This window comes from Microbacterium sp. KNMS (assembly GCF_053851835.1).
This window is the reverse complement of record NZ_JBSQBP010000007.1, coordinates 1-57,671: the sequence shown is the minus strand read 5'-3', so window position 1 is coordinate 57,671 and position 57,671 is coordinate 1. Positions and strand designations below refer to the sequence as shown.

General features: G+C 70.5%; 38 protein-coding genes (1 of these 38 running past the window's edge). 35 read left to right on the top strand and 3 right to left on the bottom strand.

All coding sequences use genetic code 11. The features are described from left to right. On the bottom strand, positions 1-87 hold the 5' end (the start) of the coding sequence (locus tag ACWXWW_RS06175) for a heparinase II/III domain-containing protein (RefSeq protein WP_455969327.1). Its footprint begins 1,812 nt before the window's first position; the window shows 87 of its 1,899 coding nt (coding positions 1-87); the start codon lies at positions 85-87; its stop codon lies off the left edge, out of view. A 143-nt stretch (positions 88-230) separates the two neighbouring features. Here ACWXWW_RS06175 and ACWXWW_RS06170 point away from each other — a divergent pair, with 143 nt between their 5' ends. The 14 genes from ACWXWW_RS06170 to ACWXWW_RS06105 all read left to right on the top strand — a co-directional run bounded on the left by ACWXWW_RS06170 (position 231) and on the right by ACWXWW_RS06105 (position 22,612). Then, a complete protein-coding gene (locus ACWXWW_RS06170) occupies positions 231-2,186 on the top strand; it encodes a DUF2264 domain-containing protein (protein WP_455969326.1) in 1,956 nt (651 codons plus the stop codon). A gap of 44 nt (positions 2,187-2,230) precedes the next feature. Next, positions 2,231-3,529, top strand: coding sequence for an extracellular solute-binding protein (locus ACWXWW_RS06165; RefSeq protein WP_455969325.1), 1,299 nt, complete (start codon positions 2,231-2,233; stop codon positions 3,527-3,529). 284 nt (positions 3,530-3,813) lie between these two features. Beyond that, the gene (locus tag ACWXWW_RS06160) at positions 3,814-4,728 is read left to right on the top strand and encodes a carbohydrate ABC transporter permease (RefSeq protein ID WP_455969324.1); all 915 of its coding nucleotides are present in this window, start codon (positions 3,814-3,816) and stop codon (positions 4,726-4,728) included. After that, positions 4,728-5,642 (top strand): carbohydrate ABC transporter permease, encoded by a 915-nt coding sequence (locus ACWXWW_RS06155; RefSeq protein WP_271172910.1) that lies wholly within the window; start codon positions 4,728-4,730, stop codon positions 5,640-5,642. Before ACWXWW_RS06160 ends, ACWXWW_RS06155 begins: the two co-directional genes overlap by 1 nt. A 2-nt stretch (positions 5,643-5,644) precedes the next feature. Continuing rightward, positions 5,645-6,307 (top strand): ferredoxin-NADPH reductase, encoded by a 663-nt coding sequence (locus ACWXWW_RS06150; protein ID WP_455969323.1) that lies wholly within the window; start codon positions 5,645-5,647, stop codon positions 6,305-6,307. A gap of 27 nt (positions 6,308-6,334) precedes the next feature. After that, a complete protein-coding gene (locus ACWXWW_RS06145; RefSeq protein WP_455969322.1) occupies positions 6,335-7,351 on the top strand; it encodes a hydroxyacid dehydrogenase in 1,017 nt (338 codons plus the stop codon). Positions 7,352-7,433: 82 nt separating this feature from the next. Further along, the gene (locus tag ACWXWW_RS06140) at positions 7,434-11,405 is read left to right on the top strand and encodes a hypothetical protein (protein ID WP_455969321.1); all 3,972 of its coding nucleotides are present in this window, start codon (positions 7,434-7,436) and stop codon (positions 11,403-11,405) included. Positions 11,406-11,688: 283 nt separating this feature from the next. Beyond that, positions 11,689-14,481, top strand: coding sequence for a discoidin domain-containing protein (locus ACWXWW_RS06135; RefSeq protein ID WP_455969320.1), 2,793 nt, complete (start codon positions 11,689-11,691; stop codon positions 14,479-14,481). A gap of 193 nt (positions 14,482-14,674) precedes the next feature. After that, positions 14,675-15,610, top strand: a complete 936-nt coding sequence (locus ACWXWW_RS06130) for an ABC transporter permease (protein ID WP_455969319.1) — start codon at positions 14,675-14,677, stop codon at positions 15,608-15,610. Beyond that, complete coding sequence (locus tag ACWXWW_RS06125; protein WP_271172903.1) at positions 15,597-16,586, top strand: carbohydrate ABC transporter permease; 990 nt, start codon at positions 15,597-15,599, stop codon at positions 16,584-16,586. The genes ACWXWW_RS06130 and ACWXWW_RS06125 overlap by 14 nt, the downstream gene beginning before the upstream one ends. A gap of 45 nt (positions 16,587-16,631) precedes the next feature. Continuing rightward, positions 16,632-18,182 (top strand): ABC transporter substrate-binding protein, encoded by a 1,551-nt coding sequence (locus ACWXWW_RS06120; protein ID WP_421075201.1) that lies wholly within the window; start codon positions 16,632-16,634, stop codon positions 18,180-18,182. Between the two features lie 78 nt (positions 18,183-18,260). Next, on the top strand, positions 18,261-18,902 hold the full coding sequence (locus tag ACWXWW_RS06115; protein ID WP_455969318.1) for a YesL family protein: 642 nt from the start codon (positions 18,261-18,263) through the stop codon (positions 18,900-18,902). 4 nt (positions 18,903-18,906) lie between these two features. After that, complete coding sequence (locus tag ACWXWW_RS06110; protein ID WP_455969317.1) at positions 18,907-21,288, top strand: glycoside hydrolase family 2 TIM barrel-domain containing protein; 2,382 nt, start codon at positions 18,907-18,909, stop codon at positions 21,286-21,288. A 91-nt stretch (positions 21,289-21,379) separates the two neighbouring features. Further along, positions 21,380-22,612 (top strand): ROK family transcriptional regulator, encoded by a 1,233-nt coding sequence (locus ACWXWW_RS06105; RefSeq protein WP_455969316.1) that lies wholly within the window; start codon positions 21,380-21,382, stop codon positions 22,610-22,612. A 188-nt stretch (positions 22,613-22,800) separates the two neighbouring features. Here ACWXWW_RS06105 and ACWXWW_RS06100 read toward each other — a convergent pair whose 3' ends face one another. Further along, positions 22,801-23,823 (bottom strand): LacI family DNA-binding transcriptional regulator, encoded by a 1,023-nt coding sequence (locus ACWXWW_RS06100; RefSeq protein WP_455969315.1) that lies wholly within the window; start codon positions 23,821-23,823, stop codon positions 22,801-22,803. Positions 23,824-24,002: 179 nt separating this feature from the next. Here ACWXWW_RS06100 and ACWXWW_RS06095 point away from each other — a divergent pair, with 179 nt between their 5' ends. The 19 genes from ACWXWW_RS06095 to ACWXWW_RS06005 all read left to right on the top strand — a co-directional run bounded on the left by ACWXWW_RS06095 (position 24,003) and on the right by ACWXWW_RS06005 (position 55,610). Next, a complete protein-coding gene (locus ACWXWW_RS06095) occupies positions 24,003-25,301 on the top strand; it encodes an ABC transporter substrate-binding protein (RefSeq protein WP_455969314.1) in 1,299 nt (432 codons plus the stop codon). A gap of 64 nt (positions 25,302-25,365) precedes the next feature. Beyond that, on the top strand, positions 25,366-26,274 hold the full coding sequence (locus tag ACWXWW_RS06090; protein ID WP_421075207.1) for a carbohydrate ABC transporter permease: 909 nt from the start codon (positions 25,366-25,368) through the stop codon (positions 26,272-26,274). A 1-nt stretch (position 26,275) separates the two neighbouring features. After that, complete coding sequence (locus ACWXWW_RS06085) at positions 26,276-27,175, top strand: carbohydrate ABC transporter permease (RefSeq protein ID WP_271172895.1); 900 nt, start codon at positions 26,276-26,278, stop codon at positions 27,173-27,175. Between the two features lie 2 nt (positions 27,176-27,177). Beyond that, positions 27,178-29,124 (top strand): glycoside hydrolase family 127 protein, encoded by a 1,947-nt coding sequence (locus tag ACWXWW_RS06080; RefSeq protein WP_455969313.1) that lies wholly within the window; start codon positions 27,178-27,180, stop codon positions 29,122-29,124. A gap of 240 nt (positions 29,125-29,364) precedes the next feature. Beyond that, complete coding sequence (locus ACWXWW_RS06075) at positions 29,365-30,384, top strand: LacI family DNA-binding transcriptional regulator (protein WP_282978721.1); 1,020 nt, start codon at positions 29,365-29,367, stop codon at positions 30,382-30,384. Then, positions 30,381-31,919, top strand: a complete 1,539-nt coding sequence (locus ACWXWW_RS06070) for a sugar ABC transporter ATP-binding protein (protein ID WP_455969312.1) — start codon at positions 30,381-30,383, stop codon at positions 31,917-31,919. The genes ACWXWW_RS06075 and ACWXWW_RS06070 overlap by 4 nt, the downstream gene beginning before the upstream one ends. 155 nt (positions 31,920-32,074) lie before the next feature. Further along, positions 32,075-33,058 carry an ABC transporter substrate-binding protein gene (locus ACWXWW_RS06065; RefSeq protein ID WP_455969311.1) on the top strand — a complete coding sequence of 328 codons (984 nt, stop codon included), beginning with the start codon at positions 32,075-32,077 and terminating at the stop codon, positions 33,056-33,058. 91 nt (positions 33,059-33,149) lie between these two features. Further along, positions 33,150-34,709 carry a sugar ABC transporter ATP-binding protein gene (locus ACWXWW_RS06060; RefSeq protein WP_271172881.1) on the top strand — a complete coding sequence of 520 codons (1,560 nt, stop codon included), beginning with the start codon at positions 33,150-33,152 and terminating at the stop codon, positions 34,707-34,709. Beyond that, positions 34,706-35,770, top strand: a complete 1,065-nt coding sequence (locus tag ACWXWW_RS06055) for an ABC transporter permease (protein ID WP_455969310.1) — start codon at positions 34,706-34,708, stop codon at positions 35,768-35,770. The genes ACWXWW_RS06060 and ACWXWW_RS06055 overlap by 4 nt, the downstream gene beginning before the upstream one ends. After that, a complete protein-coding gene (locus ACWXWW_RS06050) occupies positions 35,767-36,813 on the top strand; it encodes an ABC transporter permease subunit (RefSeq protein WP_455969309.1) in 1,047 nt (348 codons plus the stop codon). Before ACWXWW_RS06055 ends, ACWXWW_RS06050 begins: the two co-directional genes overlap by 4 nt. Before the next feature lie 144 nt (positions 36,814-36,957). Continuing rightward, positions 36,958-39,849 carry an immunoglobulin-like domain-containing protein gene (locus tag ACWXWW_RS06045; RefSeq protein ID WP_455969308.1) on the top strand — a complete coding sequence of 964 codons (2,892 nt, stop codon included), beginning with the start codon at positions 36,958-36,960 and terminating at the stop codon, positions 39,847-39,849. 273 nt (positions 39,850-40,122) lie between these two features. Next, a complete protein-coding gene (locus ACWXWW_RS06040) occupies positions 40,123-43,608 on the top strand; it encodes a family 43 glycosylhydrolase (RefSeq protein ID WP_455969307.1) in 3,486 nt (1,161 codons plus the stop codon). 250 nt (positions 43,609-43,858) lie between these two features. After that, positions 43,859-48,208 (top strand): family 43 glycosylhydrolase, encoded by a 4,350-nt coding sequence (locus ACWXWW_RS06035; RefSeq protein ID WP_455969306.1) that lies wholly within the window; start codon positions 43,859-43,861, stop codon positions 48,206-48,208. Between the two features lie 100 nt (positions 48,209-48,308). Beyond that, positions 48,309-48,920 carry a hypothetical protein gene (locus ACWXWW_RS06030; protein ID WP_271172875.1) on the top strand — a complete coding sequence of 204 codons (612 nt, stop codon included), beginning with the start codon at positions 48,309-48,311 and terminating at the stop codon, positions 48,918-48,920. A 112-nt stretch (positions 48,921-49,032) separates the two neighbouring features. Then, on the top strand, positions 49,033-50,091 hold the full coding sequence (locus ACWXWW_RS06025; protein WP_455969305.1) for a WxL protein peptidoglycan domain-containing protein: 1,059 nt from the start codon (positions 49,033-49,035) through the stop codon (positions 50,089-50,091). A 117-nt stretch (positions 50,092-50,208) separates the two neighbouring features. Then, positions 50,209-51,936 carry an ABC transporter ATP-binding protein gene (locus ACWXWW_RS06020; protein WP_455969304.1) on the top strand — a complete coding sequence of 576 codons (1,728 nt, stop codon included), beginning with the start codon at positions 50,209-50,211 and terminating at the stop codon, positions 51,934-51,936. Beyond that, positions 51,933-54,104 carry an ABC transporter ATP-binding protein gene (locus ACWXWW_RS06015; protein ID WP_282978710.1) on the top strand — a complete coding sequence of 724 codons (2,172 nt, stop codon included), beginning with the start codon at positions 51,933-51,935 and terminating at the stop codon, positions 54,102-54,104. Before ACWXWW_RS06020 ends, ACWXWW_RS06015 begins: the two co-directional genes overlap by 4 nt. Further along, positions 54,104-54,745 (top strand): DNA-3-methyladenine glycosylase I, encoded by a 642-nt coding sequence (locus ACWXWW_RS06010; protein WP_271172871.1) that lies wholly within the window; start codon positions 54,104-54,106, stop codon positions 54,743-54,745. The genes ACWXWW_RS06015 and ACWXWW_RS06010 overlap by 1 nt, the downstream gene beginning before the upstream one ends. Positions 54,746-54,749: 4 nt before the next feature. Further along, positions 54,750-55,610, top strand: a complete 861-nt coding sequence (locus ACWXWW_RS06005; RefSeq protein WP_455969303.1) for a phosphotransferase — start codon at positions 54,750-54,752, stop codon at positions 55,608-55,610. A 46-nt stretch (positions 55,611-55,656) separates the two neighbouring features. Here the strand turns inward: ACWXWW_RS06005 and ACWXWW_RS06000 are convergent, their stop codons facing one another. Beyond that, positions 55,657-56,064: a RidA family protein gene (locus tag ACWXWW_RS06000; RefSeq protein ID WP_455969302.1), complete on the bottom strand. Its 408-nt coding sequence runs from the start codon at positions 56,062-56,064 to the stop codon at positions 55,657-55,659. A gap of 61 nt (positions 56,065-56,125) precedes the next feature. Between ACWXWW_RS06000 and ACWXWW_RS05995 the strand changes: the two genes are divergently transcribed. Further along, entirely contained in the window at positions 56,126-56,734 is a 609-nt protein-coding gene (locus ACWXWW_RS05995) for a GrpB family protein (RefSeq protein WP_455969301.1), read from the top strand. Between the two features lie 430 nt (positions 56,735-57,164). Then, positions 57,165-57,671 (top strand): hypothetical protein (locus tag ACWXWW_RS05990; RefSeq protein WP_455969300.1); only part of this gene is annotated, 507 nt, incomplete at its 3' end.

The following is a 57,671-nucleotide window of genomic DNA, read 5'->3' as shown; positions in this document are numbered from 1 at the left end:
CTCGGCGAGGGCCCGGTCGAGGGCGTCCAGCTCGACGCCGGCTGCGCGCGCGAGCGCGTCCGCGAGCGGTCCACGGAAAGGGGTCATCGTCGATCTCCTCCTGCCCTCGGCGACATCCGCCGAAGTGATCAGAAACGATCATGCCCGTTCAAGAGTGTGTTTGCAAGAGCGAATCTGATTGATACGCTCCTCAACGTCAGCCCGCCCGCACGCCGTTCGAAGGGGAACCCGTGGCATTCGCACCCGCCCGCGCAGCGCACTCGTCCGAGTGGACGCGCGCCGACTGGACGGCCTACGCCGACCGCCTCCTGGAGGGCGCGATGGCGCACGGCTCCGCCGGCCGCGGGCGCATCCTCATCCCCGGCGCCGAGGGCGGCTACGGACGCGACGTCGACGGCCTCGAGGGCTTCGCGCGCACCTTCCTCATCGCGGGCTTCCGCATCGCGGGAGAGCGCGGCCGCGGCGTCGACCACCTCATCGACTTCTTCTCGCAGGGCATCCGCGCGGGCGTCGATCCCGACGCGCCCGACCGCTGGGTGCGCATGGAGGAGCATGCGCAGGCGAAGGTCGAGGCCGCGTCGATCGCGCTCATCCTCGACCTGACCCGCCCCTGGATCTGGGACCGCCTCGACGCGCTCACGCAGCAGCGCGTGATCGACTACCTGGCTCCCGCGGTCGGCGACGACACCTATCCGCCGATCAACTGGCTGTGGTTCCGCGTCGTCGTGCAGACCTTCCTGCGCTCGGTGGGCGGCCCCTGGTCTGCCGACGACATCGCCGCGGATCTCGCGCTGCACGACACGTTCGCGCGCGGCGAGGGATGGATGGCCGACGGCGCGGCGCGCTCGTACGACCACTACGTCGGCTGGGCTCTGCACCTCTACCCCGTGCTCTGGGCGCGCATGACGGGCGCCGCCGATCTCGCCGGCGACCGCATCGCGGCGGACCGGGCGTCGCTCGACCGCTTCCTGCAGGACGCCCTGCACCTCGTCGGCGCCGACGGCTCGCCCCTCATCCAGGGCCGCAGCCTCATCTACCGCTTCGCGGCGGCCGCGCCGTTCTGGGCGGGCGTCGTCGCCGACGTGCCGTCGGTCTCCGCGGGCGCGCTGCGTCATGCGGCCGCACGGATCGTGTCGCACTTCGCCGACCGGGGCATCCCCGACGACCACGGCGTGCTGACGATGGGCTGGCACGGCGAATGGCGTCAGCTCGCGCAGTCGTACTCGGGGCCGGGCTCTCCCTACTGGGCCGCCAAGGGCCTGCTCGGGATCATGCTCCCGGCCGACCATCCGGTCTGGGACGCTCCCGCGGAGCCGCTCCCCGTCGAGCGCGGCGACTTCGTGCGCGCGATCGCGGCGCCGGGGTGGATCGTCTCGGGCACGGCCCGGGACGGCATCGTGCGCGTCGCGAACCACGGCACGGACCACGAGGTCGAGGGGGCGCTCGTCGCCGACTCGCCGCTGTACGCGCGGCTCGGATACTCGACCGCCACGAGTCCGCTGCTCGACGCGCGCGGATGGCGCGAGCCGCTCGAGCAGTCCGTCTCGCTCGTCGACCCGACCGGCGCCGCGACCCACCGCGCCGGCATGTCCTTCCACGGGGTGCGCGCGGGCGACGGCGTCGGCGTCGGCGCATCGACCGCGGTCGCGCACACCTTCTCGGCCGATGCCGACCAGGTCGCGCACGGCTCGGGCCTGCGCGGCACGGCAGAGGCGGTCGCGCGGCTGTCGGTCGTGTCGATCGTCCGCGGCGCGCACGAGGTGCGCCTCGCGCGAGTCGACGACCCCGAGAGCAGCCTCGCCGGATGGCGGCTGCGCTGGGGCGGATGGCCCGCCGCGGGCGCCCGGGTCGACGCGCGCGTCGAGACCGCACCCGACGCGATCGCGATCGCGTCGGTCGAGGGCGCGACCAGCGCCATCCGGGCGCTCGGGCACGTCGCGAGCGCCCGGGTCGAGCAGCGACGCGACGCGAGCCCGCTCGGCGAGACCGCCGCCGTCCCCGTTCTCGAGAGCGCGGTCGTCGTCGGCGAGTGGCGTGCGGTCGAGCTCGCCCTCTCCGGCGCCGAGGAGCTGCCGCGCGTGCAGCTCCGTCTCGACGGCGACAGCGCGCACATCACCTGGCCCGACGGCGTCGAGACGACGACGGCCCTCTCAGACCTCCGCCTCGCGCAGCCCGCGCAGCGGTGATCCCCGAACACCCGAAAATCCTGCAGCAAAGGAGCAGCACTCCCATGAAGAAGCGCATCATCGCCGCATCGGCCGGCCTCGCGGCCTCGGCCATCGCCCTCGCCGGATGCGGCGGCGGCACGCCGGCGGCCGATCCCGACGGGCCGGTCACGCTGACCCTCTCCGGCTGGAGCGTCGAGACGACGCCCGAGTTCCAGCTCCTCGCCGACCTGTTCGAGGACGCCCACCCCGACGTGACGGTCGAGATCGTGGACTACGACCCGGCCGAGTACAACACCCTCGTGACGGCCGACCTCGCGGCGGGCAAGGGCCCCGACATCATCACCCAGAAGGAGGTCAAGCACGTCACGACCTTCCAGGAGGGCGGGCAGCTGCTCGATGTGTCCGACGTCGAGCTGCCCGAGGGGATCGGCGGCGCCGCGTCGTACGAGGTCGACGGCACGGCGTACGCGGTGCCGTACCGCCAGGACTCGTGGGTCCTCTTCTACAACAAGGCGCTCTTCGACGAGGCCGGCGTCGCCCAGCCCGACGGATCGTGGACCTGGGACGACTACGAGGCGGCCGCCGAGGAGCTCACGACCAAGCTCGGCGAGGCGGGATCGACCGCGAAGGGCGCGTACCAGCACGGCTGGCAGTCGACCGTGCAGGGCTTCGCGACCGCGCAGACCGAGGGAGCGGACCTGCTGAGCGGCGACTACGACTACTTCGCCCCGTACTACGAGCGCGTCCTCGCGCTGCAGGAGGCCGGCGCCCAGGAGGCGTACAACACCGTCACGGCGAACCAGCTCACCTACCAGGGCGAGTTCGGCAAGCAGAAGGCCGCCATGCTGCCCATGGGCACGTGGTTCGTCGCGACCCTCATCGCGCAGCAGGCCTCGGGTGAGGCCGACGACTTCGAGTGGGGCATCGCGCCGATCCCGCAGCAGGACGCTGCCACGACCGGTCCCGACGCGACACCGGTCACGTTCGGCGACCCGACGGGGCTCGCGATCAACGCCAACATCGACCAGAGCAAGGTCGACATCGCGAAGGACTTCCTCGCCTTCGCCGCGAGCGAGGAGGCCGCGACGGCCCTCGCCGGCATCGGCATCTCGCCCGCGCTTCTGACCGACCCGGTCGTCGAGGCGTACTTCGGCGTCGAGGGCGCTCCGCAGGACGAGCTGTCGGCGTTCGCCGTGCAGACCCACGAGACGAAGGCCGAGAGCCCGACGTCGAGCAAGACCGCCGCGGTGCAGAACATCCTCGCCGACATGCACTCGGCCATCCTGTCCGGCTCGGCTGACGTCGACGCCGCGATCGCAGAGGCCGAGGAGCGCGTCGCCAACGAGGTCGGCACCGAGTAGCACTCAGCGAGCCGCATTCCGGTCGTTGAGCGAGCGCAGCGAGTCGAAGCACTCAGCGAGCGCAGCGACCCGCTTTCCGGTCGTTGAGCGAGCGCAGCGAGTCGAAGCACTCAGCGAGCGCAGCGACCCGCTTCCCGGTCGTTGAGCGAGCGCAGCGAGTCGAAACGTCGCAAGCCGACCTCGAGAAGAGGCACCGCGTTTCGACTCGCTCGTTCCTCGCTCGCTCAACGACCGGAGTGAACGACACTGCGCGTGAGACATCAGGACCAGGACCTAGGAGCATCATGACCACCACCGCGACGGCGCCGCCTGCACGGCGTCGCCCATCCCGCCTGCGGATGCGCAACACCCTCATCGGGTGGAGCTTCATCCTGCCGAACTTCCTCGGGTTCGCCGTCCTCACGCTCGTGCCCGTGGTCGTCCTGTTCTACATGTCCCTCACGAACTGGAACATCTTCGGATCTTCGCAGTTCGTCGGGCTGCAGAACTTCCAGCGCCTGCTCGGCGACGGGAGCTTCCGGACCGCGTTCGTCAACACGCTGTACTACTCGGTCCTGCACATCCCGCTCACGATCGTCGTGTCGCTGGGCCTCGCGCTCCTGCTCAACAACAAGCTGCGCGGCGTCGCGTTCTTCCGCACCGCCGCGTTCTTCCCCTACATCACGTCGATCGTCGCGATCGCGCTCGTGTGGAACCTCCTGTTCAGCCCGCAGTACGGCCCGATCAACGAGATCCTCCGCTCCATCGGGATCGCCGAGCCGCCCGGATGGCTCACCTCGGCCGAGTGGGCGATGCCCGCGGTCGTGATCATCAGCACGTGGCGCGACATGGGCTACTACATGGTGCTCTTCCTCGCGGCGCTGCAGACGGTGCCGCGCGAGCTGCACGAGGCGGCCCGGATGGATGGCGCGAACGTCTTCGAGCGGTTCTGGAACGTCACGATCCCGATGCTGCGGCCGACGATGTTCTTCGTCACGGTCATGCTCACGATCAACTCGTTCAAGATCTTCGACCTCATCCTCGTGCTCACCAACGGCGGCCCCGGCCAGTCGACGACCGTGATCTCGCAGTTCATCTACCGCAAGGGCTTCGAGGAGAACCAGTTCGGCTACGCGTCCGCCGCGGCCGTCGTGCTCTTCCTCCTGTGCATCGTCGTGACGATCGCGCAGTTCCTGTGGAACAAGCGGAAGGACTCGTGATGAGCGAGACGATGACCCTCGTCGCCCCCGAGCCGACCCGTCGCCGGCTCTCGATCGACCCGAAGCCCCGCCCTCGCGGCGCTGGAGGGAAGGCGCACCCGATCGCCCGCGCGCTCCTCTACGTCGCGCTCATCGCGGCGGCGGCCGCCATGCTCACTCCGTTCTTCTGGATGATCATGAGCTCGCTCAAGGAGGCCAACGCGGTCTTCTCGGTGCCGATCCGCTGGATCCCCGAGGTGTTCGTGTGGGACAACTACGTGGAGATCTGGACGCGCTCCGACATCGTCACGTGGATCCGCAACACGCTCGTCCTCTCGGTCACGGTCACGGCCCTGCAGGTGCTGACCGGCTCGTTCGCGGCGTACGGGTTCTCCCGGATCCGCTTCCCCGGCCGCGACGCGCTGTTCCTCCTCTACGTCGCGACGATCGCCGTCCCGTGGCAGTCGTACATGATCCCGCAGTTCATCCTGCTGTCGGACGCGGGCCTCGCGAACACGCTGTGGTCGATCATCCTGCTCCAGGCGTTCGGCGCGTTCGGCGTGTTCCTCATGAAGCAGTTCTACGAGACCGTCCCCGAGGACCTGTCCGAGGCGGCGCGCCTCGACGGGCTCAGCGAGTACGGCATCTGGCGTCGGATCATGCTCCCGCTGTCGGTGCCGGCGATCGCGAGCCTGTCGCTCCTCACCTTCGTGAACACGTGGAACGACTACCTCGGACCGCTCATCTACCTGCGCGACCCGAGCCTGTGGACGATGCAGCTGGGTCTCAAGAACTTCGTCTCGAGCCTCTACGACGTGGACTACGGCGTGCTCTTCGCGGGCCTCGTGATCTCGATCCTGCCGATCGCGATCGTCTTCCTCCTCGGCCAGCGGTTCTTCGTCGAGGGCATCGCGACGAGCGGCATGAAGGGCTGATCATGAAGCGCGTCCCGCACAGCGTGTACGCGACGCTCTTCGGCGTCGTGCACCTCGCGCTCGGCGTGAACCTCGCGCTCGCCGCGGTCGCTCTGCCGTTCATCGCGCTGCTCCTGACAACCGACCCCTCCCTCTCGTGGCCCGCTCTCGCGCTCGCCGCGGTGCTCGCGGGGCCCGGCGTCGCCGCCGCGTTCGGCACGTTCCGGGCGCACGCCGACGGCGAGACCGGCGTCCTGCGCGCCTTCGCCCGTTCGCTGCGCGCGACCTGGCGACGCGCCCTCGCGCTCTCCGCGCTCGTCGGCGCCGTCGTGACCGTCGCCCTCGTCGACGTGTTCGTGCTCGTGCCGACCGGCGCCGGCGCGGTCGTCGCCCCGCTGCTCATCGTCGTCGCCCTGCTCGCGATCGCGATGGGGATGGTCGGGATGGTCGCGGTCGCGGAGGATCCGGACGCGCGGCTGCGCGACGTGCTGCGCGCGGGCCTCGTGCTCGCCGTGCGGCGCTGGCCGCTCACCGTCGCCTCGTTCGCCGTCGTCGCCGTGCAGGCAGCGGTCGTCGTCGCCGCGCCCGCGCTCGGGATCGGGCTCACGGCAGCCGCGTGCCTCTACGTGGTGTGGGCAGGCGGGCGCTACACCCTGCAGCCCGTGCTCGCGCCCGCGGAGTCCTGACCCTCCCCTCTCTCCCGAAGGACCACCATGAACCCGCCCGCCATCGCCATCCGCCCGCGCATCGTGAGCGCCGTCGGCTCCGGCGCGTTCGCCCCCGAGTCCGAGACGCACCTCGCTCGGGAGCTGGCCGCCCACGGCGAGCTGCTCGCGACCGTCGACGCGTTCGACACCCCCGAGGCGCTCGCCGCACTCGCCGAGGCCGACGTGCTCATCACCGGCTGGCGCACGCCGCGCGTCGACGCGGCCGTGCTCGATCGCGCGCCTCGGCTGCGCTGGATCCTGCACGTCGCCGGATCCGTGAAGGACCAGCTCGACCCGGTCGTGTGGGAGCGCGGCATCCAGGTGAGCTCGGCCGTCGATGCGAACGCCGTGCCCGTCGCCGAGTTCACCCTCGCGGCCATCCTCATGTCGAACAAGCGCATCGTGCAGATCGCGCGCGAGTACCGCGAGCGCCGCGAGCTCATCGACCAGGCCGGGCTCGGCGTCGTCGGCAACTACCGGCGCGTCGTCGGCATCGTCGGCGCGTCGCGCATCGGCCGCCGCGTCGTCGAGCTCCTGCGCCCGTTCGACCTCGACGTGCTCCTGTTCGACCCCACGCTGTCCGACGACGCGGTGACCGCGCTCGGCGCGCGGCCGGTCACGCTCGCCGAGCTGTGCGCCGAGAGCGATGTCGTGTCGGTGCACGCGCCCTCGCTGCCGTCGACGCGCGGTCTCATCTCCGCCCCGCTCATCGCGTCGATGCGCTCCGGCGCGACGTTCATCAACACGGCCCGCGGCGAGATCGTCGACCAGGAGGCGCTCACCGAGCGGATCCTCGTCGGAGACCTCCACGCGGTGCTCGACGTGACCGTCCCGTGGGCGCTCCGGCCGGACCATCCGCTCTACGACCACCCGAACGTGCTGCTCACGCCGCACATCGCCGGGTCCGTCGGTACCGAGGTCGATCGCATGATCGACACCGAGATCGCCGAGCTCCGCCGCGTCGCCGCGGGGGAGCCGCTCGCCCACCCCGTCCTGCTCGAATCGCTCGTCATCGCCGCCTGAGGCACTCCGCCTGAGGCGCTCCGCCCGAGAGACACCTGCCTCGAGGGGCACACCCCCATCCGCAAGACGAAGGAGTCTTCGCATGCCCTCACCCGCCCGCACCGCGGGAGCCGCCGCCGTCGCGCTCGCCGCGCTCACGGCATCCGCCCTCGTCGCACCCGCCGCCCAGGCGGCCGACGAGACCGTTCAGATCGCCGTCGACGGCGGCGACATCCGACCCGACAACACGGCGGGCCTGCCCTTCAAGGGGCTCGGCGTGCTCAGCGCGAACTCCACGAGCAACCTGCTCATGGACTACAAGGCCGAGCACCCCGAGGCGTACTGGCAGCTCATCGATGTGCTGTTCGGCGGCGAGTACCCGCTGATCAGCCACGTGAAGATCGAGATGGGCTCCGACACGAACAACTCGACGGGGGCGGACGCCGCCACGATGCGCACTCCCGACGAGCTCGCGGACGCGTCGCGCTCGCCCGGATGGCAGCTGGCCGCCGACGCGAAGACGGTGAACCCCGACGTGAAGGTGTCGATCCTGCGCTGGACGATGCCGCAGTGGGTGCAGACCGCCTGGAGCGCCGGCACCGGCCAGGACGAGATGTACACCTGGTACAAGGAGACCATCCTCGACGCGTACGAGAAGTACGGCTTCATCGTCGACTACGTGAACCCGGACACCAACGAGACGACGAACCCCGACATCGCGTTCGTGAAGTGGTACGCGGACCGCGTCGCGAACGACACCGACTTCGCCGACCCCCGCTACGGGATCCCCGCCGACGAGCAGGAGGCCGTCGGCGAGGCCTACCGGTCCATTCGGATCGTCGCGTCCGACGAGAACCAGACGAAGAAGATCGGCCCCGCGCTGCTCGACGACCCCGAGCTGTTCGACATCGTCGACGCCGTCGGCTACCACTACAACACGGACGACCGGCTCGACGGCGACCCGACGAGCAGCACCTACCAGCCGTACACGAAGCTCGCGACGGGACAGACGCCCACGGGCGAGGATCGCGAGGTCTGGTACTCGGAGGGCGTGGGCTCGTTCGGCTACACCGACTACCGCGTGAACAACACGGATGGCCCGGGCGGCGCGTCGACGGGGATCGGCGGCGTGCAGAGCGCGCTCGATCTCGCGAACCGCGTCGTCAAGGGGTACGCGAACTCCAAGCGCACGCACTACATCTTCCAGCCCGCGATCGGCTCGTTCTACGAGGGGGCGCAGTACAGCCACAAGGAGCTGCTGAGCGCCCGCGACCCGTGGTCGGGATCCATCCACTACGACGCGGCGACGTACGTGATGCGCCACTTCACGTCGTTCGCGAAGACCGGGTGGGAGAACGCCGACAACACCGCCGGCATCTGGCGGACCATCCCCGAGGCGAGCGCGAGCGGCGTCCTGGGCACGGAGAACCTCGACGGGTCGAACGGGGCGCCGAGCTACATGACGCTCGCGGCGCCCGACGCCTCGGACTTCTCGACCGTGGTCGTGAACGACAGCGACCAGACGAAGACCTACCGCATCGCGCCATCCGCCCTCGCACTCGGCGACGACCTCACGGCGGAGCTGTGGGAGACCCGCGCAGCCGACGCCGGCGAGGCCTACGACGCGAACATGCTGCACCTCGCCCAGGAGCTGCAGCCCGCGTCCGACGGCTCGTACACCTTCACGGTCGCGCCGCGGTCGATCATCACCTTCACGACGCTCGATCGCTCGGGCGACGCCGACCTCGCCGAGCGCCTTCCGGAGCAGGCCGAGCGCGCCGTGCTCGACACCGACGAGACCGGCGGCGCTCTCGACGCATCGGACGAGGTGCTCTACGCCGACGACTTCGAGTACGACGAGGAGGGACCGGTGCGCGTCGGCGTCGACAACGGCGCGCGGACGGAGGAGCAGGACTACCTGACCTCGCGCGGCCACCAGCCCCGCTACATGGTCGACCAGACCGGGGCGTGGGAGGTCGGCGACGACGGCACCGGAGACCGCGTGCTCTTCCAGCGGATGGATCAGTCCATGAAGGACACGCGCGCATGGAACGTGCGCCAGCCGAACACGCTCGTCGGCGACTTCCGCTGGCAGAACTACCGGGCGTCCGTCGACGTGTCGTTCGTCGACGAGGCGGGCGGGCTCGCGCGCCTGGGCGTGCGGCAGCAGAAGGGGATGGGCGCGGGCGACGCCGCGTACAGCATCCGCGTCACGAAGGCGGGCGCGTGGACGCTCGCGCGCCACGACACGACGGTCGCGAGCGGCTCGGTCGCCGCAGCGGATGGCTACGGTCTCGCGATCGAGGCCAAGGGCGCGCAGATCACGGCATGGGTCGACGGCGAGCAGGTGGCGACCTGGACCGACCCCAACCCGGAGTACGCCGGGCGCGTGAACCTCGGCACGGAGTTCCACGAGGTCGCGTTCGACGACCTGCGCGTGGAGAAGGTCGACGGCTACACCGCGTACGCCTCGGAGCTCGTCGACAACATGGACTCCCGCGTGGCGTACACCGGGGCGTGGGCGCACAAGGCCACCGCCGGCAGCGCCGACGACTGGTACCGCTCGACGTCGACCACGTCGGCTGCGGGCGCGACGGCGACGATCGCGTTCTCGGGCACGGGCGTCGACCTCATCGGCGGGAACGCCGCGGGTGCGCGCATCCGCGTCTCGGTCGACGGGCAGCCCGTCGAGGGCGCGACGCTGCGCGCGACCTCGAAGCGCGAGGCGGCGTACTCCCTGCGCGGCCTGCCCGACGGCGAGCACACGGTCGCGATCGAGGTGGTCTCGGGAACGGTCGTCATCGACGGCTACTCCGTCATCTCGGGCGTCGTCGACGGAACCGTCGACGCCGACGAGATCCGCGACGCACTCGACGACACCGCCGGCTACGAGCAGGGGGACTACTCGGAGACCTCGTGGGCCGCTTTCGCCGCCGCGCGTGCGGCAGCCGAGGCGGCGGTCGACGGCCAGGCCGGTCTCGACGCGATCGGCGCCGCCCAGCTCGCCGCGCGGCTGGAGTCCGCGGCCAACGGGCTGCGGCCCGCGGATGTGACGGACGACGTGCGTGATCTCGGCCTGGCCGGCGCTGTCTCGGTCGGCGGCGACCTCCCGGCATCCGTCGTCATCGACGGCGTCGAGCGTGCGGTGCAGTGGGCGCCAGGGAGCGACGAGGCCGAGCGTCAGCCCTACGCGGCGGTGACCGTGCTCGGCTGGACGACCGAGCCGATCGCCGACGGCCGGAAGCAGCAGATCTCCGCCCGCTTCCAGGTCGTGCCCGACGGCATCCGGTACTTCATCGACTCGGGCGTGCCGAGCGGCCAGGCGTCACCCGCGTTCGATGCGGTGTCGCGCACGTTCGATCTCGCGAACGACGCCGTCGACCGGACCTCGGCCGACGCGGCCTCGTGGGGCTTCGTCAACGACGGGCTCAACGTGAAGGGCGGGACGGATGTGAACGACATCTTCTCCACCGGTCTGTGGGCGGGCGCGGGCAAGACGGTGCGCTACCGGCTGCCTCTCGATGCCGGCGAGTACACCCTGACGGCCGGGTTCGCGGAGTGGTGGGGGCAGAACCGCCCCATGGCGACCGAGGTGTCGTTCACGGACTCGACGGGGACGCACACCGTCGCCGGTGCGCCGGTCTCCCTCTCGAGCAGCACGACGCGGGCGACGAGCGACGTGACGTTCACGCTGACCGAGCCGACGACCGTCACCTACACCGTGCGGAAGACCGGTTCGCAGGACCCCGTGATCAGCTGGCTCGCGGTCGCACAGGCGGACGAGCCCTCGTTCGAGGCGTCGGCGACTGCGTCGCTGCGGTGCGTCGGAGGCAAGGCCGTCGCGGTCGTCGAGGTCCGAAACGGCGCCGTCGCGGACGGGTCGTTCGAGATCACCACGCCGTTCGGGGCGAAGACCCTGCAGGTCGACGCGGAGAAGAAGCGGTCGGCGAGCTTCTCGACCCGCGAGGCGTCGGTGCCCGAGGGCGAGGCGTCGGTCGAGATCACCGGCGAGATCGACGGCGAGGCGGTGACGGAGACGCTCACCGCCGCATACGGCCCGCTCTCCTGCGGCTGAGGCGAGGCGGACCCGCGCGACAGCGGGACACAGCGCAGGAGATCCGAGCGGATCGAGGGGCGGGAACCGGGTTCCCGCCCCTTTCCGCGCCGGAACTCCTGCATTGTGTCCCGGCGCGCCCGCGCCATCCGCCCGCGCTGTGCGCGCCATCCCGGCCATCCGCCTGCATGATCGATTGCGATCGCTTCCACGAAGGCATGGTTGCCGCGCGATGCGGACTCCCGCTTGACTGATGTTCACGCAAACATCCGCGAGGCGGCGTCGCCTCGCTCACGAGGGAGTGATGTTGAAGAGAACCATGACGGCCGCGGCGGGGCTGACTCTCGCCGCCGCCCTGACGATGTCCCTGGCGGGGCCGGCGACCGCCGAGGTCTCGGTCGGCGAGCCGACGACGTACACGTCGTATCCGGCCATCCAGGATCCGGGCAGCAGCGCGCCCGACTACTTCCAGCCGCTGTGGCTCGATGACAACGGCGCGCACATCCAGGCGCACGGCGGCCAGATCGTGACCGCCGAGGAGGACGGCCGCACCGTCTACTACTGGTACGGCGAAGACCGCAGCAACGGCTACTACGGCAGCCCCGGCGTGCACGCCTACAAGTCGTACGACACCGTGAACTGGGTCGACCAGGGCGTCGTGCTGCGCTCGGTGTCCGACGCCTCCGAACTCGAGACGGAGTACTTCGACGCCCTCTACGACACGGTCGACGACGCGGGTCAGCCGCGCACGGAGCGCATCGCCGAGCTGAACTACCACCTCAACACGAACGACGCGGCCGAGTACACGACGATCTTCGAGCGGCCCAAGGTGCTCTTCAACGAGAGCACGGGCAAGTGGGTGCTGTGGTGGCATTCGGATGGCCAGACGAGCCCGGGCGGGAGCATGTACGCCCGCTCGATGGCGGGCGTGGCCGTCTCGGACAGCCCGACCGGGCCCTTCAAGATGACCGGCGTCTACCGGATGCCGAACCGCACCGACTACAAGGCGTGCATCTCGGCGGCCGTTCCCGGCCAGGCCCGCGACATGACGGTGTTCCAGGACGACGACGGCACGGCGTACATCGTCTACTCCTCGGAGGAGAACCGCTCGCTCTACATCGCGGAGCTCGACGCGTCGTACACGAACGTCACCCACACGACCGACACCGACATGGCCGACGCGGGGCAGTACTCGGAGGACGGCCGCTTCCCCTATCTCTTCGCGGACGGGACTCCGGAGGCGCCCGTGCGCGGGGAGGACTTCCAGATCGTCAAGGAGTGCGGCATGCTCGAGGCGCCCGCGCTCTTCCAGCACGGCGGCCGGTACTACGTCGTCGCATCGGGCGCGACGGGCTGGGCGCCGAACCCGCAGACGTACCACACGGCCGACACGATCCTCGGGTCGTGGATCCGCGGCGTCCAGGCCGACGACGCCTACGAGAACGTCGCGTACAACGCGATCCCCGAGGGCGGCGACGGCCTCCTCTCGGTCGGCGACGTGCGCCGCACGACGTTCGGCTCGCAGTCCACGAACGTGCTCGACCTGGGCGGCGGCCGCTTCGTCTACATGGGCGATCGCTGGAACTCCGGCGCCGCCGACTCGACCTACGTGTGGCTGCCGATCACCATCGGCGAGAACGGCCGGGCCGAGATGCGCAATCCCGCGACGGAGGACCCGGAGCGCTGGGGGGCCGGCTGGGATGCGTCGTACTTCGACGAGCACGGTCTGGGCGACGGCATCTGGTCGGTCGTCGACGACCGCCTGCCGGAGACCGTCGAGCCGGGGGAGGACTTCTCCGCGAAGCTGCCCGAGACCGTCCCGGTCGCCGTCGACGGTGCGACGGCCGAGGTCGCGGTGACGTGGAGCGCGACGTCGTTCGACGAGCGGGGCACGCAGCTCATCACCGGCACCCTGGCGGCCGATGCGACGTTCACGGCGGGGCGCACGTTCACGCGCACGATCGAGGTCGCGACGCCCGGCATCGTGAACCTCGCGCTCGACGCCGCGGTGGCGGCATCGAGCCGCCAGGATCTCGCCGGCACGACGGCCGACGGCAACGTCAAGGGCAAGGGCTGGGACGACTGGGTCGGGGGCGGCGTGTACCCCAAGAGCAGCTGGCTGTCGTACACCTGGGCCTTCCCGCAGGACGTCGACGAGGTCGTCGTGCACACCTACAAGGACGGCGCGGGCGCGACGTGGCCGTCGACCATCGCCGCAGAGTACCTCGACGCATCGGGAGCCTGGGTGTCGGCGAACGCGAGCGTCGACCTCGCGCAGGACGCCTCGGCCACCGCACCCGTCGCGAAGCTCGACGTGTCGGGCATTCCGGCGACCAGCGGGGTCCGCCTGCAGCTGAAGACCGCGACGAACGTGTGGCAGTCGATCTCCGAGGTGCAGCTGTGGGGCGCCGAGGGAGTGCGGGATGTCTGCGGTGCCGACGGCACGACGCTCACGGCGAGCTTCCACCAGACGCAGTACGAGACGATGCCGCCCGCGAACGCGTGCGACGGCAGCGCCGCGACCTCGTGGTCGACGTGGGACAGCACGAAGCGCGACCAGGCGACGCTCACGATCGAGCCCGCCGAGGCCCACATCGTGGACCGGGTCGGCTTCACCAACCGCGAGGGCACCATCACGGGCGTGAGCGTCGAGTACCGCGACGCGCACGGCACCTGGCACCCGACGACCGCGCAGGACGTCGTCCCGAGCGCGAACGGCACGCCCACGTCGTTCACCTTCGAGCCGGTGCTCGCCTCGGCCGTGCGTCTCGTCTTCGCGACGCCGGGCTCGTACCTCAAGATCCCGGTGCTCGCGGTCGGCGCGGTCGACGCCGCGGTCGAGACCGCCGTGACGAGCCGCTGCGTGGGAGGCAAGGTCCAGCTCGTCGCGACCGCGCGCAACACGGCGGACGGCCCGGCGGATGTCGCGGTGCAGAGCGCGTACGGAGGGCGCGTCCTCGACGAGCTCGCGCCAGGACACGCGGCCTCGGCCGCGATCGCCGTCCGAGCCGCCTCGGCGACGGCCGGCGAGACGACCTTCACGGGAGCGGATGGCGTGCCCGTGACGGTGGGCTACCCCGCCGCCAGCTGCGGTTGAGCGCGCGCGGGTGCTCCGGCCCCGGCCGGGGCACCCGCGACCGATTCCGACCGCTTCCCGTAGGCGGCTCTTGCCAAGCCGGCGGGGGATCGCTACTGTCTTCCTAGTTTCATCGACGGTTAGATTTATCGTCGAAGAGACACCCGTCGGCGATGGAGCCGACGCTCCGACTGCAGAGAGGCAGAGGATGTCCGTGACGGACAGGGTGCAGCCCAGACGACGGCTGCTGAAGGATCTCACGCACAGCAGGGTGCTCATCCTCATGTGCATCCCGGCGATCGTGTTCTTCGCGATCTTCAGCTATGCGCCGCTCCCCGGGATCTGGATCGCGTTCACCAACTTCAACTACCGCGACGGCATCTTCGGCAGCCCGTTCGTGGGGTTCCAGAACTTCGAGTTCCTCATCAAGTCGGGCCAGCTCTGGCTGCTCACGCGGAACACGATCCTCTACAACCTCGCGTTCATCGTGCTGGGGAACATCCTGCAGATCGCGCTCGCGATCATGCTCAGCGAGATCGCCTCGAAGTACTTCAAGAAGGTCACGCAGACGGTGATGTTCCTGCCGTACTTCATCTCGGTCGTGCTCATCGGCGTGATCGCGTTCAACCTGCTCAACTACGACACCGGCGCGCTCAACGCCCTCATCGAGTCGACCGGCGGCGACCCGATCAAGATCTACAGCACGGCGGGCGCGTGGCCGCTCATCATCATCCTCGTCCACCTCTGGCAGAGCACCGGGTACGGGTCGATCGTGTACTTCGCGGCGATCATGGGCATCGACCGGACGCTGTTCGAGGCCGCGGCGATCGACGGGGCCTCGGCGTGGCAGCGGATCCGCTACGTCATCCTGCCGAGCCTCAAGCCGACGTTCATCATCCTGCTGCTGTTCTCGCTGGGCGGGATCATGAACGGCAACTTCGGCCTGTTCTGGAACCTCATCGGCAACAACGCCGCCCTGTTCTCGACCACCGACATCATCGAGACCTCGGTGTACCGGATGGTCATGTCGCAGAACAACTTCACGACGTCGACCGCGGTCGGCCTCTACCAGTCCCTCTTCGGTTTCGCCCTCGTGATGACGGCGAACTGGGTCGTGCGAAGGATGAACAAGGACTATGCAATCTTCTGAGACGCTCGTCCCCCCGCCCACGGTCACCGAGGCGGTCACGACCGCGAACGCGAGGAAGCGCCGCGGCGGCCCGACCGGGCGGCCGACGACCATCAAGCTCGCGAAGAGCGACTACACGCTCAAAGCGATCTCGTATGTGACGATCTCGCTCTTCTCGCTGTTCTGCGCGCTGCCGTTCATCCTCATCATCTCGGCGTCGTTCTCGAGCGAGTCCGAGATCATGAAGAGCGGGTTCGGACTGTGGCCGAAGGGCTTCACGCTCACGGCGTACGAGTACATCTTCAACTCGCCCCGGCAGATCCTCGGCTCCTACGCCGTGACGATCATCATGACGGTCGCGGGCACGGCGATCGGGCTCTTCATCATCTCGATGACGGGGTACGCCCTGTTCCGCCGGGACTTCCGGTACCGCAACGTCATCTCGTTCTTCATCTACTTCACGACGCTGTTCTCCGCGGGCCTCGCGCCGACCTTCCTCTGGGTGGGGCGTGACCTGGGGCTGCGCGGCAGCTACCTCGCGGTCTTCCTGCAGCTGCTCATGACGCCGTGGCTCATCATCCTCATGAAGAACTTCATGCGGACGGTCCCGTACGAGATCGTCGAGTCGGGCAAGGTCGACGGCGCGGGCGACTTCCGGATCTTCGCACAGCTCACGCTCCCGATGATGAAGCCGGCGCTCGCGACGATCGGCCTCTTCCTCGCTCTCGGCTACTGGAACGAGTGGTACCTGTCATCGCTCTACCTCGGCAGCTCCGTGGAGTTCAAGCCGCTGCAGTACTACCTCTACAACGTCATCAACACCGCGAACGCGCTGCGCAACTCGGTCGCCGGCGACAACGTGGTGATCTCCGAGCTGCCGAGCAACACCCTCAAGATGGCGAGCGCCGTGATCGCGACCGGCCCGATCCTCCTCGTCTACCCGTTCGTCCAGAAGTACTTCGTCACCGGCATCACCGTCGGCGCCGTCAAGGGCTGAACCCGATCCCACCCCTCCACCAGGAATGAGCCGAAGGAGTCTCACATGAGAAGGAACATCGTCCGAGCGGGAGCAGCGCTGCTCGCCGTGGGCGTCAGCGCGGGCATGCTGTCGGCGTGCACCGCCGGCAGCGGCGAGCAGTCGAGCGGCACCGCCGAGATCACGATGCTCGTGCTCGGCGACAAGCCGACCAACGGGCGCGTCGAGGCCATGCTCGAGAAGCTCAACGAGCGCCTCGCCGAGGAGGTGGGTGCGACGCTCGACCTCTACTACGTCGAGTGGGCCGACTGGCAGACGCAGTACAACGTGCAGCTGCTCTCCGGCGACTCGAACATCGACCTCATCACCACGGCCACCGACTGGCTGTTCGCGTGGGAGAACGCGGAGAAGGGAGCCTTCCTGCCGCTGTCGGAGGAGATGCTCCAGGAGCACGCGCCGAAGACGTGGGAGCAGGTCGAAGCCGACGGGCACTGGGATCTCACGAAGCTCGACGACGGGCAGATCTACTTCATCCCCGAGGACAACTTCACCCAGTGGACGAACCACGGGTTCTTCTACCGCGGGGACTGGGCGGCCGAGGCCGGCTTCGAGAACGGCGAGATCACGGCCTTCGAGGACTTCACGACCTACTTCCAGTGGGTCAAGGAGAACAAGCCGGAGGCCTACCCGTGGGATGTCGCCGGGACGAACGAGGCCGCCCTCACGGGCTATCTGCAGGGGCACACCGACCTGCAGACGATCCAGCAGATCAGCGCGGGCATCTACTACCCGTTCCAGACGTCCGAGTCCGACCCGTACACGGTCACGTCCTGGTACATGGAGGGCGACGAGCTGCTCGAGGCCGCCGAGCTCGCCAAGGAGTGGAACGACATCGGGGTGTGGCGCGAGGACGCGCTCAACTACGACGGCGACACCCGCGAGCTCTTCTACTCGGGCCTGTCGGGCGCCGACCAGCACCACACCCAGACGTTCGTGGGCGGCATCGTGCACAACATGAACGAGCGCCAGCCCGGATCGGACCCCAAGTTCTTCTACTGGGGCCAGGAGAACGGCAACTACTTCCGCGACATCCTCACGCACGGCGCGATGGCCGTGAGCGCGACCTCGGCGAACCCGGAGAAGGCGCTCGAGGTGTACGACATGCTCCGCAACGACGAGGAGTCGTACCGCCTCATCAACTACGGCATCGAGGGCACCGACTACGTCATCACGGACGACGGCAAGCTCGACAACCCCGAGGGCTACGACCCGTCGACCGACGCGCTCGGGGCCAACTTCTGGGCCGGCCGCATGGACGAGTACGAGTTGCCGCGGGTCACCGACGCGGAGAACAAGCAGGAGCTCTACGACCAGCTCGACGCCGAGGCGAAGGACTACCCGTACTCGACCCTCCTGTTCAACAAGGACGCGATCGATCCGACCCTCGCCGCCATGGGCGCGGTGTTCTCGGAGTACATCCCGCAGCTGCAGTACGGCAAGTTCGACGACCCCGAGGCCGCGATCGAGGAGATGCGCCAGAAGCTCCGCGACGCGGGCTACGAGGACGCCCTCGCCTCGGTCCAGGCCGACATGGACGCCTGGGCGGAGAGCCAGTGACCGCAGGCGACTGAGCGCCTGCATCGGCAAGGGCGGGCCCGCGCACCGCGGGCCCGCCCGATCTCGAAAGGGGAGAGGATGAACGGCATCTTCGCGGCGGACTCCGCGCTCATGCGGTTTCTCACGCGCGTCGCCGACGCGATGATCCTCAACGGCCTGTTCATCGTGGCGTCGCTGCCCGTCGTGACGATCGGCGCATCACTCACCGCGCTGAGCTTCACGGGGCGGAGGCTCGCGACGGGCGCGTGCGAATCGGTCACGGGCGACTTCCTCCGGTCCTTCCGGCGGAACCTCCGCCAGGCGACGGCCCTGTGGCTGCTCATGCTGCTCGTCGGCGCGGCGCTCGCCGCATGGTTCGTCGTCGTGAACGGCGTCGGGGTCCCGCCGATGCTCGAGTTCGCCCTCCTCGCGATCTGGTACGTCGTCGTGTTCTTCTGCGTCGCGTGGGCCGTCTACGTCTTCCCCTATCTCGCGACTTTCGAGGGGGCCATCCCCGAGGTCCTCCGGAACGCGCGGCTCCTCTCCCTGCGGCACCCGCTCTCGACGTTCCTCATCCTGACCGTCCTCGTGCTGTCGGCGGTCGTCACGATCTTCTCCCCGCAGGCCACGGGCTACGGCCTGCTGTGGCTCCTCATCGGATTCGGCGGGCTCGCCATCGTCATCGGCAGCGTGCTCGACCGGGTCTTCAGCCGGTACATCGACTCTTCGAGCGAGAGGTAGGCGCGTGCGCGCGAACCCCATCATCCCCTGGCGCTTCCACCTCGGCGACGAGCCCGACGCGTGGAAGAAGGGCTTCGACGACACCGCATGGCGTGCCGTGAGGGTGCCGCACGACTGGAGCGTCGAGCAGGAGTTCTCGCGCGACTGCTCGAGCGGCACGGGATATCTGCCGGGCGGCGTCGGCTGGTACCGCGCCCACGTGCCGATGGGCGAGCTCGCCGACGCCCCGCATGTGCGCCTCGTGTTCCACGGGGTCTACAAGAACGCGCAGGTCTGGGCGAACGGATACCACCTCGGCGGACGGCCGTCGGGGTACGCCGCGTTCTCGTTCGACCTGACCGAGATCCTCTCCTACGCGCCCGACGACGACCTCGTGCTGAGCGTGCGGGTCGACCACTCCGACCTCTCCGACTCGCGGTGGTACAACGGCGCGGGGATCACCCGCGGCGTCGAGATCGAGGTGCACGAGGCCGTGCGCCTCCGTGAGCACGGCACAGCCTTCACGACCCTGTCGGCCGACGCCGACGAGGCCGTCGTGCGCGTCGTCCAGACCCTCGTCAACGACGGCCCCGAGCCGGTGTCGGTGCAGGTCCGGCACGAGCTGCGCTCCCTGACATCGGGGCGCGTGCACGCCTTCGACGCGGCCGTCGAGGTGCCAGCGGGCGGCGCGGCCGACGTCGAGAGCGAGACGCGCGTGCCCGATCCCGAGCTCTGGTCCGATACCGATCCGCATCTGCACCGTCTGTCGACGACCGTCGTGCCCGATCGGGGGCCATCCGCCCGCTACACGCAGACCGTCGGGATCCGCACGGTCGCCTTCGACGCCGACGCGGGCTTCTCGGTCAACGGCGAGCCGCGCACGCTCACGGGCGTGTGCCTGCACGAGGACGCGGGGCCGTTCGGCACCGCCGTGCCTCCGGCCGTGTGGCTGCGGCGCCTGCTGCGGCTGAAGGAGATGGGCGCGAACGCCGTGCGCATGGCCCACAATCCGCACGCCCCCGAGCTGTACGCCCTCTGCGACGCGCTCGGCCTCTTCGTGATCGACGAGGCCTTCGACGAGTGGGAGAACCCGAAGAACAAGTGGTGGCAGGGGCACAACGTGTACCCGCCGCGGCACGAGGGCTACGCCAAGGACTTCCCGGAGTGGCACGAGCGCGACCTCGCGGCCATGATCGACGCGCATCGCGGCCATCCGTCGATCATCGCGTGGAGCATCGGCAACGAGATCGACTACCCGAACGACCCGTACGCGAGCCCTCTCTTCGACGAGATGACCGGCAACAACGACGCGAGCAAGCCCGCGGCCGAGCGCGTCTACGATCCGTCGCGCCCGGACATCCGGCGCCTGACGACGATCGCTCGGCGGCTCGCGGCGATCGTCCGCGCGAAGGACCCGACGCGGCCCGTGACGATCGCGGCGGCCTTCCCCGAGCTGTCGAGCCTCACGGGCTTCCTCGACGACATCGACGTCGTCGGCTACAACTACAAGGAGCACCTGTACGAGGCCGACCACGCGCGGTTCCCCGACAAGCCTCTGCTGGGCAGCGAGAACGGCCACGGCTACGCCGAGTGGCAGCACGTCGTGCGGGCCGACTACGTGGCGGGACAGTTCCTGTGGACCGGCATCGACTATCTCGGAGAGGCCCACGGATGGCCCGTGCACGGCTCGGGGGCGGGGCTGCTCACGCTCGCGGGCTTCGCGAAGCACACGTGGCATCTGCGGCGCAGCTGGTGGACCGACGAGCCCGTCGCGCATCTCGTGACCCGGCCGGCAGGGGAGGGCCCGCGCAGCTTCTGGAGCCATCCCGTCTCGCGTGCATGGGAGGGCAGGGAGCGGGTCGAGGTGCTCTGCTTCGCGGGCGGCGGCGAGCCGCGGCTCACGTGCGGAGGCGACGCCATCCCGCTCGCATGGGACGACGAGGGCGGCTTCTGGACGGCCGAGACCGACGTGCGCTCCGCGCCGCTCGTGCTCGAGATCGTCCGCGACGGCGACGTCGTCGCACAGGACGAGCTCCGCGCGCGCGGGGCGGCCGCCCGCCTCGACGCGGTCGTCTGGGAGGCCCCGGAGCATGCAGCGCGCCGCTGCGCCGACGCCGGCCTCGCTCTCGACGGCGCCCCGTTCGACGGTCTCGTGCAGATCGAGTGCGCGCTGCGCGACGCCGACGGAGGATCGGCGCGGGACGAGCGGATGGTCTCGGTCGAGGTCTCCGGCGGCGAGCTGCTCGGGATCGAGAACGGCGACCTCGCCGACGTCACGCCCTACGCGAGCTCGCAGCGGCGGACCCTCGAGGGGCGGCTCGCCGTGTTCGTGCGCGCGGACGCCGGCGCCGTCGTGCGCCTCCGGGCCGAGGGGCTCCCCGAGACGATCGTGGAGTGCGGGCCGTGACATACTGGCGACGACCGGCGGGGGACCGGTCGCCGGGATCGCCCGCCGCGGCGGCGGACCCGATGCGGATGGCCGCGGTGCGGGAGTGAACATGGCTGTCTCGAGGCGCACGTCGCGCGACATCCGGAGCGAGTCGCGGCTCGACGTGCTGCATGTTCTGCTGTCGCAGGGCGAGACCACGCGCAACGAGATCGCCCGCACGACGGGACTCAGCCCGGCGACCGTCGCCACGGTGGTGGGCGAGCTCCTCGTCGAGGGCATCGTCGTCGAGACCAAGGTCACGGTCGGCCGGATCGGGCGGCCGACGGCGACGCTCGCGATGAACCCCGATCGCGGCCGGGTGGTCGGCATCGACGTCGCCGAGACCTACGTGCGCGCCGAGCTGTTCGACACGGCGCTCACCCAGATCGCGCTCGTCGACGTCGAGCGCGACGAGCACCTCCTCGACCCCGACTCCGTCGTCGAGGCGATCGGCAGCGCGCTCGACCGCGTGCTCGAGCAGGGCGGCGTCGACCGGGGCGATGTGCTCGGCGTCGGGGTCTCGCTTCCGGGGCTCGTGCAGGCGCCCGCCGGCGTCTCGGTGCTCGTGCCGAACTGGACCTGGCACACCGTCGAGCTCGACCGCCTGCGCGAGCGGGTGGGGCTGCCGCTCGTCATCGACAACCCGCTCAAGGTCATCGCGACGGCGGAGCTCTGGCTCGGGCGCGGCCGGTCGCACTCGAGTCTCGTCACCGTGAACCTCGGCACGGGCGTCGGCGCCGCGATCGTGCTCGAGGGGCGCATCCTGCGCGGAGCGACGAATCTCGCGGGGGAGTGGGGGCACTCGCTGCTCGCGCTCGACGGTCGCGGGTGCCGCTGCGGCCGCCGCGGCTGCGTCGAGGCCTACGTCGGAGCGCCCGGGATCCGGCAGACGCTCCGCGAGATCGCCCCGGACCATCCGCTTCTCGCGCTCGACTCGCAGCGCGACTTCATCGAGGCGATGGCCGGGGCGGCGGATGGGCCCGAGCACGATGCGGCGGTCGACGAGACGATCGCGCGCACCGCCTGGTACCTGGGGTCGGCGCTCGCCGATCTCGTCGCGGTCGTCAACCCCGAGGTGGTGACGCTCACCGGCTGGACGGCCTGGGCGCTCGGCGATCGCCTGCTGCCGGCGACCCGCGAGCACCTGCGCGACCAGGCGCCCGGGACGGCCGGGGCCGACGTCGAGCTCGGCGTGTCGACGATCGGCGGGAGCACCGTGTCCACCGGCATCGCCGTCATCGCGCTCGAGCGCTTCCTCGCCGACGCGGGCCTTCTGACGAGCCGGACGCCGATCGCGCTCTGACGCCCCTGCATGTCTCACTCTTCTCGGTTCTGGCGGGCGCGAAGCCGCCGAGAGTGAGACATGCAGGGCTTGCCGCGGGCGTCGGGTGCGGTGTGCGGGACACAGCGCAGGAGTTCTCCGTGGCCTGAGCTGCGGGAACCGGATTCCGGGGCGTGTCGGCCGCGGATCTCCTGCGTCGTGTCCCGCGCTCAGTCGACCGGGATGGTCGTTCCGCGCACGACGAGCTGGACGGGCGTGTGCAGGACGCCGCTCTCGATCCCGTTGTCGTCGAACGCGTGGAAGAGGTGCTGCGCGGCGGTGCGACCCAGCGCCTCGAAGTCCACGCCGACCGTCGTCAGGCGCGGGCGCGAGTTCTCTGCGAGCACCGTCCAGTTGTCGAAGCCGATCACCGCGAGGTCGCGCGGCACGTCGCGTCCGAGGTCGCGCGCCGCGTCGAGCACGCCGCGCGCGATCTGGTCCGAGCCGCAGAAGACGGCGTCGATCTCCGGATCGCGCTCGAGCAGAAGGGCCGCAGCCGCCCGCCCCCAGTGCTCCGACCACTCGCCGAGCATCGGCTCCGCCGCGAACGCCGTGCCGGCCGCGACCAGCGCCTCCTGTGCTCCGCTCAGGCGATCCTGCGCGGCGGCATAGGAGGGGTCGCCTCCGATGTGCACGATGCGGCTGCGGCCGCACGCGAGCAGATGGCGGATGGCCAGACGGCCGCCCTCGACGTTGTCGGGCGTGAGCGACAGGTCGCGCGGATCGCTGGACGGTGCATAGACGTACACCACGGGGACCGGCAGCGCGCGGCCGAGGCTCCTGCGGGGATCGGTGCGGTCGCCCACGACGATGATCCCGTCGACCCTGCGGCTGAGCAGCGCGCGCAGGTGATGCTGCTCGCGGACGGCGTCGCCGCGCGCGTCGCACAGGAACACGTCGATGCGTCCCGCGCCGAAGGCGTCCTCGGCACCCATGAGGATGGGCAGGACGAAGCGGCCGTCGAGGTCGCTCGTGAGGAGTCCCACCGTGCTCGTGCGCCCGGCGGTGAGGCCGCGCGCGACCGCGTTGGGGGTGAACCCGACCTCCTCGGCTGCCGCCAGCACGCGAGCCCTCGTCGCCGCTGCGACGTCGGTGCGGCCGTTGAGTGCCTTGGAGGCGGTCGCCGCCGAGACGCGCGCGCGCTGCGCGACATCGTTCAGGGTGGCGGCCCGCCCGTTGCGCTCCGTGCTCATCGCTCTAGCGTGCCACAGTCTCGAAACCGTTACATGGATTTCTGCACCGTCGTGCTTGACGGCCCGCAGTGCCGCCGCTAGATTCAACGAAAGCCGTTTCGAAAGCTTTCGCGCGGCGTGTCGAGCATCGGCGGCAACGGCGGCGTGCTCGCTCAACGAAGAGCCAGAGGAGCAGACACATGATCACGACCATCCGGCGCGGCACGGCGATGCGCGCCGCAGGACTCGCCGTCGCGGGCGCGCTCGCGGTGGGCCTCACGGCGTGCTCGGGCGGCAGTGGAGGCCAGGCTGCGGTCGACGAGATCCCCGCCGAGGGCGTAGACGACGGCTCCACCCTCTCGCTGTGGACGCGTGCGCCGATCGAGGCGCAGGCCAAGCTGCTCGTGGAGGAGTACAACGCCACGCACGAGAACCAGGTGGAGCTCACGGTCGTCCCGAACGACGACTACGTCGCGAAGGTCGGCGCGGCCGCGGGGTCCGGCGGGCTGCCGGACCTGTTCGCCGCCGACGTCGTCTACGTGCCGAACTGGGCGGGCCAGGGGCTCTTCCAGGACATCTCGCCGCTCGTCGAGCAGCTCGACTACGCCGACGAGATCAACGCGGGCCACATGTCGGCCGGCACGATCGACGATGCCGAGTACACGCTGCCCTTCGTGCTCGACCTGTCGGTCATGATGTGGAACAAGGAGCTCGTCGAGCAGGCGGGCCACGACCCCGAGAAGGCACCCGAGACGATCGCGGAGTTCGCCGAGATCGCCCGTGACGTCGACGCGCTCGGCCTGGACGGCGTCTCCGGCACCTCGACCGGCCTCAACTGCGGCGGCTGCCTCCTCTTCACGTGGTTCCCGTCGATCTGGGCGTCGGGCGAGGAGGTCCTCAGCGAGGACGGCACCGAGTCGCTCCTCGACGGCGAGGCCGCGCAGGAGATCTACGGCACGTGGAAGGGCCTCGTCGACGACGGAGTCGTCGCGCCCGGCTCCGAGGACGAGACCGGCGCCACGTGGGTCGCCGGCTTCCAGGAGGGCAAGGTCGGCATCATGCCGTACCCGGCGACGCTGCTTCCGGCTCTCGAGTTCGACGCGGGCGTCGCGGGCCTCCCCGGCGTCGACGGCGGCGCCTCGACGTTCGTCGGCGGCGACAGCATCGGCATCTCGAAGGACTCCGAGCTCTCTGCGCAGGCGTGGAACTTCCTCGCGTGGATGATGTCGGAGGAGACGCAGGTCGACGTCCTCGCGGCGAACGGCAACGTGGTCTCCCGCGGAGACCTCGCCGACAACGAGCACGCATCGGCCGACCCGCGCCTCGTGACGATCAACGAGGTCGCCGCTCAGGGCGACACCCCCGTGGCCGTCAACTTCCAGCAGGCCTTCAACGCCGCGGGAAGCCCCTGGCTCACCCTCGTGCGCAACGAGGTGCTCGGCGAGGGCGGAACCCTCGAAGAGGACAACGCCGCGATCACCGAGATCCTCTCGCAGTGACAGTCGCCGTCGGGGTGCTCCCCGCAGCGGAGCGCCCCGACGGCATCGGACAGAAGGATCCACGATGACCACCGCCGCCACGACCGCGCGACGTCCCGGGCGGACCCGCGCGCAGCGCGCGCACGCCATCCAGGGATGGCTGTACGCCTCGCCCACCGCCCTCTTCGTCGGCGTTCTCTTCGTCGTCCCGCTCGTCCTCGTCGTGGCCATGTCGCTCGGCGACTGGCCGCTGCTCGCGGGCTTCCAGGGCTGGAACTTCCCCGACAACTACGTCGCCGCCGTCGACCACCGCCTGTTCTGGGAGGCCATCCGCTTCACGGTGATCTACACGATCGCCGCGACGGTCCTCCTCATCGGCCTCGGCCTCGGGCTGGCCTTGCTCGTCCAGGAGTCGTCGCGATGGCGGTCGTTCCTGCGCACCGCCTTCCTCGTGCCGAGCGCCCTCGGCCTCGCCTCGGCGTCGCTCCTCTTCTATGTCCTGTACTCGCCGATCGCGGGTCCGTTCGCGGAGTGGATGGAGTCATCCGGCTTCACGATCCTCGGGACGCCTGGCGGCGCGCTCTGGGCGACGGTCTTCCTCATCGTGTGGCGCTTCACGGGGTTCTACATGTTGCTCATGCTCGTCGGCCTCCAGGCGATCCCGGGCGAGGTGTACGAGGCGGCGCGCATCGACGGGGCCTCGAAGCTGCAGACCTTCCTGCACGTCACGATGCCCCTCATGCGGCCCACCTTCGCGCTCACGATCGTCATGTGCGTCACGGGCTCGCTGCTCGCGTTCGAGCAGTTCTACATCCTCACCAAGGGCGGTCCTGACAACTCCACGATGACCGTCGTGCAGCTCATGTACTCCATGGCCTTCCAGGGGCAGAACGACCTCGGGATCGCGGGGGCGCTGTCGGTCATCGTGCTCATCGCCCTCGTCGTCATCAACGTCTTCCAGCTGCGGGTGCTCCGCGGCGGAGAGGAGAGCTGACATGACCGCGCTCGCTCCGACCGAGACCGAGGTCATCGTCACGGAGGGCCGCGGCGCGTCGCGCGCGCCGCGGCAGGGCGGATGGCGCCGGCTGCTCGCGAGGGCGCCGTTCGGCATCTTCTCGGCCGCGCTCGCGGCCGTCTTCCTCTACCCGCTCGTCTGGGCCGTCGTGTCGTCGTTCGCGCCGCGCGCCGGCACGAGTCAGACGGAAGGGTGGGGTCTCGGGAACTACGCGACGCTCGCCGAGTTCCAGGCGGGCATCTGGGTCTACCTCGGCAACTCGCTCGTCGTGTCGGGCCTCACCGTGATCCTCACGCTCGTGATCTCGTTCCTCGGCGGATACGCATTCGCCCGGTTCTCGTTTCCGGGGAAGACCGCGCTGTTCCTCACGACCCTGGCCATCCTCATGGTCCCGTACGCGACCCTCCTCATCCCGCTGTACGTGATCCTCAACGGCCTCGGCCTCGGCAACACGACCGTGGGCGTCGCCCTCGTGCTCACGATGTTCCAGCTGCCGTTCTCCACGTTCATGATGCGGATCTCGTTCGAGTCGATCCCGCGCGAGCTCGACGAGGCCGCCCTCGTCGACGGCTGCAACAGCTTCTCGGCGCTGTGGCGCGTGCTGCTGCCCGCGACCAAGCCGGGGCTCATCACGGTGGGGCTGTTCGCCTTCCTCACCGCGTGGAACGACTTCATCGCGCCCCTCATCCTCATCAGCGACACGAATCGGATGACGCTGCCGCTCGCGGTCGCGAACCTGCGCGGCCAGACGATGGGCGTGATCGACTACGGCGCCACGCTCGCCGGGGTCGCGGTCCTCGCGCTGCCCTGCGTGCTCCTGTTCCTCGTTCTCCAGCGTCACTACGTGCAGGGCTTCATGTCCGGCGCCTTCAAGGGATGATCATGACACTCACCACATCGCACCGCGCGACCGCGGCGGCTGCCGCTCCTGTCCTGCCGAGCTCGGGCGCGCTGCGTCCCCTGGGGATCGAGGAGGTCGCGATCACGGGAGGGTTCTGGGGCGCTCGGCAGCGCGTGAACCGGCGCGCGACCCTCGCGCACATCGGCACGTGGCTCGAGCGCGAGGGCTGGATCCGCAACTTCGAGCTCGCCGTCGCCGGTGGGCTGCCCGAGGGCCGCCGTGGTCGCGAGTTCTCCGATTCCGAGGTCTACAAGTACCTCGAGGCGCTCGCGTGGGAGATCGGACGTGCCCCCGATGACGAGCTCGAGCGCGCGTTCCGCGACATCGTCTCGCTCGTGGGCGCGGCGCAGGAGCCCGATGGATACCTGAACACGCGGTTCGGCCGCCCCGGTCAGGGCCCGAGGTGGTCCGACCTCGAATGGGGGCACGAGCTCTACTGCCTCGGGCACCTCTTCCAGGCTGCGGTCGCGCGGGCTCGCACGAAGCCCGGCGCCGACGACGGGCTCCTCGAGATCGCCACACGCGCCGCCGACCTCGTCTGCGAGGTGTTCGGCGAGGACGGCATCCCGTCGATGTGCGGGCACGCGGAGATCGAGATGGGACTGGTCGAGCTCGGTCGCGTCACGGGCGAGCCCCGCTACATCGCGCAGGCGAAGCTCTTCATCGACCGGCACGGCACGGGGGTGCTCGCGGACATCGAGTTCGGCCGCTCGTACTTCCAGGACGACATCCCCATCCGCGAGGCCGACGTCCTCCGCGGCCACGCCGTGCGCGCGAACTACCTCTCGTCGGGGGCTCTCGACGTCGCGGTCGAGACGGTCGACGGCGAGCTGTCCTCGGCGCTCGTGCGGCAGTGGGACAACACGGTCGCCCGCCGCACGTACATCACCGGCGGGCAGGGCGCCCACCACCAGGACGAGGCGTTCGGCGCCGACTTCGAGCTGCCGCCCGACCGCGCCTACTCCGAGACCTGCGCGGGCATCGCATCAATCCAGTTCAGCTGGCGCCTGCTGCTCGAGTGCGGGGAGGCGAAGTACGCCGACCTCATCGAGCGCACGCTGTACAACGTCGTCGCGACGTCGCCCTCGTCCGCTGGCACGGCGTTCTACTACGCGAACACGTTGCACCAGCGCACGCCGGGAGAGGTCGCCGACCCGGATGCGCCGTCCGCGCGTGCGGAGTCGTCGCTGCGCGCGCCGTGGTTCGAGGTGTCGTGCTGCCCGCCCAACGTCGCCCGCACCCTCGCCAGCCTCGCCGCGTACGTCGCGACCGTCGACGAGGAGGGGCTCCAGATCCACCAGTACGCGCCCGCCACGATCTCAACCGCGGTCGCCGGGCACGACGTCGCACTGCACGTGGAGACGGACTACCCCGCGGCCGGCGACATACGCGTCACCGTGGACGCCGCCGCGGACGCGGAGTGGACGCTCTCGCTCCGCGTGCCCAGCTGGGCGGTCGGAGCAGCGCTTGAGGTCCGTTCGGCGGACGGCGGGGTCCAGACGCTCGCGGCGGAACCCGGGTACGCGACCGTGCGTCGCGCGTTCTCCGCGGGCGATGTCGTGACGCTGCGCCTCCCTGTCGCCCCGCGGCTCACGCGGCCGGACGCGCGCATCGACGCGATCCGGGGCGCGGTGGCGGTGGAGCGCGGCCCCGAGGTGCTGGCGCTCGAATCGGTCGACCTCCCCGAGGGGATCGGCGTCGATGTCGTGGCGATCGATCCCGACGCGCCCCTGCGCGAAGAGGACGGACGCGTCGTCGCGCGCCTGGCCATCCGACGCCCCGTCGACCTCCCGTGGCCGTTCGGAGACCCCGAGGTCGCAGACGAAGAGCAGATCGTCAACGTGCCGCTCATCCCGTATCACGAGTGGGCCGAGCGGGGCCCCTCCACGATGCGCATCTGGATCCCCGAGCGCCGCGCGGGGGCCTGACCCCGCCGCCCCTCCACCCACTTCGATCCTGCATGTCTCACTCTCCGCGGTTCTGGCGGGCGCGAACCCGCCGAGAGTGAGACATGCAGAGTCGCGGACGCCGAGTCGCGGGGAGAGCGGAGGGGCGGGGCTTGTTCCCGCTCACAGGCCGCCGCGATCGCTAGGCTGAGGGGGCCGCGCGCCGTCGCGCGCGGCCCCCGTCCCCGCTCCCGGCGACGGCGAGACCGATGGAGGACTCCGGTGGCGAACACGAGCGCGGACAAGCCGAACATCCGGCAGGTCGCCCAGCTCGCCGGCGTCTCGCACATGACGGTCTCGCGCGTCCTCAACGACTACCCGTACATCAAGGAGGCCACGCGCCGCCGCGTGCTCGAGGTCATCGAGGAGCTCGACTACCGCCCCAACATGGCGGCGCGCGCCCTCGCGACGCAGCGCAGCCAGCGGATCGGCGTGCTCGTGGAGAGCGCGGTCGAGTTCGGCCCGACGAGCACACTCCGCGCCGTCGAGTCGGCCGCGCGGCTCGCCGGATACTCCGTGAGCGCGATCGCCCTGCGCGGCGGCGACGAGATCACGCCGCAGGAGGCCGTCGACAACCTCACGACCCAGGGGATCGACGCCCTGTGCGTCGTCGCCCCGCGCTCGTCGTCGATCGCCGCCCTCCGCAAGATCTCGATCGGCGTCCCGGTGCTCGTCGTCAAGCCCGACAAGGACCCGGCGTTCCTCACCGTCTCGGTCGACCAGCAGGAGGGCACGACCCTCGCGGTCGACCACCTCGTCTCGCTCGGGCACCGCGACATCCTGCACCTCGCCGGGCCGCTCGACTGGCTCGACGCCCGCGCACGCGAGCGCGCGTTCCACGCACGCGCGAAGGCGTGGGGCATCCGGGAGCGCCCGATCGTCGTCGGCGACTGGACGGCCGACTTCGCCTACGACTTCGCCAAGGGCATCCGCGAGCTGCCCGACTACACCGCGATCTTCGCGGGCAACGACGACATGGCGGTGGGGCTCATCCACGGGCTCGCCGACCGCGGATTCTCCGTGCCAGACGACCTCAGCGTCGTCGGCTTCGACGACGTGCCGCTCTCGGCGCACGTGCTGCCGCCGCTCACGACCATCCGGCAGAACTTCCACGCGCTCGGCGTCTCCGCGGTCGACATGCTGCGCGCGGCGATCGAGAAGCGCGAGATCCCTCGCGTGACGCGCATCCCCGCCGAGCTCCTCGTGCGCTCCTCCACGGCCGCGCCGCGGGAGGGGCGATGACCGCGCGTCAGCCCGTCGTGGAGATGACGGGGATCTGCGTCGAGTTCGCGGGGGTCCGCGTCCTCGACGACGTGGACCTCACGCTGCGCCCGGGCGAGGTGCACGCGCTCATGGGCGAGAACGGCGCCGGCAAGTCCACGCTCATCGGCGCGCTCACCGGAACCGTGCCCATCCGCTCGGGCGAGGTGCGCATCGACGGAGACGAGAGCGTCCCCGTGGGCGTCGCGCGCAGCCGCGCGCAGGGCATCGCGACCGTGTTCCAGGAGACGCGTCTCAGTCCGCACCTCACGGTCGCCGAGAACGTCATGCTCGGCAACGAGATCCGAGGCCGCCTCGGCATCGACTGGAAGGCCAACCGCGCCCGCACCCAGGAGGTGCTCGCGCGGCTCGGCCTCGACGACGTCGACCCCCGCGCGCCGCTCACGGCACTGTCGCCCGCGGTCAAGCAGCTCGTCGCCGTCGCGCGAGCCCTCGTGCTCGAGCCGCGCGTCCTCATCCTCGACGAGCCGACCGCGAGCCTCGACGCGGCCGAGGTCCGCACGCTCCTCCGGGTCGTGCGGGGTCTGCGCGACCGCGGCGTCGCCATCCTCTTCGTCTCGCACTTCCTCGAGCACGTCTTCGCGATCGCCGACCGGATGACCGTGCTGCGCGGCGGGCGCGTGGTGGGGGAGTACGCCGCCGACGATCTCGACCGGGCCGACCTCATCTCGAAGATGATCGGCGAGGACATCGAGGCGCTCAAGGCGCTGCGCTCGGAGCGCCTGTCGCACCACTACGCAGCCTCGGGGGAGCCGACCCTGTCGGCCTCAGCGCTCGGCCGACGCGGCACGCTCGAGCCGACCGATCTCGAGCTCTCCCGTGGCGAGGTGGTCGGCTTCGCCGGGCTGCGCGGCTCGGGGCGGACCGAGCTCGCGCGCCTCATGGCGGGCGCCGAGCGCGCCGACAGCGGAGAGCTCTGGGTCGACGGACGGCGGGTGCAGCTGAGCAGCCCGGGCGCCGCGCTCCACCACCGCATCGCCCTCTCCACGGAGAACCTCCGCGACGAGGGGATCATCGGCGGGCTCACCGCGCGCGAGAACATCGTGCTCGCTCTGCAGGCGCTGCGCGGATGGTCGCGGCCGCTGTCGCGCGGCGAGCAGGACGCGCTCATCGAGACGTACCTCGAGGCCCTGCGCCTGTTGCCGTCCGACATCGACCGGCCCGTCGAGGAGCTCTCGGGCGGCACGCAGCAGAAGATCATGCTCGCGCGCCTCCTCGCGACGCGCCCGCACGTGCTCATCCTCGACGAGCCCACGCGCGGCATCGACATCGGCGCGAAGCTCGACATCCAGCGCAAGGTCGCTCAGCTCGCGGGGGAGGGCGTCGCGGTCGTCTTCATCTCGTCGCAGCTCGAGGAGGTCGTGCGCCTGAGCGATCGCATCGTCGTGCTCAAGGACCGCGAGAAGATCGGCGAGCTCAGCAACGGCCCCGGCGTGACGGTCGACACGATCGTCGAGATGATCGCCGCCGACCTCGACGGGGACCTCGGGGACTGATCCCATCACGATCCGATCTCGCCCTTGCACGGAACAAATTGTTCCCGGTAACATCTCGAGCACGGCGCACCACGCGTCACTGCAATCGGCAGCGGATCCACGACGGATCCGGATCGCCGGGCGGCCCTGCGCCCGGTGTCTCGAGGAGGAGAACCATGTCTGCACACAAGCGCGTCTTCCAGGTGCTCGGTCTCGCGACCGTCGGCGCCCTGTCGCTCGGTCTCGCTGCCTGCTCGGGCGGGGCGGCCGGCGACGACGACGTCACCACGATCGGCTTCGTCGCGGTCGGGCCCGAGGGTGCCTGGCGCGAGGCGAACGAGCAGAACATCCAGGACACGTTCACGGAGGAGGCGGGCTACGAGCTCAAGTACGCGCCCGCGACGAACCTCGACCAGAAGTCGCAGATCGACGCGTTCACGTCGTTCGTCGACGAGGGCGTCGACGTGATCCTGCTGTCGGCCACCGAGGCCACCGGCTGGGAGGACTCGCTCAAGCGGGCCCAGGAGGCGGAGATCCCCGTCGTGCTGCTCGACCGCGGCATCGAGCCCGACGACACGAGCCTCTACGTCACGCGCATCGCGCCCGACAACATCGAGGTCTCCACGGCGGTCGCCGAGTGGGCGGTGTCGGCCTTCCCCGACGGCGCGAACTACTTCGTGCTCGAGGGCCCGGCAGGCGTCTCCGTCGTGAACGAGCGCAACGAGGGCTTCGACGCCGTCGTCGGCGCCGAGTCGAGCTTCACGAAGATCGGCGCGCAGACGGCGAACTGGTCGACCGAGGAGGCCAAGGGCGTCGTCGAGACCGTCCTGAAGTCCAACGACAACGACGTGCAGTTCATCTTCGCGCAGAACGACGAGATGGGCCTCGGCGCCGTCCAGGCCGTCGAGGAGGCGGGCCTCGCGCCGGGTGAGGACGTCAAGATCGCCACGATCGACGGCACGCAGGGCGCCCTCGAGGCCCTCGCGGCCGGCGACCTCAGCTTCGTCGCCGAGTACAACCCGCTGTTCGGCGAGACCGCCCTCGACGTCGTCGAGAAGGTGCTCGCGGGCGAGGACGTCGAGCCGAGCATCGTCGTCCCGAGCGAGACCTTCGACTCGCCCGAGGCCGCCGAGACCGCGCTGCCCGACCGCAAGTACTGATCGGGCACGCGCCCGACGTGCGGGGCCCTCGCGGGCCCCGCACGCTCAGACCACCCGCGGCACGCTCGCGGCGACAGATGTGGAGCATGCGATGACGCAATCGCGTCCGATCGTCGAGATGGAGGGCATCTCGATATCGTTCCCCGGCGTGAAGGCCCTCGACGAGGTGAGCTTCCGGCTCTTCCCCGGCGAGGTGCACACGCTCATGGGCGAGAACGGGGCCGGGAAGTCGACCCTCATCAAGGCGCTCACGGGCGTCTACCGGATCGACGAGGGCGAGATCCGCATCGCGGGCGAGCCGCGGCGGCTGACCGGCACGGCCGACGCGCAGAGCGCGGGCATCTCGACCGTGTACCAGGAGGTCAACCTCTGCGCGAACCTCACGATCGGCGAGAACGTCATGCTCGGCCACGAGGTGAAGGGCCCGCTCGGGATCAACTGGCGCGCGACGCACCGCCGTGCCGGGGAGACGCTCGAGAAGCTCGGGCTCGGCCACCTCGACCCCAAGCAGTCGCTCGCGACCCTGCCCCTGGCCATCCAGCAGCTCGTCGCGATCAGCCGGTCGATGGTCGCGCAGTGCAAGGTGCTCATCCTCGACGAGCCGACCTCGAGCCTCGACGCGAACGAGGTCGAGCAGCTCTTCGCGGTCATCCGCCGCCTGCGCGACCAGGGCGTCGCCATCCTGTTCGTCTCGCACTTCCTCGACCAGGTCTACGCGATCAGCGACCGCCTCACGGTGCTGCGCAACGGCCGGTTCGAGGGCGAGTTCCGCACGCGCGAGATCGACCGCGCGACCCTCATCTCCACCATGATCGGCAAGGACGCCCAGACGCTGGCGTCGCTCGATGCCAAGCCCGCACGGCGTGTGCGCGGCGACGCGCTGTACTCGGCCAAGGGGATCAGCCGCAAGGGCGCGATCGAGGAGGTGGACCTCGACCTGCACCGCGGAGAGGTCGTCGGGTTCGCCGGCCTCCTCGGATCAGGGCGCACGGAGCTCGCGCGCCTCGTCTTCGGCGCCGACCGCCCCGACACGGGCGAGGTCGCGCTCCGGGGGAAGAAGGCCGACATCTCGACGCCGGCGAAGGCGCTCGCCGAGCGCATCGCGTTCTCGAGCGAGAACCGCCGCGACGAGGGCATCATCCGCGACCTCAGCGTCCGGGAGAACCTCATCCTCGCCGTCCAGGCCAAGCGCGGCTGGGCGCGCCCGCTGCCGCGCCGCGAGCAGGATGAGCTCGTGAGGAAGTACATCTCGGCCCTCGGCGTCCGCCCGACCGATCCCGAGCGGCCGATCCGCCTGCTCTCGGGCGGCAACCAGCAGAAGGTCCTGCTGGGCCGGTGGCTCGCGACCGAGCCCGAGATCCTCATCCTCGACGAGCCGACGCGCGGCATCGACGTCGGCGCCAAGGCCGAGATCCAGGAGTACGTCGCCGCTCTCGCCGACGAGGGGCTGTCGGTCGTCTTCATCTCGTCGGAGCTCGAGGAGGTCGTCCGGCAGAGCGACCGCATCGTCGTCCTCAAGGACCACCGCAAGATCGCCGAGATCGACGGCGGCCCCGGCGTCTCCGCCGATTCCATCGTCACGATCATCGCCGAGGACGGCCTCGACGGTGCAGACGCGGATGGCGCCATCCGCGAGGAGGTCGCATCATGAGCGAGAGCGCAGCCCGCTCCCGAGAGGTCCTGAGGGGACTGCTCAAGAGCCAGTACGTGTGGGGCGTCGTCGCCATCGTGCTCCTGCTCGCCGTCAACCTGGCGAAGGACCCCGGCTATCTCGCCGTCACGGTCGGCTCGTCGGGCCACCTCGTGGGCAACGTCATCGACATCCTGCGGGCCGCCGCGCCGATCATGATGATCGCGATCGGCATGTGCCTCGTCGTCGCGACAGGCGGCATCGACCTCTCGGTGGGATCCGTGATGGTCGTCGCCGGCGCCGTGTCGATGGAGTTCCTCAGCGCGGCACCCGACACGCTCGGCTCGGCGTTCGCCGCGCTCGGTCTCGTGGTCGTCGTGAGCGCGGCGCTCGGCGCCGTGAACGGCGTGCTCGTGTCGGTCGTGGGCCTGCAGCCCTTCATCAGCACGCTCGTCATCATGCTCGCGGGGCGCGGTCTCGCGAAGGTCATCACGGGAGGCCAGAACACGACCGCCTCGAACGAGGCGTTCCGGTGGATCGCGAACGGGTATGTGCTCGGCCTGCCCGTCGTGTTCCTGCTCGCGCTGCTCATCGTGATCGCCGTCGGCCTGCTCGTCCGCCGAAGCGCCTTGGGCCTCATGCTCGAGGCGATCGGCATGGACGCCAAGGCCGCGCGCCTGGCCGGCGTCAACCGCCGCGCGCTGCTGTTCACGGTGTACATCGTCGGCGGGGTGCTCGCGGGCATCGCGGGCGTCTTCGCGACGGCGAGCGTGATGACCGTCGACGTGTCGCGCACGGGCTACCAGCTCGAGCTCGACGCGATCCTCGCGGTGGTCATCGGCGGCACGTCGCTCGCGGGCGGCAAGTTCAACGTCACGGGCGCCGTCGTGGGGGCCATCCTCATCGCGACGCTCGACAAGACGGTCGTCTTCCTCGGCATCTCGTCGTCGGCGACCCCGGCCTTCAAGGCCATCGTCATCGTCGCGCTCTGCCTTCTCCAGTCGGAGCGGGTGCGGCGCGTGTTCCGTCAGCGCCGGGCGCGCACAGCCCGCCCGGCCCAGCGAGAGGTCGTCGCGGCATGAGCGCTCTCACCACGCCCCCGGCTCCCGCACCCGCGCAGGAGCCCGGCCGCCTGAGCCCGATCCTCCAGCGGCTGTCCCTCCACCTCGACACGCTCCCGACCGCCGCGGCCGTCGTGATCTTCGTCGGGATGATCATCTACGGCGAGGCCGCGTACGGCCAGATCGTGCAGTTCAACACGCTGTCGAACCTGCTCATCAACAACGCGCACCTCATCATCCTCGCCGTGGGCCTCACGTTCGTGATCCTCACGGGCGGGATCGACCTCTCGGTCGGCGCCGTGATCGCGTTCAGCAGCGTCGCCGGCGTGCTGCTCATCAACGCGGGCTGGGACCCCTGGGTCGCGACCGTGCTCATGATCCTCATCGGCACCGTGTTCGGCGCGATCTCGGGCGTGCTCATCCAGTACTTCCACGTGCAGCCGTTCATCGCGACCCTCGCGATGATGTTCCTCGGCCGCGGTCTCGCGTCGATGCTCAGCACGGTGCCCGAGCGCCTCGCCGACGACTCCGCGCTGCGCACGCTGGGCACGCAGATCAAGGTCGTCGACGGGCCCAAGGTCAACGACATCGTGATCACCCCCGGCGTGCTCATCGCCGTGGTCGTCGTCGCGATCGCGTTCTTCGTGCTGCACCGCACCCGCACCGGGCGCACGGTGTACGCGATCGGCGGCTCGGAGCAGTCCGCCGCGCTCATGGGCCTGCCCGTGGCCGCGACCAAGATGTGGGTCTACGTCATCAGCGGCACGCTGTCGGGGCTCGCCGCCGTCGTCTACACCGCCCGTCTCGGCAGCGCCCAGAACATCACCGGCATCGGGTGGGAGCTCGACGCGATCGCGGCGGCGGTCATCGGCGGCACGCTGCTCACGGGCGGCGCGGGCTTCGTGCTCGGCTCGGCCGTCGGCGCCCTCGTGCTCGGTCTCATGAACGTGCTCATCACGCGCGACGGCGGCATCCCGCCGGAGGCCACGACCATCATCACAGGAGGCATCCTCCTCGTGTTCGTCCTGCTGCAGCGCGCCGTGCTCGCACGGCGTCGCGAGTAGCGCACCGACGCGCCGGCGCCTCATCGACCGATCGAGCGTGAGGCGCCGGCCGCCAACTCCGCCCTCGACGGGCGTTCCCCTGCGCCCCGCGCGCGACCCCCGGCGCCGATGACGACGCCGTTCTCGACGACGAGAGGCACGACCTTGAGAAGAACGCTCCGACCCGCCGCGATCGGCATCGCGGCGGCCCTGACCGTCGGGCTCGCGGCGGCGACGGCTCCGGCCGCTGCCGAGGACGCCGCGCCCCTTCTGCACTACGCGTTCGACGCGGCGCCCGCGGACGGCGTCACGATCGACGACCTCAGCGGCAACGGCAATCACGGCGTCCTGCGGCAGTCCGGCGCGGCCTTCGCCGACGGTGTGCTGTCGCTCCCGGGCGGGTCGGCCACGAGCTCAGCGGCCTACGTCGAGCTGCCGACAGACGACCTCGTCGGCCGCAAGGACCTCACCGTGTCGATGTGGGCCGCGCACCGCTCGGGGCCGGGGAACCTCGCCGCGGCGTTCATCGGCGCGCCCGTCGCGAGCGGCGCGTCGTACTCGAGCGGATACTGGCTCCTCAACCCGTCGAATCCGAGCGGCTACGTGAAGTCGGTCGTCACGAACACGGTCAGCGCGTCGGCGCCGTGGGGCACCGAGGTCGGCGCCGGCGCCACCGGCACGCCGACCGCGGGGGTGCGCACGCCCGCCGGGATGGCGCTCTACACGACCGTGATCGACGGGACGAACGGGCGGCTCACCCTCTACGTGAACGGCGAGAAGGCCGCCGAGCACGCCATCGCGCGCGACGTCGCGAGCTTCGGCAGCAGCCTCGTCGCCTACCTCGGCCGCTCCACCTACCGCGACCCCTTCTTCGCGGGAGACATCGACGATCTCGCGGTGTACGGCGAGGCGCTCGACCCGGTCGAGGCCGCCGCGCTCTACAGCGACGGCGCCCTCGATCGCGCGGTGGCGTCGGTCGATGTGCCCGCGACCGCGGAGGCCGACTTCGCGCTGCCGACGACCGCGTACGGCACGTCGATCGCGTGGAGCTCGGATGACCCCGCGATCGCGATCTCAGGCGGATCGGCGACCGTGGTGCGCCCCGCCCCGGGCGCGGGCGACGCGGCCGTGACCCTGACCGCCGTGTTCACCGCGGGAGAGCAGACGCGTACGGCGACGTTCGCCGTGACGGTCCCGGAGGACCTCACCGACGCGGAGAAGGCGGATGGCGACCTCGCGGCGATCGAGATCGCGAACGCCGCAGACGTGCGGACGAACGTCTCCGTGCCCACGACCGGCGCGCACGGCTCGGCGATCAGCTGGACGGTGCCCGAGGGCGCTCCGGTCTCGCTGCGCGACGGCGCGGCCGAGGGCACGCAGACCCTCGTCGTGGAGCGGCCCGCGGCCGGCGAGGAGGCGGTCGACGTCATCCTGACGGCGACAGCCCGCGTCGGCGACGCGACGCGAACCCGCGAGATCGCCCTGGCCATCCAGCCCCTGCCATCCGACACGGCAGGTGAGGAGGCGTACGTCTGGGCCTTCTTCACGGGCGAGGGCGACGGCGCCGAGCGCGTGAGCCTCGCCGCCTCGCGCGGCAACGACGCCCTCCGTTGGAACACGCTCAACGACGGGCAGCCTCTCTTCACGTCGACGCAGGGCACGCAGGGCCTGCGCGACCCGTTCATCATCCGCTCGGCAGAGGGCGACCGCTTCTACATGCTCGCCACCGACCTCAAGGTCGCAGGCCTGGCCGGCGGCTTCGACGCGGCCCAGCGCACGGGCTCGCTGCACATGGAGGTCTGGGAGTCGAACGACCTCGTGCACTGGTCGGAGCAGCGCCATATCAAGGTGTCGAGCGACTTCGCGGGGAACACCTGGGCGCCCGAGGCGTACTGGGACGAGGAGCTCGACACGTACGTCGTGTACTGGGCCTCGAACCTCTACGACACGACGGATCCCGCCGACCGGACGGCCGTGACGTACAACCGCATGATGTACGCGACGACCGACGACTTCGTCACGTTCTCCGAGGCGCGGCCGTGGGTCGACGTGAAGCGCGGCACCGGCCGCGGGACGATCGACGCGACGATCGCCCGGGTCGACGGCACGTACTACCGGTTCCTCAAGGACGAGGCGTCCATGACGATCCGCCAGGAGCGCTCGACGGACCTGCTCGCGACCGTCTCGGGCACCCTGCCGGATGGCGAGGGCGCGGCCGACGAGTGGACGCTCGTGAAGGACCAGGTCGCGACCGGGCTGCCGAACGGCGAGCCCGGCGGCACCTTCACCCAGGGCGAGGGGCCGAGCATCTTCCCGGCGAACGACGGCGACGTGAACGGGTACGAGTGGTACCTGTTCATCGACCAGCCGTCGTACCACGCGGGGCCGAACTACTACATCCCGTTCGCGACCGACGACATCGCCGACGGCGATGCGTGGCAGCCCGTCGGCGCCACGCTGCGGGAGAACCTGCCGCAGAACGCCGACGGCGGCAAGCCGCGGCACGGCACGGTGCTGCCCGTGACCCGCGAGGAGTACGAGACGGTGCTCGAGGCGTTCGCGCCCGACCTCGCGGTGGCCGAGGCCGACGCGATCGCCGTGACGACGCCCGCGGGAACGGCGCCGACGCTGCCCGGTGCGCACCTGACGATGGCGGATGGCTCAGAGCAGGATGTCGCGGTCGTCTGGGACGCGGTCGACCCGGCCGCATACGCGCAGCCCGGCACGTTCACCGTGCGGGGCGTCGCGCAGGACGCATCCCGCGCACCCGTGGAGGCGACCGTCACGGTGACGGCGCCGCTCGAGGTCTCGGCGTCGACGCGCTGCGTCGGCGGGAAGGCGACCGTCGTCGTGAAGGCGACGAACGTCGGAGCCGCGGCGGTCGACGTCGCCCTGTCGTCGAGCTTCGGAGCGAAGACCCTCGCGGCGCTGCAGCCCGACGCGAGCGGGTCGGTCGCCTTCCCGACGCGCGCCGCGGCCACCCCCGCCGGCGTCGTCACCGCGGCGGCCGGCGGCGCCGAGCTCGACGCGCCCTACGCCGCCGTCACCTGCGGCTGACCCCGGTCGCTGACGCACGGCCGCGTCGGCTGACCCCGGCCGCGTCGGCTGACGCACGGGTCAGCATGTCTCACTCGCCGCGGGAAAGACGCCCCCTTTCCCGCGGCGAGTGAGACATCGGGGACTGGCCACCCGAGATCCCGGACTGGCCACCCCCGACCCCGGACTCGCCACCCGACCCCACCCCCCCCGAAACCGGGCCACCCGGCCGATGCCCGGCGGCTTCAACCACCGCCGCCGCAGCCGCGGCGATTTACAACGATGGAGAGTGCAATGAAGCAGACCTTCCGACGACGAGCGGCGACGGCCATGGCCGTCGGCGCGATGATCCTGGGGACGGGGGCGACCGCGGCGTTCGCCGACGCTCCGTCCGACGGGCTCCTCGCCCAGTACGCCTTCGGGCAGACGACGGGGTCGGAGGTGTCGAACACGGCGCCCGGCTCGCCGTTCGGAGCCGCGATCGTGCGCAACGTGCAGGACGCTGACTGGGCCGGCGACGCCCTGACGCTGCGCGGAGGGGCGAAGGATGGGCCGGGCAACTGGGTCGAGCTGCCCGACGACCTGCTGAAGGGCGAGACCTCCGCGACGGTCATCGCGGAGGTGAAGGCGTCGGAGGCGATGCTCGGCGGCTTCCACTTTCTCTGGAACATCGGCAACGAGTCCTCGGCGACCGAGTACTTCTTCGCGTCGCTGAACTGCGGCTCGGGGCGCTCGCCGCTCGTCGGCCTCAAGGCCGCCGGGGCCGAGAGGCTCGTGCAGTCGGGCTCATGCGGCGTCACGGCCGACCGGTGGGTCAACGTCGCCTCGGTCGTCGACGCCGACGGCACGGGGCGCCTCTATCTCGACGGCGCGCTCGTGGCAGAGGGCGCGCTCGGCGCGACCCCGGCCGACATCGTCGACCAGTCGCTCAACACGATCGGCCGCGCGCCGTGGCCTGACCCGCTCTTCCAGGGCGCGCTGTCGTCGTTCCGCGTGTACGACCGCGCCCTCACTGCGGCGGAGGTGGCCGACGTGTCGGCCGCTGACGCGCTCGTCCACGCGGACGAGCTGCGCGCGGAGGCGCAGGGAATCCTGGATGGCCTGGGCCTGTCCGATCTCGAGACGAGCGACGACATCGACCTGCCGACCGCGGGCGGCCAGGTGACGTGGACGTCGAGCGATCCCGCGATCGTGGCTCCCGACGGCGCCGTCACCCCGCCGCTCCAGGGAGAGTCGGCGGTCGAGGTCACGCTCACGGCCACGGTCGAGATCCGCGGTGCGAGCGCGAGCACCTCGATCGCGGTGACCGTGCTGCCCTCCGACGAGACCCCCGCGCAGCGCATCGAGCGGCTCGCGCAGCGGTTCGTCATCCCCTCGGTCGTCGCGTCCGGCACGGCCCTTCCTGCCGCACCCGAGGGCGTCGACATCGCGGTGACCGCGGTCAGCGAGGGCCTCACGGTCCACGAAGCGATCTCGACCGACGCCGACGAGCCGGTCGACGGGGAGATCTCGGTGACCGCGACCGACGCGGCAACGGGCGCCAGCGCCACGCGCACGTACGCGGTGCGCGTGCTCCCGGCCGATGCGTCGACGCCGCTGCTCGCCTACGACCGTCTGCCGACGACGGCCGCCGAGGCCAACAACGCCGACATCGCGCTGAGCATGCACCTCGCACTCGGACAGGATGGCGGATGGGCGCCGCTCAACGAGAACTACGGCGTCTTCTTCGCCAAGACCGCGCAGACTCCCGGGCCGAACGGCACGACCGAGGCCATCCTGCGGAGCCTGAGGAGCCCGCACCTGTTCTATCTCGAGGACGGCTCGTTCGGCATCGTGGCGACGCGGACGGCGCGCGGCGGCGGATCCGACGGCACGCAGAGCGGGCGCATGCTCTTCGCGCGCAGCACCGACCTCCTGTCCTACCAGGAGGTCGGCCTCGTCGACCTCGGCGTGACGAGCGGCGTGAACGATCCGGCCGTGGTGTGGGACTCCGCGACGCGGCGGTACGTCGTCTCCTGGACCTCGGACGGCGGCGCGGCGATGCACACGACCTTCGCCGACCTCGCCGACGCCGCGACGCGCGGTCCGGTCGAACGCGGGGCCGTGTCGGCGACGGCCGGCGAGTCCGAGACCGGCGTCGAGGACTACGCGAGCGGCAACGCGATCGCGGTGACGGATGATGTCGCGAGCGCTCTGCAGGTGCGCTTCGGTCGGATCGCGAACACGACCGTCGCGCCCCTCGACGGCGTCGACGTCGCCGCAGGCGCTCCTCTCGAAGCGTCGGCGCTCCCGCCGCGCGCCGAGCTCGCCTACGACGACGGATCGACCGCGACGCGCGCGATCGACTGGGATCCTGCCTCTCTCGCCGCCGTGGACACCTCGACGCCCGGCACGTACGAGGTGACCGGGACGATCGCGCAGCAGGCCTATCCGACGCCTTTCGCGGACGAGCGCGCCGATCCATCCGTCTTCCGCTACGAGTGGAACGGCCAGACGAAGTTCCTCATGATCGCCACGGAAGACCTCCACATGAATCCGATCGATCCCGCGAACGGCCCGCACATGCCGTTCCGGATCGCCGACACGATCGAGGATCTCTCGGATGAGGCCATCCGCTCGGGGCGCAACACCGAGGTCGGTCTGCTGCGCGACGGCGACGTCGACGCATACGGCAAGGCGATGACGGGGTGCTTCTGGGCTCCTGAGTTCCACGTCATCGACGGCACGCTGTCGATCCTCTTCATGCCCTGCTACGACGGCGCGAACGGGCGCCCCGACATGTGGACGGGCCGCTCCTCGATCATCCAGCTGAAGAAGGACGCGCAGGGGAACGACCTCGATCCGGCGGTCCCGGCGAACTGGACGAAGGCCGAGCACGTCGTGCGCGCGGACGGGACGGCGCTCAACGCCGCCCAGGGCATCTCGCTCGACATGACGTACGTCGAGGACTCGGGGCAGTCGTACTACGTGTGGCAGATGCTCGGCTCCGTCTTCATCGCGACGATGGACCCGTCCGACCCGACGCGGATCACATCGGATCCGGTGCGGATCGTCGTGCCGGAGTACGCATGGGACAACGTCATCGCCGAGGGGCCCAACGTGCTCGCGCACGACGGCACGCTCTTCCTCATCTACTCGGGCTCGACCGTGGGCGACACCTACACCACCGGTCTTGCCACGGCGACGGCGGGGGAGGGGATCGACCTCACCGACCCCGCGGCGTGGACGAAGCTCAACTATCCGATCCAGAAGTCGGGGCCGTTCAACGGCGCGTGGCAGCTGGGGACGGGGCACGGCATGTGGTCGACCGACGAGGACGGCAACCTGCTCTACGTCTTCCACGCGCGGACCGACAACCTCGGCCTCACGGGGCGCGACACGTTCGTGCGCCGGGTGCACTGGGCGTCCGACGGCATGCCCGTGTTCGACCAGGAGGCCGATGAGGAGGTCGCTCCCGCGAACCGTGCGGTGAGCGTCGAGGTGACGGTCGGGGAGCCCGCGCTCGCGCTCGAGGCCGAGGTGGGGGCGCGCTGCGTCGCGGGCCGCGTCGTGCAGACCGTCACCGTGGAGAACGAGGACGACACCGTGCTCACCGCGACGGTGACCTCGCCGTACGGGGTGAAGACGAAGAAGGACCTCGCCCCGGGGGCGCGGGCGTCCGTCTCGTTCACGACGCGTCAGGCGGCGATCCCGGCCGGCTCCGTCGAGGTCGCCGCGGAGGGCGCGGATGGCACCTCCGCCGTCCGCGAGATCGCCTACGAGGCCAGCACCTGCGGCTGAGCCCGCGCCATCCATGTCTCACTCGCCGCGGGATCGGCCCCGCCTTTCCCGCGGCGAGTGAGACACGGTGATCAGGGCAGGGGACCACCTGCCTGCATGTCTCACCCGCGGTGGGTTTGGCGCCGCCTTTCCAACGACGGGTGAGACATGAAGGAGGCCGGACACGAATCCTTGTCCCGGGCGAGTGGTGACGCTAACATCTGATACCGGTAACAACCCGACGTTGCCACGACCCCTCGAAGGAGAGCGCATGGTCGCCCCCACCCGCGCGCGCGGTCTCGCGCGCCGCGCCGTCCTCGCGACGGCGACGACCCTCGGCATCGTCGCGGCGGGCATCGCCCCCGTGCACGCCGCGGCCGCCGACGAGCACCTCGTCGCCCACTACGCCCTCGACGAGACGACCGGCGCGGTCGCCGTCGACAGCTCCGGCAACGGCCGGGATGCGGCGATCCTCGGCGGCGCGACCCTCACGGGCGGCGAGGGCATCCGCCTCGACGGCGTGGACGATCACGTCGAGCTGCCCGACGACATCCTCGCGGGCCTCACGTCGATCACCGTGAGCACCGAGGTGCTCGTCCGTCCCGAGCAGGGCACCCCCTACTTCATCTACGGCCTCGGCAACCCCGCGTCGTCGAGCTCGGGCACGGGCTACCTCTTCTCGACCGGCAACGCGTACCGCACGTCGATCACGACCGGCAACTGGTCGGGCGAGCAGACCGCGACGAGCGGCGCGAACCTCGCGCGCGGCGTCTGGAAGACGATCACCTACACGCTCGACGACGCGACCGACACGGCCGTGCTCTACCTCGACGGCACGGAGGTCGCCCGCAAGACGGGCGTGACCATCCAGCCCGGGCAGATCGGCGGAGGGCGCACGTCCGCGAACTACCTGGGCCGCTCGAACTACTCCTCCGACCGCCATCTCGCGGGCAGCCTGCGCGACTTCCGGATCTACGACACCGCGCTCTCGGCATCCGAGGTCGCGGCGCTCCAGCCATCCGACCAGGTGAAGGCGCATCGCGACGTCGACGCGCTCTCCCTCGGCGACCTCTCGAACGTCACCACCGACCTCGCGCTGCCGACTGCCGCGCCGAACGGATCCGCGATCACGTGGGCATCGAGCGACGAGTCGGTGATCTCGCCGTCCGGCAAGGTCACGCGGCCCGCATCCGGATCCGCGGACGTCACGCTCACGGCGACGGCTGTGAAGGGCGACGCGACCGCCACGCGTGCGTTCTCCGCGACGGTCCCCGCCGCGGGCGAGGCCGATCTCCGCGCGGACCTCGACGCGATCTCCATCCCGAACGCCGACGACGTCCGCGGCAACATCACGCTCCCCGAGACGGGGCCGGTGCACGGCACGCCGATCTCGTGGACGGCCTCACCCGAGGGCATCGTGAGCACGAGCGCAGACGGCGAGATCGCCCCGGGCGTCGTGACCCGCGGCGCGACCGACCAGGACGTCGTGCTGACCGCGACGGCGGGCGGCCTCACGCGCGAGTTCTCGCTCACGGTGCGCGCCGCGCGCCCCCAGGAGGAGTACGAGGGCTACGCGTTCGCGTACTTCACGGGCAACACGGTCGAGGGCGAGAACATCCACTTCGCTGCGAGCGACGGCAACAACGCCCTCGCCTGGAACGAGCTGAACGGCGGGCTGCCCGTCCTCTCGTCGCAGTACGGAGAGCAGGGCCTGCGCGACCCGTTCATCATCCGCTCGCCCGAGGGCGACACCTTCTACCTCATCGCGACCGACCTCTCGATCGGCTCTGGCACCTCGTGGGACACGTCGCAGCGCCAGGGCAGCAAGTACCTCGAGGTGTGGGAGTCGCACGATCTCGTGAACTGGTCCGCGCAGCGGCACGTGCGCGTCTCACCCGACACGGCCGGCAACACGTGGGCTCCCGAGGCGTACTACGACGAGGAGCTCGGCGCGTACGTCGTGTTCTGGGCATCGAAGCTCTACGCGGAGGACGACCCCGGTCACACGGGCAGCACCTACAACCGGATGATGTACGCCACGACCCGCGACTTCGTCACCTTCTCCGAGCCGCAGATCTGGCAGGACGGGATGTCGCGGATCGACTCGACCGTGACGCGCTCCGACGGCGTCTACTACCGCTTCACGAAGGACGAGGGCGCCGGCACGACCGGGTGCTCCGACATCATCCAGGAGTCGTCGCCCTCCCTGCGCGCTCCGCTCGAGGAGTGGACCATGATCGACTCGTGCATCGGGCGGGACGCCGGCACGAGCGCCGTCGAGGGCCCGACGATCTTCGAGTCGAACCCCGGCGACGTCAACGGCGGCGGCAAGCACTACCTGTTCGTCGACGAGTACGGCGGGCGCGGGTACATCCCGCTGGTGACCGAGGACATCTCCGCGGGCGGATGGTCGGTCGCGCCCGAGTACGACCTGCCGGCGAGCCCGCGCCACGGCACGGTCATCCCGGTCACGGCGGCGGAGCTCGCCGGCCTGTACGCCGGCAAGGATCCCGTCTCCTCGAACGCCGAGGGGGAGGTCGTGCGCTACGACTTCTCGGATGGCGCGGGCGCGACGCTCACGGACGTGTCGGGCAACGGACGCGATGCGGCGATCCACGGGGCGACCTGGACGGATGGCGCGCTGCACTTCGACGGCGTCGACGACTACGTCGACCTGCCGGATGATCTCCTGGCAGGCCTCGAGGACGTCACGGTGGACGCCGACGTCTGGGTCGACCCGGCGCAGTCCGGCAGCTACTTCATCTGGGGGCTCGGCACGACCGACGCCGCGGGAGCCGGTCGCGGGTACCTCTTCACGACGGGCGACAGTGCGTATCGGACGAGCATCACGACCCGCACCTACACGGATGAGCAGACCGTGCGCCATGGGTCGCCGCTGCCGCGTGGACGCTGGGCGCACCTGACCTACACGCTCGAGGGAGAGACCGCACGCCTCTACCTCGACGGAGTGCTCGTCGCGACCAAGGATGGGGTCACGATCGATCCCGGCGACATCTCGGGCGGCGAGACCTGGGCGAACTATCTCGGCCGGTCGCTCTACGAGCAGGACGCGCGCTTCACGGGTCGGTTCCGCGAGTTCGCGATCTACGACCGCGCCCTCACGGCGCGCGAGGTCCTCGAGACGGCGGGAGCCCCGGGCGCGATCGGCGAGGTGTCGCTCGCCGACCCCGCGGCGCTCAAGGTCGCGCCGATCGTCGACCAGGCCGAGCACACCGTCGTCCTGCCGGTCGTGCCGGGAACCGACGTGTCCTCGCTCGCTCCGACGTTCGTCACCGCCGGGGGTGCGACGGCGTCCCCGGCGTCGGGGGAGACCGTCGATCTGACCGAACCCGTGACGTACGAGATCACCGCCGACGGGCAGACCACGACGTGGACGTTCTCGGCGCAGGTCATGAGCAGCCCCGTGCTGCCGGGTCTGTACGCCGATCCGAACATCGCCGTGTTCGGCGACACGTACTACATCTACGCGACCAGCGACGGCTACGCGGGGTGGGGCGGCAAGGAGTTCTACGTCTGGAGCTCGAAGGACCTCGTGGATTGGACGCGCTCCGACGAGCCCATCCTGACCCTCGACGGCGCGAACGGCGACGTGCCGTGGGCGAGCGGCAACGCGTGGGCGCCGACGATCATCGAGCGCGACGGCAGGTACTGGTTCTACTTCTCGGGGCACAACACGGCCCTCGGTCGCAAGACGATCGGGGTCGCGGTCGCCGACAGCCCCACGGGGCCCTTCACGGCGCAGCCGCAGGCGATGATCCTGAACAACGAGGCCGTGACCTCGGGTCAGGCGATCGATCCCGCCGCGTTCCGCGACCCGGTGTCCGGCCGGTACTACCTCGCGTGGGGCAACGGCGGGCCGTCGAACGGTCCGGTCATCGCCGAGCTCGGCGACGACATGACCTCGCTCAAGGCGGGCACGCTGAGGCGCATCGCGGGGCTCACGGACTTCCGCGAGGGGCTGTTCCTCAACTACCGCGACGGGCTCTACCACCTGACGTACTCGATCGACGACACCGGCTCGGAGAACTACCGCGTCGGCTATGCGACGGCCACGAGCATCGACGGCCCCTGGACGTATCGCGGCGTGATCCTGCAGAAGGACACCGCACTCGGGATCAGGGGCACGGGGCACAGCTCGATCATCAACGTGCCGGGCACCGACGACTGGTACATCGCGTATCACCGGTTCGCCATCCCCGGCGGGGACGGCACGCACCGGGAGACGACGATCGACCGGCTCGAGATCGGCGAGGACGGGCTGTTCCAGACCGTGACGCCGACCCTCACGAGCGTCGCCCCGCACGAGGTGCCCGCCGTCGGCCCCGAGATCTCGGCGACGGTCTCGCCGCGCTGCGTCGCGGGGAGGGTCATGCTGACGGTCTCGGTCCGCAACGAGAGCGAGCGGCCGGTGTCAGCGACGGTCTCGAGCGCGTACGGGAAGAAGACGATCGCGAGCATCGCGCCCGGCAGGGCCGCGTCGGTCGCGGTGACGACGCGTTCCGTCGAGATCGCGGCAGGTTCGCTGACGGTCACGGCGACGGATGGCCAGGGCGCGACGACCGAGAAGACGGTCGCGTACGCGGGCGCGAGCTGCGGATGAGCAGGCGGCGCCCGCCGCTGCGGCGGGCGCGCGATGGGGCGGGGCGCGAAGGGCGCGTCTCGTCGGTGAACCGATGGGAAGGAAGAGGCAGGTGGTTTCGATGATGAAGCAGGGTGTGAAGGCGCGGCTGGGTGTCGCGGCTGTGGGCGGCGTGCTGCTGGCGGGGGTCGCGGGTGCGGCGTTCGCGGAGGAGCAGGTGGGTTCGGGGGAGGTGGATGTGAACGTGCAGATCGAGGACACGGGTGCGGGGGTCCTGGCGATGAGCGTCGCGGGGACGTCGACGTCTCTGTCGGAGTCGGGGTCGTCGGAGCTCGTGCGGGAGTTCACGGGTGCTCTGCCGACGGTGACGGTGACGGATACGCGGACGGCGGAGGAGATCCCGGACGGGGCGTTCTGGTGGGTCGAGGGCACGGCGTCGAGCTTCGTGGGGGATGCGGGTCAGGCGGAGATCACGCCGGATCATCTGGGGTGGCGTCCTCATGTGGCCGATGACGGGTCGGGTGCGGTCGCGGTCGGGTCGGATGTGGACACGGTTCTGGACGAGGGGCCGAACAACGTCGGTCTGCAGGGGCGTGAGCTGCTGGCGATGGCGCTCACGAGCGAGGAGGCGGTGGGGTCGTGGGAGGCGACGGCTGAGCTGGTGCTGAAGGTGCCGGCCGAGACCGCACCGGGCGCGTACACGTCGACGCTGACCCTGTCGCTGTTCGAATAAGCGGGACACGTCGCAGGAGATCCGCGCGGATCGAGGAGCGGGAACCGTGTTCCCGCCCCGTTCCGCGTCGGATCTCCTGCGTTCGGTCCCACCCGATCCCGAAAGGCCGACGATGGCTTCCCCCACGACCCCGATCCGACGCGCCCTGCCGCGCGTCTGCGCCCTCGCGCTCGCGCTGCTCCTCGCACTCGGCGCGTCGGCGCCCGCGCTCGCGGAGGCGCAGGACGACGGGACGGTCACGTGGTCGGTGCGGCCGGCCGACGCGTCAGGCGAGGATGGCCGCGCCTGGGTCGAGCAGGAGCTGGACCCGGGCGCGAGCGCGACCGAGCATCTGGCCATCCGGAACTTCTCGGAGCAGGAGGTGACCTTCCGCATCACGACCGCGGACGCGTACTTCCAGGAGAACGGGCGCTTCAGCATGCTGCCGTCGACGGAGGAGTCCGTCGACGCGGGCACGTGGATCGACGTGGTCGACGAGGTCGTCGTCGGCGCAGGCGAGGTGGAGATCGTGCCGTTCACGACGACGGTTCCCGAGAACGCGACCCCCGGCGACCACGCCGCGGGGATCGCCGCGTCGATCCTGTCGCAGCAGGTCGGCGAGGACGGCTCGTCGGTGGGCGTCGAGTCGCGCGTCGGCTTCCGCGTCATGACGCGGGTGGCGGGGGAGCTCACGCCGTCCGCATCCGTGGAGGCCGTCTCGTCCGAGTACGACGTGTCGTGGAATCCGCTGGCCCCGGGCGACGCGGTCGTGCGGTTCGAGGTCGTGAACTCGGGCAACACGCGGCTCATGGTGACGGGCACTGCCGCCGCGGGAGGCCGCGAGTCGGCGTTCCCTGGCCCCGACGAGATCGACCAGGAGCTGCTGCCGGGCGATCGGCGGACGTTCACCGTGCCCGTGGACGACGTGTGGCCGCTCTTCTCCGTCCCCGTCGAGCTCGAGGTCGTCCCGACCGTGGTCGGCGAGGGCGAGGGCACGCCCGTCGACGCGGTCCGCGTCGAGACCGGGATGTGGGCGATCCCGTGGTCCCAGCTGGCCGTGCTCGCGGGCATCGCGCTCATCGTGGGATCCGGCGTGTGGGGCCGTCGTCGCTCGCGCCGCCGCATCGAGCGCCTCCTCGCGCAGGCGCGCGAGGAGGGCCGCCGCGAGGCCGCCGCGCCGACGGGGGACTGAGGGAGCCGACGGCCGGCCTCGCTCAGCCGGCCCCCGACATCCGGATCTGTTCCGCTGTCAGCGGATATCCCCCTTCAGGAGGATGCCGATGTCGGAGGTCGGTGGCATCCTTTCCAGGTGCTTCTCAAGCTGCTCATCCGCTACCTCGGTCGATACCGATGGCTCCTGGTCGGCGTCCTCGTCTTCCAGCTGGGCTCCGCGCTCGCGGCGCTCTACCTTCCCACGCTGAACGCCGACATCATCGACAACGGCGTCGCTCGGGGCGACACCGGCTACATCATCCGCACGGGCATGTTCATGCTCGCCGTCTCGCTCGGCCAGATCCTCGCGTCGATCGTGGCAACCTACTGCGCCGCGCGCGCCGCGATGAGCGCGGGCCGCGACATCCGCCGCGACGTGTTCGGCAAGGTGAGCGCGTTCTCCGAGCGCGAGGTGTCGCAGTTCGGCGCCGGCTCGCTCATCACGCGCAACACGAACGACGTGCAGCAGATCCAGATGGTGTCCATGATGAGCGCGACGATGCTCGTCCAGGCGCCCATGCTCGCCATCGGCGGCATCATCATGGCGCTCCGGCAGGACATCGGCCTCAGCTGGATCCTCGCGGTCTCGATCCCGACCCTGCTCATCGTCGCGGGCCTCATCATCGGCCGCATGGTGCCGCTCTTCCGCGCCTACCAGGAGAAGCTCGACGGCGTGAACCGCGTCATGCGCGAGCAGCTCACGGGCGTGCGCGTCGTCCGCGCCTTCGTGCGCGAGGCGATCGAGGAGGAGCGCTTCCGCCTCGCCAACACCGACATCATGGTCGTCGGCCGCAAGGTCGGCTCGCTCTTCGTGCTGATGTTCCCGCTCGTCATGCTCGTGCTCAACGTGACGATCGTCGGCGTCGTGTGGTTCGGCGGCATCCAGGTCGACGCGGGCGAGACCCAGATCGGCACGCTGTTCGCCTTCATGCAGTACGTCGGCCAGATCCTCGGCGGCGTGATGATGGCGAGCTTCATGACGATCATGATCCCGCGCGCGGCCGTCTCGGCCGACCGCGTCGGCGCCGTCCTGGAGAGCGAGTCGACCCTCCTGCGCCCCGACAAGCCCGTGACCGAGTTCCCGCACCGCGGGTCCGTCCGGATGCAGAACGTCGCGTTCACCTACCCGGGCGCGGAGTCGCCCGTGCTCGAGGGCATCACCTTCCACGCCGAGCCGGGGGAGACCGTCGCGATCATCGGATCGACCGGATCCGGCAAGACGACCCTCGTGTCGCTCATCCCTCGTCTGTTCGACGCGACCGCCGGGCAGGTGCAGGTGCAGGGCGTCGATGTGCGCTCGGCCGATCTCGAGAGGCTGTGGAGCGGCATCGGCCTCGTGCCGCAGCGCCCGTTCCTGTTCAGCGGCACGGTCGCCAGCAACCTGCGGTTCGGCCGCGAGGACGCCACGGACGAGGAGATCTGGAAGGCGCTCGAGATCGCGCAGGCGAAGGACTTCGTCGAGGAGATGCCGGATGGCCTCGACTCGCGGATCGCGCAGGGCGGCACGAACGTTTCCGGCGGCCAGCGGCAGCGGCTCTCGATCGCGCGCGCGATCGTGCACAACCCCGACATCCTCGTGTTCGACGACTCGTTCTCCGCACTCGACCTCACGACGGACGCGCGTCTGCGGCAGGCGCTGTGGCGCGAGCTGCCGCACGTGACGAAGATCGTCGTCGCGCAACGCGTGTCGACGATCACGGACGCCGATCGCATCATCGTGCTGGACGACGGGAAGATGGTGGGCTCCGGCACACACGAGGAGCTCCTCGTGACGAACCGCACCTACCGCGAGATCGTCGAATCGCAGCTGGGAGTGGAAGCGTGAGCGACAAGAAGACGCAGGCCGAGATCGACGAGCAGCTCGAGCTCGAGCTCGCCGAGCAGGCGCGCCTGAACTCGGGGGACTGGGACTCGGTCGCCCCCGGCAAGGCCGCCGACTTCGGCAAGAGCTTCGGCCGCTTCATCGGCCTCCTCCGCCCCTACGCGTGGGTGTTCGCGCTCGTCTCGCTTCTCGGAGCGGTCGGCGTCGTGCTCGCCGTGATCGCGCCCAAGGTGCTGGGCGAGGCGACGAACATCGTCTTCGAGGGCGTCCTCTCGCTGACGCTCGCCGACCAGTTCCCGGCCGGCGCCTCGCAGGACGAGGTCGTGGCCGCTCTGCGCGCCGCGGGGCAGAACGACCTCGCGAACGTCGTCGCGGCGATGACCCACTTCGAGCTCGGAGCGGGAGTCGACTTCGACGCGCTCCGCGTGGTCATCGTGTGGGCGCTCGCGATCTACGTCGTCTCGTCGCTGCTGCAGTGGATCCAGGGCTACGTGATCAACGTGATCATGGTGCGCACGATGTTCAACCTGCGCGAGCAGGTCGAGCGCAAGATCAACAGCCTGCCGCTGGCCTACTTCGACCGCGTGCAGCGAGGCGAGCTCATCTCGCGCGTCACGAACGACATCGACAACATGACCCAGACGCTCCAGCAGGCGCTGTCGGGAGCCATCACGTCGCTGCTCACCGTGGTCGGCGTGCTCATCATGATGTTCTCGATCTCGTGGCAGCTCGCCCTCGTCGCCCTCGTCGCGCTGCCGCTCATCGCGTTCATCATGCTCGGCATCGGGCCCGCCTCGCAGAAGGCGTTCCAGACGCAGTGGCGCAAGGTCGGCCGTCTCAACGCCCGCGTCGAGGAGTCGTTCTCGGGTCACGCGCTCGTGAAGGTCTTCGGTCGCGAGCGCTCCACGGCCGCCGCCTTCCAGGAGGAGAACGAGGAGCTCTACCAGGCCGCGTTCAAGGCGCAGTTCCTCTCGGGCATCATGATGCCGAGCATGCAGTTCGTGGGCTCGCTCACGTACGTCGGCATCGCGGTGCTCGGCGGCATCATGGTCGCGAGCGGCCAGATCCGCATCGGCGACGTGCAGGCGTTCGTGCAGTACTCGCAGCAGTTCACACAGCCGCTCACCGAGCTCGGCGGCATGCTGCCGGTCGTCCAGTCGGGAACGGCCTCGGCCGAGCGCGTGTTCGCGCTGCTCGACGAGGAGGAGCAGGAGCCCGACGCCGAGAACGCGCCCGCCGTCCCCGACGGACGCGGCGTCATCGAGTTCCGCAACGTGTCCTTCTCCTACTCTCCCGAGAAGCCGCTCATCCGCGACCTGTCGTTCCGGGTCGAGCCGGGTCAGACGGTCGCGATCGTCGGGCCCACGGGCGCGGGCAAGACGACGCTCGTGAACCTCATCATGCGGTTCTACGAGCTCGACGGCGGCGCCATCCTGCTCGACGGACAGGACATCTCGCAGCTCACGCGCGAGGATGTCCGCTCGCGGACCGGAATGGTCCTGCAGGACCCGTGGCTGTTCGCGGGCAGCATCCGCGACAACATCCGCTACGGACGCGAGTCGGCGACCGACGAGGAGATCCTCGCCGCCGCGAAGGCCACGTACGTCGACCGGTTCGTGCACTCGCTGCCCGACGGGTACGACACGGTCCTCGATGAGGACGCGGCGAACGTGTCGGCGGGCGAGCGCCAGCTCATCACGATCGCGCGCGCGTTCGTGCGCCGACCGAGCGTGCTCATCCTCGACGAGGCGACGAGCTCGGTCGACACCCGCACCGAGCTGCTGCTGCAGCACGCGATGGCGGCGCTGCGCGAGGGCCGCACGTCGTTCGTGATCGCGCACCGCCTCTCCACGATCCGCGACGCCGACCTCATCCTCGTGATGGAGCACGGCGACATCGTCGAGCAGGGCACGCACGACGAGCTCATCCGCAAGGAGGGGGCGTACTGGCGGCTGTACCAGTCGCAGTTCGAGCACGCCGTCGTCGACCTCGACGCCGCGGAGGCCGAGCCCGCGGAGGCGGAGGCTGACGGCGCCGATGCGGACTCGGCTCCGGCTCCGGGCGGGATGAGCCCCGCGCCGGTCGTCGCGGGCAGCGTCTCGGTCGTGACGGGCGCGATCCCGACGTCCTCTCCGGAAGGCGAGGACGACGGCGAGGGTCGACGACCCTGATGGCCGACGCGCACACCGGGGCCGGCCTCGCGGCCGGCCCCGGTGCCGCCTCAGCGGATCTCGTCATCGGGCCGGATGGTCTCGGCCGCCCGCGCTGGGCGGCTTCCGATGAGCTGATGCGCGCGTACTACGACACGGAATGGGGCATGCCCGTCCGCGACGAGACGGGCCTCTTCGAGCGGCTGAGCCTGGAGGCGTTCCAGTCCGGGCTGTCGTGGGCGACCATCCTGCGGAAGCGGCCGGCATTCCGCGAGGTGTTCGCGGGCTTCGATCCGGATGCCGTCGCGGCCTTCGACGAGTCCGACGTCGAGCGGCTGCTGGGCGATGCCCGGATCATCCGCAATCGCGCGAAGATCCTCGCGACCATCGGCAACGCACGCGCGACCGTCGAGCTGCGCGCGGAGGGCGGACTCGTCGATTTCATCTGGAGTCACCGACCCGCGCAGACGCCCGCGCCGACCTCGTACGCCGAGATCCCGACCACCTCGCCCGAGTCGATCGCGCTGTCGAAGGCGCTCAAGAAGCGCGGCTTCCGGTTCGTCGGCCCGACCACGATGTTCGCGCTCATGGAGGCCGTGGGCATCGTCGACACCCACCTCGTCGGCAGCCATCGCCGCGGTACGAGCGGGGTGTGGGCGTAGTCACGTGACCGGCGGCTGGTGGAGCGAGGCGCTGCCGACCCGAGCGCAGGCGGCACTCGTGGAGGCGTGGCTCCCGACCAGCGCGCTCATCGCAGACCTCTCGTGGGGGCAGGTCGACACTCGGGTTCTCCACGTGCGGGCGGAGCAGGGCGAGTTCATCGTCAAGGCCGCTGGCCTCGGGAACCACCACATCGGCCGCGAGATCACGGCGCACGAGCGGGCGACGGCTCCGCTCGTGCGCCGGAGCGCGGCGGCACCGCTCGTGGCCGCGGACCGCGACGCGAACGTGCTCGTGACGAGGTACCTCGAAGGACGGCTCGTGCAGGGAAACGGCGCCGAGTTCGCTCCGGACGTGCACCGGCAGGCCGGACGACTGCTGCGGGTCTTCCACGCGGAGGCGCAGGACGATGAGGCCGACTACGGGCAGCGGCAGACCGAGCGAGTGCTGGCGATGCTCGAGCAGCCGCATCGAATCGACGCGGCCATCGTGCGGCGCGCGCGTGCCGTGCTGCGGTCATCCGCGCCGGCGCATGTGCCGCTCGTCCCGACGCACGGCGATTGGCAGCCCCGCAACTGGCTCGTGGACGCCACGGGGAGCGTGCGCATCATCGACTTCGGGCGCTTCGATCTGAGACCTGCCGCAACGGACCTCGCTCGCCTCGCGGTGCAGCAGTGGCGAGACGAGCCCGCCCTCGAGGGCGCCTTCCTCGAGGGGTACGGGGCGGACCCGCGCACGGAGCCGGACTGGTCGCTCACCCTCCTGCGCGAGGCGATCTCGACCGCTGTCTGGTCGCACCGGGTCGGCGACGAGCGCTTCGAGCGGCAGGGACTCCGGATGCTCGACGAGGCTCTCGCGCGATTCTGACGCCGACGCGCGTGATCTGGGCGAGGTGGCCGAGCCCGCGCACCGATCAGTCCACGACGGCGGCGACGGCCTCGATCTCCACGAGCTGGTCGTCGTAGCCGAGGACGGTAACGCCGAGGAGCGTGCTCGGCACATCGTGGTCGCCGAACGCGTCTCGGACGACCTCCCACGCGGCCACGAGGTCGCTCTGGCAGGAGGACGCGACGAGCACGCGCGTGCTGATCACGTCACGGAGCGTCGCGCCCGCGTCGGCGAGCGCGGTCGTCAGCGTCTCGACACAGCTGGCGGCCTGCGCGACGTAGTCTCCGGGAGCGACAGTGGCGCCGTCGTCATCCAGCGGGCAGGCTCCGGCGAGGAAGATCAGGCGAGCGTCCTTCGGCGCGGTCGCCGCGTAGGCGTACTCGGCGACGTCGGACAGCGAGGACGAGCGGATGAGCCGGACAGCGGAGGCCATGTGATCATTCTCGTGCGCGGCGGGCCCGTGCCGGATCCCGCGCGCGGGGGAGAATCGGGTCATGCCCCGGTCTGATGCAGGCAACCCTGCGCGTCTTGTCGCGCATGATCCGTCGTGGTCTCTGATCGCACAAGAGGAGCTCGCCGCGGTCGCTCAGGCGCTTGAGGATGTCGAGGGCGGGTCCGAGGCCGTCCTCGATCACATCGGCTCGACGTCGGTGCCCGGGCTCGCGGCGAAGCCGTTCGTCGACCTGCAGGTGCGGATCTCGCCCTTGCCGGCCGAAGGGGCGGTGGACGCCGCGTTCGCTCGGATCGGGTATCGGCGAGCCCACGGCTCACGGCCGGATTCGCCCGGCGTGTACCGAGACCTGCCCCGCGGCAGCGAGGCCGTGGCGGACGAGGTGTGGGAGAAGCGGCTCTTCGTCGGGCGCGACGGGACGACGATCCTCCACGTGCGTCGGATGGACTCCCCCTGGGGGCGGTACGCAGTCTGGTTCCGAGACTGGCTCCGCGCCCATCCCGACCAGCGCGATCGCTACGAGCAGGTGAAGCGCGGTCTCTCGGCGGAGAACCGCGGGAAGGCCGACTACGACGACTACACGCGCGGGAAGACCGCGTTCTTCGACGAGGTCCAGGCGGCCTTCGAGGCCTGGGGACGCGCTCGCCCGTAGGGGAGGGGTCCCGTGCGCCGGGCCGGGCATGGCTTCGCTCGCGGAGGGGGCAGGGTTCTCCTTCTCGGTCGTTGAGCGGAGCGAGGTTCCCTTCTCGGTCGTTGAACGGAGCGAACAGGGCGGGGTTCACCCCCCTCGGTCGTTGAGCGGAGCGAGCGCCAGCGAGCGCAGTCGAAACGCCGCAAGCCGCCCCCAGGGAGCCGCCGAGCCGAGACGGCCGCGCACACGCAGACACGCGCGAACGGAGCATGTCTCGCTCGCGGTGGCTATACATAAGCATTCCACTTACCTACACGGATCAATGTCGGTGCTTCACGGTAAGGTTCCCACACGGCTCCATTGACACAACAGGGCTCGGAGAGCGAGAAATCTTCGAGGAATCTTCGATGAATGTCTTGTGCTTGGTCGTAGTTGTGTTCTATCATGGGGTATGGCCTTCCCATGGGCGCCCGATGAGGGGCAGGATGATCCGGCCGGCGCGGTGTGCGCCGCGGTCGGGCTGCTGGACGGGCTGTTCACACGGGTGGGGGAGGTGGCGTCGGGGGATCTTGCCGGGTTCACCGCGCAGGTGGAGCAGCTGGGGCGGGTCGTGGACGCGCTGCGGGTGCGGGCGGCAGGAGAGGTCGCGTGGCGGTCCCGGCGGGGCCTGGAACGACCCCTCGCGGGAGAGCTGGGCTGTCGGGACGGGCGGGAACTGCTCGAGCGGCTCACCGGGATCCCCGCGCCGGCGGTGTCCGCGCGGGTGCGGCTGGATGAGGCCACCCGCGACCGGGAGAGCCCGACCGGGCTCCCCGTCCCGCCCGCGCACCCGGCGGTGGCCGCGGCAGTGGAAGCGGGCCTGCTCGGGGTCGAGCCGGCGGCGCTGATCGTGAAGGCCGTCGCCACCGCCCGCCGCGGCGCGCCCGCCTCCGAGGCCGACAAGCTCGAGGTGATGGAG

Bases quoted from the DNA above. Each gene is read 5' to 3' on its own strand.
- ACWXWW_RS06165 (WP_455969325.1), top strand. From the start codon at position 2,231: ATGAAGAAGCGCATCATCGCCGCATCGGCCGGCCTCGCGGCCTCGGCC.
- ACWXWW_RS06160 (WP_455969324.1), top strand. From the start codon at position 3,814: ATGACCACCACCGCGACGGCGCCGCCTGCACGGCGTCGCCCATCCCGC.
- ACWXWW_RS06155 (WP_271172910.1), top strand. From the start codon at position 4,728: ATGAGCGAGACGATGACCCTCGTCGCCCCCGAGCCGACCCGTCGCCGG.
- ACWXWW_RS06150 (WP_455969323.1), top strand. From the start codon at position 5,645: ATGAAGCGCGTCCCGCACAGCGTGTACGCGACGCTCTTCGGCGTCGTG.
- ACWXWW_RS06145 (WP_455969322.1), top strand. From the start codon at position 6,335: ATGAACCCGCCCGCCATCGCCATCCGCCCGCGCATCGTGAGCGCCGTC.
- ACWXWW_RS06140 (WP_455969321.1), top strand. From the start codon at position 7,434: ATGCCCTCACCCGCCCGCACCGCGGGAGCCGCCGCCGTCGCGCTCGCC.
- ACWXWW_RS06135 (WP_455969320.1), top strand. From the start codon at position 11,689: ATGTTGAAGAGAACCATGACGGCCGCGGCGGGGCTGACTCTCGCCGCC.
- ACWXWW_RS06125 (WP_271172903.1), top strand. From the start codon at position 15,597: ATGCAATCTTCTGAGACGCTCGTCCCCCCGCCCACGGTCACCGAGGCG.
- ACWXWW_RS06120 (WP_421075201.1), top strand. From the start codon at position 16,632: ATGAGAAGGAACATCGTCCGAGCGGGAGCAGCGCTGCTCGCCGTGGGC.
- ACWXWW_RS06115 (WP_455969318.1), top strand. From the start codon at position 18,261: ATGAACGGCATCTTCGCGGCGGACTCCGCGCTCATGCGGTTTCTCACG.
- ACWXWW_RS06105 (WP_455969316.1), top strand. From the start codon at position 21,380: ATGGCTGTCTCGAGGCGCACGTCGCGCGACATCCGGAGCGAGTCGCGG.
- ACWXWW_RS06100 (WP_455969315.1), bottom strand. From the start codon at position 23,823: ATGAGCACGGAGCGCAACGGGCGGGCCGCCACCCTGAACGATGTCGCG.
- ACWXWW_RS06095 (WP_455969314.1), top strand. From the start codon at position 24,003: ATGATCACGACCATCCGGCGCGGCACGGCGATGCGCGCCGCAGGACTC.
- ACWXWW_RS06090 (WP_421075207.1), top strand. From the start codon at position 25,366: ATGACCACCGCCGCCACGACCGCGCGACGTCCCGGGCGGACCCGCGCG.
- ACWXWW_RS06085 (WP_271172895.1), top strand. From the start codon at position 26,276: ATGACCGCGCTCGCTCCGACCGAGACCGAGGTCATCGTCACGGAGGGC.
- ACWXWW_RS06080 (WP_455969313.1), top strand. From the start codon at position 27,178: ATGACACTCACCACATCGCACCGCGCGACCGCGGCGGCTGCCGCTCCT.
- ACWXWW_RS06070 (WP_455969312.1), top strand. From the start codon at position 30,381: ATGACCGCGCGTCAGCCCGTCGTGGAGATGACGGGGATCTGCGTCGAG.
- ACWXWW_RS06065 (WP_455969311.1), top strand. From the start codon at position 32,075: ATGTCTGCACACAAGCGCGTCTTCCAGGTGCTCGGTCTCGCGACCGTC.
- ACWXWW_RS06060 (WP_271172881.1), top strand. From the start codon at position 33,150: ATGACGCAATCGCGTCCGATCGTCGAGATGGAGGGCATCTCGATATCG.
- ACWXWW_RS06055 (WP_455969310.1), top strand. From the start codon at position 34,706: ATGAGCGAGAGCGCAGCCCGCTCCCGAGAGGTCCTGAGGGGACTGCTC.
- ACWXWW_RS06050 (WP_455969309.1), top strand. From the start codon at position 35,767: ATGAGCGCTCTCACCACGCCCCCGGCTCCCGCACCCGCGCAGGAGCCC.
- ACWXWW_RS06040 (WP_455969307.1), top strand. From the start codon at position 40,123: ATGAAGCAGACCTTCCGACGACGAGCGGCGACGGCCATGGCCGTCGGC.
- ACWXWW_RS06035 (WP_455969306.1), top strand. From the start codon at position 43,859: ATGGTCGCCCCCACCCGCGCGCGCGGTCTCGCGCGCCGCGCCGTCCTC.
- ACWXWW_RS06030 (WP_271172875.1), top strand. From the start codon at position 48,309: ATGATGAAGCAGGGTGTGAAGGCGCGGCTGGGTGTCGCGGCTGTGGGC.
- ACWXWW_RS06025 (WP_455969305.1), top strand. From the start codon at position 49,033: ATGGCTTCCCCCACGACCCCGATCCGACGCGCCCTGCCGCGCGTCTGC.
- ACWXWW_RS06010 (WP_271172871.1), top strand. From the start codon at position 54,104: ATGGCCGACGCGCACACCGGGGCCGGCCTCGCGGCCGGCCCCGGTGCC.
- ACWXWW_RS06000 (WP_455969302.1), bottom strand. From the start codon at position 56,064: ATGGCCTCCGCTGTCCGGCTCATCCGCTCGTCCTCGCTGTCCGACGTC.
- ACWXWW_RS05995 (WP_455969301.1), top strand. From the start codon at position 56,126: ATGCCCCGGTCTGATGCAGGCAACCCTGCGCGTCTTGTCGCGCATGAT.